At 64.7% G+C, this 55135-nt stretch carries 61 protein-coding genes (1 of these 61 cut by a window edge); 9 read left to right on the top strand and 52 right to left on the bottom strand.

Annotation, left to right across the window (positions count from 1 at the left end; genetic code table 11):
* The 20 genes from PVW48_RS11705 to PVW48_RS11610 form a co-directional block, all read right to left on the bottom strand.
* On the bottom strand, positions 1 to 318 hold the 5' portion of the coding sequence (locus PVW48_RS11705; RefSeq protein WP_012177147.1) for a hypothetical protein. 33 nt of this gene lie to the left of the window's left edge; 318 of the gene's 351 nt are visible here — the first part of the coding sequence; its start codon is at positions 316 to 318; the stop codon falls past the left edge of the window.
* Positions 315 to 977: a hypothetical protein gene (locus PVW48_RS11700; protein WP_274581471.1), complete on the bottom strand. Its 663-nt coding sequence runs from the start codon at positions 975 to 977 to the stop codon at positions 315 to 317. Before PVW48_RS11700 ends, PVW48_RS11705 begins: the two co-directional genes overlap by 4 nt.
* A gap of 33 nt (positions 978 to 1010) precedes the next feature.
* Positions 1011 to 3287 (bottom strand): hybrid sensor histidine kinase/response regulator, encoded by a 2277-nt coding sequence (locus tag PVW48_RS11695; protein WP_274581470.1) that lies wholly within the window; start codon positions 3285 to 3287, stop codon positions 1011 to 1013.
* Entirely contained in the window at positions 3284 to 4441 is a 1158-nt protein-coding gene (locus PVW48_RS11690) for an FIST N-terminal domain-containing protein (RefSeq protein ID WP_274581469.1), read from the bottom strand. Before PVW48_RS11690 ends, PVW48_RS11695 begins: the two co-directional genes overlap by 4 nt.
* Positions 4442 to 4453: 12 nt before the next feature.
* On the bottom strand, positions 4454 to 5173 hold the full coding sequence (locus PVW48_RS11685; RefSeq protein WP_274581468.1) for a response regulator: 720 nt from the start codon (positions 5171 to 5173) through the stop codon (positions 4454 to 4456).
* 122 nt (positions 5174 to 5295) lie between these two features.
* The gene (locus PVW48_RS11680; RefSeq protein ID WP_274581467.1) at positions 5296 to 6492 is read right to left on the bottom strand and encodes a hypothetical protein; all 1197 of its coding nucleotides are present in this window, start codon (positions 6490 to 6492) and stop codon (positions 5296 to 5298) included.
* On the bottom strand, positions 6489 to 7163 hold the full coding sequence (locus PVW48_RS11675) for a tetratricopeptide repeat protein (protein ID WP_274581466.1): 675 nt from the start codon (positions 7161 to 7163) through the stop codon (positions 6489 to 6491). Before PVW48_RS11675 ends, PVW48_RS11680 begins: the two co-directional genes overlap by 4 nt.
* Positions 7160 to 8059, bottom strand: coding sequence for a VWA domain-containing protein (locus PVW48_RS11670; protein WP_274581465.1), 900 nt, complete (start codon positions 8057 to 8059; stop codon positions 7160 to 7162). The genes PVW48_RS11675 and PVW48_RS11670 overlap by 4 nt, the downstream gene beginning before the upstream one ends.
* Positions 8056 to 9018 (bottom strand): VWA domain-containing protein, encoded by a 963-nt coding sequence (locus tag PVW48_RS11665; RefSeq protein ID WP_274581464.1) that lies wholly within the window; start codon positions 9016 to 9018, stop codon positions 8056 to 8058. Before PVW48_RS11665 ends, PVW48_RS11670 begins: the two co-directional genes overlap by 4 nt.
* Positions 9011 to 9382: a hypothetical protein gene (locus PVW48_RS11660; protein WP_274581463.1), complete on the bottom strand. Its 372-nt coding sequence runs from the start codon at positions 9380 to 9382 to the stop codon at positions 9011 to 9013. The genes PVW48_RS11665 and PVW48_RS11660 overlap by 8 nt, the downstream gene beginning before the upstream one ends.
* Positions 9379 to 10287 (bottom strand): DUF58 domain-containing protein, encoded by a 909-nt coding sequence (locus tag PVW48_RS11655; RefSeq protein ID WP_274581462.1) that lies wholly within the window; start codon positions 10285 to 10287, stop codon positions 9379 to 9381. The genes PVW48_RS11660 and PVW48_RS11655 overlap by 4 nt, the downstream gene beginning before the upstream one ends.
* The gene (locus tag PVW48_RS11650; RefSeq protein WP_274581461.1) at positions 10284 to 11240 is read right to left on the bottom strand and encodes an AAA family ATPase; all 957 of its coding nucleotides are present in this window, start codon (positions 11238 to 11240) and stop codon (positions 10284 to 10286) included. Before PVW48_RS11650 ends, PVW48_RS11655 begins: the two co-directional genes overlap by 4 nt.
* A 92-nt stretch (positions 11241 to 11332) precedes the next feature.
* Complete coding sequence (locus tag PVW48_RS11645; RefSeq protein ID WP_274581460.1) at positions 11333 to 12250, bottom strand: hypothetical protein; 918 nt, start codon at positions 12248 to 12250, stop codon at positions 11333 to 11335.
* Between the two features lie 342 nt (positions 12251 to 12592).
* Positions 12593 to 13699 (bottom strand): pyrroloquinoline quinone biosynthesis protein PqqE, encoded by a 1107-nt coding sequence (pqqE, locus tag PVW48_RS11640; RefSeq protein WP_274581459.1) that lies wholly within the window; start codon positions 13697 to 13699, stop codon positions 12593 to 12595.
* Entirely contained in the window at positions 13696 to 13971 is a 276-nt protein-coding gene (gene pqqD, locus PVW48_RS11635; protein ID WP_044027599.1) for a pyrroloquinoline quinone biosynthesis peptide chaperone PqqD, read from the bottom strand. The genes pqqE and pqqD overlap by 4 nt, the downstream gene beginning before the upstream one ends.
* Positions 13971 to 14723 carry a pyrroloquinoline-quinone synthase PqqC gene (gene pqqC, locus PVW48_RS11630; RefSeq protein ID WP_274581458.1) on the bottom strand — a complete coding sequence of 251 codons (753 nt, stop codon included), beginning with the start codon at positions 14721 to 14723 and terminating at the stop codon, positions 13971 to 13973. Before pqqC ends, pqqD begins: the two co-directional genes overlap by 1 nt.
* A complete protein-coding gene (gene pqqB, locus PVW48_RS11625) occupies positions 14723 to 15616 on the bottom strand; it encodes a pyrroloquinoline quinone biosynthesis protein PqqB (protein ID WP_274581457.1) in 894 nt (297 codons plus the stop codon). Before pqqB ends, pqqC begins: the two co-directional genes overlap by 1 nt.
* A gap of 26 nt (positions 15617 to 15642) precedes the next feature.
* A complete protein-coding gene (pqqA, locus tag PVW48_RS11620) occupies positions 15643 to 15741 on the bottom strand; it encodes a pyrroloquinoline quinone precursor peptide PqqA (protein WP_012177128.1) in 99 nt (32 codons plus the stop codon).
* A gap of 103 nt (positions 15742 to 15844) precedes the next feature.
* Positions 15845 to 16528 (bottom strand): response regulator transcription factor, encoded by a 684-nt coding sequence (locus PVW48_RS11615; RefSeq protein ID WP_274581456.1) that lies wholly within the window; start codon positions 16526 to 16528, stop codon positions 15845 to 15847.
* 54 nt (positions 16529 to 16582) lie between these two features.
* Positions 16583 to 18166 carry a sensor histidine kinase gene (locus tag PVW48_RS11610; protein ID WP_274581455.1) on the bottom strand — a complete coding sequence of 528 codons (1584 nt, stop codon included), beginning with the start codon at positions 18164 to 18166 and terminating at the stop codon, positions 16583 to 16585.
* Between the two features lie 388 nt (positions 18167 to 18554).
* Here PVW48_RS11610 and PVW48_RS11605 point away from each other — a divergent pair, with 388 nt between their 5' ends.
* Positions 18555 to 19298, top strand: coding sequence for a Crp/Fnr family transcriptional regulator (locus PVW48_RS11605; RefSeq protein ID WP_274581454.1), 744 nt, complete (start codon positions 18555 to 18557; stop codon positions 19296 to 19298).
* Between the two features lies 1 nt (position 19299).
* Here PVW48_RS11605 and PVW48_RS11600 read toward each other — a convergent pair whose 3' ends face one another.
* The 15 genes from PVW48_RS11600 to PVW48_RS11530 all read right to left on the bottom strand — a co-directional run bounded on the left by PVW48_RS11600 (position 19300) and on the right by PVW48_RS11530 (position 32058).
* Positions 19300 to 19710: a CBS domain-containing protein gene (locus tag PVW48_RS11600; RefSeq protein ID WP_012177124.1), complete on the bottom strand. Its 411-nt coding sequence runs from the start codon at positions 19708 to 19710 to the stop codon at positions 19300 to 19302.
* 170 nt (positions 19711 to 19880) lie between these two features.
* Positions 19881 to 20504 (bottom strand): hypothetical protein, encoded by a 624-nt coding sequence (locus tag PVW48_RS11595; RefSeq protein ID WP_274581453.1) that lies wholly within the window; start codon positions 20502 to 20504, stop codon positions 19881 to 19883.
* Positions 20505 to 20553: 49 nt separating this feature from the next.
* Positions 20554 to 21531: a F0F1 ATP synthase subunit gamma gene (locus PVW48_RS11590; protein WP_274581452.1), complete on the bottom strand. Its 978-nt coding sequence runs from the start codon at positions 21529 to 21531 to the stop codon at positions 20554 to 20556.
* Positions 21515 to 23044 carry a F0F1 ATP synthase subunit alpha gene (locus PVW48_RS11585; protein ID WP_274581451.1) on the bottom strand — a complete coding sequence of 510 codons (1530 nt, stop codon included), beginning with the start codon at positions 23042 to 23044 and terminating at the stop codon, positions 21515 to 21517. The genes PVW48_RS11590 and PVW48_RS11585 overlap by 17 nt, the downstream gene beginning before the upstream one ends.
* A complete protein-coding gene (locus PVW48_RS11580) occupies positions 23034 to 23801 on the bottom strand; it encodes a F0F1 ATP synthase subunit B family protein (RefSeq protein WP_274581450.1) in 768 nt (255 codons plus the stop codon). Before PVW48_RS11580 ends, PVW48_RS11585 begins: the two co-directional genes overlap by 11 nt.
* 4 nt (positions 23802 to 23805) lie before the next feature.
* Positions 23806 to 24096 carry a F0F1 ATP synthase subunit C gene (locus PVW48_RS11575; protein WP_012177118.1) on the bottom strand — a complete coding sequence of 97 codons (291 nt, stop codon included), beginning with the start codon at positions 24094 to 24096 and terminating at the stop codon, positions 23806 to 23808.
* Positions 24093 to 24782, bottom strand: a complete 690-nt coding sequence (locus PVW48_RS11570) for a F0F1 ATP synthase subunit A (RefSeq protein ID WP_012177117.1) — start codon at positions 24780 to 24782, stop codon at positions 24093 to 24095. Before PVW48_RS11570 ends, PVW48_RS11575 begins: the two co-directional genes overlap by 4 nt.
* Positions 24773 to 25078: an N-ATPase subunit AtpR gene (locus tag PVW48_RS11565; RefSeq protein WP_274581449.1), complete on the bottom strand. Its 306-nt coding sequence runs from the start codon at positions 25076 to 25078 to the stop codon at positions 24773 to 24775. Before PVW48_RS11565 ends, PVW48_RS11570 begins: the two co-directional genes overlap by 10 nt.
* The gene (locus PVW48_RS11560; protein ID WP_012177115.1) at positions 25075 to 25362 is read right to left on the bottom strand and encodes an AtpZ/AtpI family protein; all 288 of its coding nucleotides are present in this window, start codon (positions 25360 to 25362) and stop codon (positions 25075 to 25077) included. The genes PVW48_RS11565 and PVW48_RS11560 overlap by 4 nt, the downstream gene beginning before the upstream one ends.
* Complete coding sequence (locus tag PVW48_RS11555) at positions 25359 to 25769, bottom strand: ATPase (RefSeq protein WP_274581448.1); 411 nt, start codon at positions 25767 to 25769, stop codon at positions 25359 to 25361. Before PVW48_RS11555 ends, PVW48_RS11560 begins: the two co-directional genes overlap by 4 nt.
* A complete protein-coding gene (atpD, locus tag PVW48_RS11550) occupies positions 25766 to 27154 on the bottom strand; it encodes a F0F1 ATP synthase subunit beta (RefSeq protein WP_274581577.1) in 1389 nt (462 codons plus the stop codon). Before atpD ends, PVW48_RS11555 begins: the two co-directional genes overlap by 4 nt.
* Positions 27155 to 27407: 253 nt before the next feature.
* Positions 27408 to 28346, bottom strand: coding sequence for a carbamate kinase (gene arcC, locus PVW48_RS11545; protein ID WP_274581447.1), 939 nt, complete (start codon positions 28344 to 28346; stop codon positions 27408 to 27410).
* Between the two features lie 3 nt (positions 28347 to 28349).
* Entirely contained in the window at positions 28350 to 29351 is a 1002-nt protein-coding gene (locus PVW48_RS11540; protein WP_274581446.1) for an ornithine carbamoyltransferase, read from the bottom strand.
* A 13-nt stretch (positions 29352 to 29364) separates the two neighbouring features.
* Complete coding sequence (locus PVW48_RS11535) at positions 29365 to 30594, bottom strand: arginine deiminase (RefSeq protein WP_274581445.1); 1230 nt, start codon at positions 30592 to 30594, stop codon at positions 29365 to 29367.
* Between the two features lie 15 nt (positions 30595 to 30609).
* Positions 30610 to 32058, bottom strand: a complete 1449-nt coding sequence (locus tag PVW48_RS11530; RefSeq protein ID WP_274581444.1) for a YfcC family protein — start codon at positions 32056 to 32058, stop codon at positions 30610 to 30612.
* Between the two features lie 203 nt (positions 32059 to 32261).
* On the opposite strand from PVW48_RS11530, the gene PVW48_RS11525 reads away from it, so the two are divergent.
* Positions 32262 to 32696 carry a hypothetical protein gene (locus tag PVW48_RS11525; RefSeq protein ID WP_274581443.1) on the top strand — a complete coding sequence of 145 codons (435 nt, stop codon included), beginning with the start codon at positions 32262 to 32264 and terminating at the stop codon, positions 32694 to 32696.
* Between the two features lie 22 nt (positions 32697 to 32718).
* Positions 32719 to 33006 carry a hypothetical protein gene (locus PVW48_RS11520; protein WP_012177107.1) on the top strand — a complete coding sequence of 96 codons (288 nt, stop codon included), beginning with the start codon at positions 32719 to 32721 and terminating at the stop codon, positions 33004 to 33006.
* A 101-nt stretch (positions 33007 to 33107) separates the two neighbouring features.
* Here the strand turns inward: PVW48_RS11520 and PVW48_RS11515 are convergent, their stop codons facing one another.
* The 5 genes from PVW48_RS11515 to PVW48_RS11495 all read right to left on the bottom strand — a co-directional run bounded on the left by PVW48_RS11515 (position 33108) and on the right by PVW48_RS11495 (position 37140).
* Entirely contained in the window at positions 33108 to 34991 is a 1884-nt protein-coding gene (locus PVW48_RS11515) for a PHA/PHB synthase family protein (RefSeq protein WP_274581442.1), read from the bottom strand.
* 58 nt (positions 34992 to 35049) lie between these two features.
* A complete protein-coding gene (locus PVW48_RS11510; RefSeq protein WP_274581441.1) occupies positions 35050 to 35262 on the bottom strand; it encodes a YgaP family membrane protein in 213 nt (70 codons plus the stop codon).
* Positions 35263 to 35409: 147 nt separating this feature from the next.
* On the bottom strand, positions 35410 to 35757 hold the full coding sequence (locus PVW48_RS11505) for a chaperone modulator CbpM (protein ID WP_274581440.1): 348 nt from the start codon (positions 35755 to 35757) through the stop codon (positions 35410 to 35412).
* Positions 35757 to 36686: a DnaJ C-terminal domain-containing protein gene (locus PVW48_RS11500; protein ID WP_274581439.1), complete on the bottom strand. Its 930-nt coding sequence runs from the start codon at positions 36684 to 36686 to the stop codon at positions 35757 to 35759. Before PVW48_RS11500 ends, PVW48_RS11505 begins: the two co-directional genes overlap by 1 nt.
* On the bottom strand, positions 36679 to 37140 hold the full coding sequence (locus tag PVW48_RS11495; RefSeq protein WP_274581438.1) for a P-type ATPase: 462 nt from the start codon (positions 37138 to 37140) through the stop codon (positions 36679 to 36681). Before PVW48_RS11495 ends, PVW48_RS11500 begins: the two co-directional genes overlap by 8 nt.
* 616 nt (positions 37141 to 37756) lie before the next feature.
* On the opposite strand from PVW48_RS11495, the gene PVW48_RS11490 reads away from it, so the two are divergent.
* Complete coding sequence (locus PVW48_RS11490; RefSeq protein ID WP_274581437.1) at positions 37757 to 38482, top strand: phosphatase PAP2 family protein; 726 nt, start codon at positions 37757 to 37759, stop codon at positions 38480 to 38482.
* Between the two features lie 78 nt (positions 38483 to 38560).
* Here the strand turns inward: PVW48_RS11490 and PVW48_RS11485 are convergent, their stop codons facing one another.
* The 7 genes from PVW48_RS11485 to PVW48_RS11455 form a co-directional block, all read right to left on the bottom strand.
* Positions 38561 to 39082: a PepSY domain-containing protein gene (locus PVW48_RS11485; protein WP_274581436.1), complete on the bottom strand. Its 522-nt coding sequence runs from the start codon at positions 39080 to 39082 to the stop codon at positions 38561 to 38563.
* Between the two features lie 184 nt (positions 39083 to 39266).
* Positions 39267 to 40811 carry a phospholipase D family protein gene (locus tag PVW48_RS11480; protein WP_274581435.1) on the bottom strand — a complete coding sequence of 515 codons (1545 nt, stop codon included), beginning with the start codon at positions 40809 to 40811 and terminating at the stop codon, positions 39267 to 39269.
* A gap of 3 nt (positions 40812 to 40814) precedes the next feature.
* Positions 40815 to 41525, bottom strand: coding sequence for an endonuclease/exonuclease/phosphatase family protein (locus tag PVW48_RS11475; RefSeq protein ID WP_274581434.1), 711 nt, complete (start codon positions 41523 to 41525; stop codon positions 40815 to 40817).
* A 136-nt stretch (positions 41526 to 41661) separates the two neighbouring features.
* Positions 41662 to 42909 (bottom strand): MFS transporter, encoded by a 1248-nt coding sequence (locus tag PVW48_RS11470; protein ID WP_274581433.1) that lies wholly within the window; start codon positions 42907 to 42909, stop codon positions 41662 to 41664.
* A gap of 153 nt (positions 42910 to 43062) precedes the next feature.
* On the bottom strand, positions 43063 to 43956 hold the full coding sequence (locus PVW48_RS11465; protein WP_012177097.1) for a universal stress protein: 894 nt from the start codon (positions 43954 to 43956) through the stop codon (positions 43063 to 43065).
* 74 nt (positions 43957 to 44030) lie between these two features.
* Positions 44031 to 44237, bottom strand: a complete 207-nt coding sequence (locus tag PVW48_RS11460; RefSeq protein WP_274581432.1) for a hypothetical protein — start codon at positions 44235 to 44237, stop codon at positions 44031 to 44033.
* Positions 44238 to 44320: 83 nt separating this feature from the next.
* On the bottom strand, positions 44321 to 44620 hold the full coding sequence (locus PVW48_RS11455; protein WP_274581431.1) for a DUF1127 domain-containing protein: 300 nt from the start codon (positions 44618 to 44620) through the stop codon (positions 44321 to 44323).
* A 549-nt stretch (positions 44621 to 45169) separates the two neighbouring features.
* Between PVW48_RS11455 and PVW48_RS11450 the strand changes: the two genes are divergently transcribed.
* Positions 45170 to 45301: a hypothetical protein gene (locus tag PVW48_RS11450; protein ID WP_274581430.1), complete on the top strand. Its 132-nt coding sequence runs from the start codon at positions 45170 to 45172 to the stop codon at positions 45299 to 45301.
* 65 nt (positions 45302 to 45366) lie between these two features.
* On the top strand, positions 45367 to 45813 hold the full coding sequence (gene rnk / locus PVW48_RS11445; RefSeq protein ID WP_274581429.1) for a nucleoside diphosphate kinase regulator: 447 nt from the start codon (positions 45367 to 45369) through the stop codon (positions 45811 to 45813).
* Positions 45814 to 46044: 231 nt separating this feature from the next.
* On the opposite strand, the gene PVW48_RS11440 is transcribed toward rnk, so the two are convergent.
* Together PVW48_RS11440 and PVW48_RS11435 are read right to left on the bottom strand one after the other, a co-directional pair.
* Positions 46045 to 46242: a hypothetical protein gene (locus PVW48_RS11440; RefSeq protein ID WP_274581428.1), complete on the bottom strand. Its 198-nt coding sequence runs from the start codon at positions 46240 to 46242 to the stop codon at positions 46045 to 46047.
* A 211-nt stretch (positions 46243 to 46453) separates the two neighbouring features.
* On the bottom strand, positions 46454 to 47986 hold the full coding sequence (locus PVW48_RS11435; protein WP_274581427.1) for a fasciclin domain-containing protein: 1533 nt from the start codon (positions 47984 to 47986) through the stop codon (positions 46454 to 46456).
* 231 nt (positions 47987 to 48217) lie between these two features.
* On the opposite strand from PVW48_RS11435, the gene PVW48_RS11430 reads away from it, so the two are divergent.
* Complete coding sequence (locus PVW48_RS11430; protein WP_274581426.1) at positions 48218 to 49066, top strand: DUF6502 family protein; 849 nt, start codon at positions 48218 to 48220, stop codon at positions 49064 to 49066.
* 10 nt (positions 49067 to 49076) lie between these two features.
* Positions 49077 to 49994, top strand: a complete 918-nt coding sequence (locus PVW48_RS11425) for a DUF5666 domain-containing protein (RefSeq protein WP_274581425.1) — start codon at positions 49077 to 49079, stop codon at positions 49992 to 49994.
* A 333-nt stretch (positions 49995 to 50327) separates the two neighbouring features.
* Here PVW48_RS11425 and PVW48_RS11420 read toward each other — a convergent pair whose 3' ends face one another.
* The 3 genes from PVW48_RS11420 to PVW48_RS11410 all read right to left on the bottom strand — a co-directional run bounded on the left by PVW48_RS11420 (position 50328) and on the right by PVW48_RS11410 (position 52136).
* The gene (locus PVW48_RS11420) at positions 50328 to 50972 is read right to left on the bottom strand and encodes a hypothetical protein (RefSeq protein WP_274581424.1); all 645 of its coding nucleotides are present in this window, start codon (positions 50970 to 50972) and stop codon (positions 50328 to 50330) included.
* 104 nt (positions 50973 to 51076) lie between these two features.
* Positions 51077 to 51799 (bottom strand): ImmA/IrrE family metallo-endopeptidase, encoded by a 723-nt coding sequence (locus PVW48_RS11415; RefSeq protein ID WP_274581423.1) that lies wholly within the window; start codon positions 51797 to 51799, stop codon positions 51077 to 51079.
* A gap of 10 nt (positions 51800 to 51809) precedes the next feature.
* Complete coding sequence (locus PVW48_RS11410; protein WP_012177086.1) at positions 51810 to 52136, bottom strand: helix-turn-helix domain-containing protein; 327 nt, start codon at positions 52134 to 52136, stop codon at positions 51810 to 51812.
* 1435 nt (positions 52137 to 53571) lie between these two features.
* On the opposite strand from PVW48_RS11410, the gene PVW48_RS11405 reads away from it, so the two are divergent.
* The gene (locus PVW48_RS11405) at positions 53572 to 55014 is read left to right on the top strand and encodes a hypothetical protein (protein WP_274581422.1); all 1443 of its coding nucleotides are present in this window, start codon (positions 53572 to 53574) and stop codon (positions 55012 to 55014) included.
* Positions 55015 to 55135 lie beyond the last annotated feature (121 nt).

The following is a 55135-nucleotide window of genomic DNA, read 5'->3' as shown; positions in this document are numbered from 1 at the left end:
TCTGCGCAGTTCGGCAACGATGTTCTCGGCCATGGCCGCGCTCTGAAAAAACGACATCCGCTCTCCACCAACCCGGCGCATCGACAGAACCGTCTCCGCCGCAAGATAGTCTTCGTAGGACAGGATCGCAGCGATCTCGTCGATCGAGCAGGAACAGCGATCCAGCATCTCGCGCGTCTGACCGTTGGCGACCATGCAGGCAAAGACGTAATCCGCCCTAGCCGCAGTGGGGAAATCGTTCAGACGCTCGGCGACCGTGTCCGCGTGCGCGACGGCAGGTATCGCCATCAAGGCGGCAAGAAGGGCAAGTTGTTTCATCGCGCCACGTCGAGCCGTTCAAAGTCGAGGGTGTTGCTGTAAACCTCGCCGTTGGAGGCCTTGGCCTCCATGCTCATGTACCAGCCCGGCACCGCCTCCGACATGGTGACCTGCAATTCCAGATCGCCGAAACCGCGCATCCGGTCCACATTGGGATCACCTTCGAAAGGCAGCATCCGGATTGTGCTGGTCTCAACGGTCTTGCCGTCAATGATCGCCTCTCCGGCTATGATCTCCGAGGGTTCGACCAGCGCCTCCTTGACCCGGTTTCGAATGTAGAACGGGCTTCCCCCAGCCGTCTCTGCCATGTCACGTACCACGGTTTCATAAAAATACATGATCATTGGGTTGCCCACGCTGGCCGGAAAGGTTCCGAGGGTACGGTACTTGCCATCCTGCCGGAACTCCAGCAGGGCCATCACGGCCTCGCCCTCGCGGAAGCTCAGTGCGATATCTCCGGTATCGCGCTCTGCCGCTTCGGGTTTCAGGCTGTTCTTGACCGTTCGGCGATAGACCAACTCCGAACTCCGGGAAATTGTGTCGAGGGTCCCTTGCCGGAACAGCAAGTCATAGGTCTTCTCCCCTTCCAGCGGCGCAGCCAGCGCAGGTGCGGCGCAGAGCCACGCGCCGATCGTCAGGCTCATCAGGATAGTTCTCATCTTCTTCCTCCCCTTGCCGCCACTTTGCGGGCCTCACAACCCGCTGTCACCGCCGACCTTTGTCTGTAATTGGGTTCGCAGGTGTGACCGCCCGTGCTCGACGCTTGCAGCGTGTCGCTGGATCTTCCAGTCAATGAGCGGACGCAACCGGCTGAGCGCGGCGGGTTTCGTCATTACCGTCAGGTCATTTTCGATCCCGAGACGCCGGACCAGATCACTGCGATCCGCGGTTATCATGATTGCCGGCACATCGCTGCCAGTGAGCGAACGGATGGCGGAAATGGCGGAGATCCCAGTATCCGGCCCGTCGAGTTGGTAGTCCGCAAGAATAATATCCGGCGGGATGCCCATGTCATTCACATGGGCGAGAGCTTCTTCAGTCGAGCGGGCAGCGAGGACACTGGCCCCCCATTGTTCCAGCCACTGGGTCGTACCATAGAGCACGTCCTCGTCATTCTCGATCACCATGACGATGTGGTCGATCGGTTGCCCCCCATCATCGGCAGCGGCGCTCTGGGTCTTGCGCCGGATCGGGACGCCATCGACCAATGCAATTTTCATTCGAAAGACCGACCCACACCCGGGCTTGGAGCGGACCGAGAGCTCGTGTCCGAGCAGGCGACAGGCTCTGTCCACGATCGAAAGGCCCAGCCCGACGCCCGAGCCCAGTTGCACGTCGTCGCCGCGCGTGAACTCTTCGAATATCCGGGCTTGATCCTTCTTGGCGATGCCCACGCCGGTATCCCAGACCTCCAACACCACATGACCGCCCTTGCGACGCCCACCAACAAGAACACGCCCGCCCGGCTCGGTATACTGCACCGCATTCACAACCAGGTTCTGGATCGACCGCATCAGGTAAACCGGATCAGAACGCACAAAGAGTGAGCACGGTACCACCGTCAACCTCACTCCCTTGCGCGCGGCCAGAGGGGACTGGTCATCCCGTACGCTTTCCATCAGCGCGCCTAGATCGACCGCCATAAGCGAGACCGCTTCCGGATCGGCGCTTTCCAGCCGTGAAATATCAAGCAATGAATGCAACAGGTTCTCCGCCGAAGAGAACGCACCTTTCAGCCGTTTGACCATGGGCTGAAAACTGGTCTCTCGGGTGGCTTCCTGTAGAGTTGAGATCAAGAGCTTGGCAGCGTTGATCGGTTGCAGGAGATCGTGACTGGCCGCAGCAAGAAAGCGGGTCTTCGACGACACCGCAGCCTCGGCTCGCTCCTTTGACAGGCGAAGCTCTTCCTCGACCCGTGCTTTCTGCTCGTATTCCGCGGTCAGACGTGCATTGGCCCGCGTCAGCTCTGCGGTGCGGGCCGCCACGCGGTTCTCCAGCAGTTCCGTGGTCTGAGTTTCCAATGTCACGTCTTTGAGTTCGACCAGAAATCCGCCATCGGGCAGAACATTGGCATGGACATCAAGCACCCGGTTCGAGCCGTGGCTCACTCGGCGCACCAGTGCCCCTTTGCGCCGCAACTCGTCGCGCCAGGCATCAACATGAAGCCAAGCATCTTCCGAAATCAGCGCTCGAGTGCGGAGAAAATCCAGCAGCGTGCTCAGTGGCGTACCTGCTTGCAGCAGCGTAAGCGGCACGCCCAAAATCTCGCGGAACCGGGCATTCTGCATCATCACCTCGCCCTCTGCCGAAAACGAACAGACGCCTGACCCCATGTTCTGAAACACCGCGGCAAGGTAATCGGCCTGACGGTCAATCAGATGCTCCTTCTCCCGCCGATTGCGCCGCACCAGCGCAGTGATCTCTGTCATCAACACAACGGTATTTTCCACCGAGGTCTGTTGAATACTGAGTTGGTACCAGCGATCGTCGGACAACTCGACCATCAGTGCCGTGGTCGCGCCGGCGGACTGGCGCACCTTCAGGGTTTGGCGAAGTACCGAGAGTTTGCGATCCGTCGAGACAACGCGTTCGCTGACCTCCACGAGTTCCAGGTACCGGGAAAGCGAAAGACCCGGTACGAACTTGTGCGAAATATCCGGGAGCAATCCACGGAAGAGGTCGTTGCAGATGTTCAGGCGGTCGTCAGAGAAAAGCGCCACTCCCTCCCCCATCGAGGACAGCGCTTCGACCAGGGTTTTTCGCGTCCGCTCGCGCTCGGTCCTCACAGTCTCCAGTTCCAAGCTCTGAGCAGCAACCTGGCGTTGCAAGTCGATAGCCGACTGGAAGGATCGGTAAGCCGATGGGCTGATGTCGCTCTGCCGATTGGCGCGGCGGACAAGGGCATCGATGATACGTGCCTGCTTTTCGATTTGCACCAGCGGCGGATCTGACGGATCGACCATGCTCATATGATATAGCCCTGATCCGACTTGAAGAAGGCGACGCCCACGAAGGTCTGGTTCATATGGACGCCGCAGTATTGTTCGCCGTATGTATTGTATCCGAACACCCGCGACGAGCACAGGATGTTCGATACCGCCCGTGCCAGTTGCTTTTGCTCGATCTCAAGCTTGCGCAGCACACAGTCAAATCCGAGGATGAAATCGGGCCTCTCGCCACGCCTGTCCCGGCGGCGCAGCCCGGTTTCAAGGGTCTGCAGGATTTCTTGGCCTTTGCCCAGGGTCATGATCAGGCCATCGTCGATCGCTGCCATGAAAGACAACGCCCCCGCATCATCCGCGTCAGAAATCGCGCGGACGTAATGACGGTCGCGATACTGCACAAGCATTGGGTTCTCCGCAAAGACCTTCGGCGATAGGTCTCCAAGCTTGCAGCCGACCAGTCGTGCATATTCCTCTGCTGCCGGCGCGCCATTGATCTCATAGACCTTTCGGGCCTCCGGGTCCGCGCCGGTGATCACCAAGGGCGCGCCGGAAGGCAGGAAATGGTCAAACCCTACTCCCTGAAACTCGAGATCTGTTTCCAGGATCAAGAGAACTGCCGAGTTGCTGTGCGACGCTCCCTTGTGCAAGACGAACGTCTTTTCGAAGCGTAGGGAGTCCCCGGCCGAACCGCCAAAGATGGGTAAATCGCTCAATACGGCCTCGAGGGTGGACACAAGCACATCTTCTTGCTGTGACACCCCGTCTGAGAAGATCAGTCCCAACCGGTTCCAACCCGCTGTGTGCTGAAACTCGTTTTCGTGACGTTGCGCAGTCGTGGCCAGCGCCGTGGGTGAAATTGGATCGAGCGGCGCGAGCATCAAGGATGAACACCGAAAGTGCTTCTTAGGAAAGGCCAATAGCAGCAGCGCTTCAGTTTCGTAGCCCTTGTCCGTGATCTGCCCTGCGGTCGAGCAGCCAAAGACAGGCACCCCGTCCAAGGCAGTGTCGAGCGCAGCTGCCACTTCGTCGCCCGGCATCTCGCCAGGTACGAAAGCAAGCACAAAGCGTGTCTCCGGCAAATTGATCTTGGAGGCCGCATCATCGGCTGCGGCCTGGGGAGCCGTCGCACGAGAGACGGCAACTTGAATGATCGAAGGGTCGGAGAGGTGATCGCGCATTGCACTCCGCTCCTAGCGCCTTAGGAAAGCGCGGGCTTCGGGTTCGTCGCCACGTTGCGCGGCCATGGCTTCTTCCACGACAACCACCGCTTCGGTCCGGTTACGTGCCCCCAATCGCCGCAACAGAGCGGTTATATGTGCCTTTACCGTCGCTTCAGCCAACGACAGCTCATAGGCAATCTCCTTGTTCGGTTTGCCTTTGCAGATGAGGCGCATGATGCGTTGCTGCTGTGGGGTCAACTCGGCCAGCTTCGGGTGATCGAACTCAGCGGCTGGCCCTTCGACACCTTCGGTCTCGGCCTTGCGGAAATCCTTCGGTACGAACGTACCTCCCGCTGCGATCTTCGCCAGTGCGTCGCGCAAACGCGCCGTGGACGTATCTTTTGGCAGAAACCCGGCCGCGCCTTCGTTGAGCAGCGATTGCACCAACTCGACAGAAGCCAGTGAAGATATCACAAGGAACCGGGAGTCTGGCAGGCGGTTACGCAGGGTCTTGAAGCCCGAGACTCCCGTCACGTCCGGCAGCTTGAGATCGAACATCACGAGATCCGGGTCAAAACCGTCCTGGGCAGTTTCCAAAGCTGCATTGAGCGTTTGTGCCTTGCGGATGTCGCACCCTGTGAACATCATCTCGAGGGCGGATTCCAGCGCATCACTGTAAAGTGGATGATCATCCACTATGAGGATCGACGAGACAGGTCGCGCTTCGATCGCCGGATGTGAAGTTTGCATGCTTTCCTCCTACGGGCCTCAACCCTACCTAGAGAACTCTTTGTTTCAACCGCTGCGCGCATTCTACGCCCCGTACCGGGCACCGCCGGACCCGGAGGGGCAGGATTACTCTTAGAACCATATCACGATTTCGCCGCGACAAAGGATCGAACGAACTTCTGCAGGTCCAACGAATCCGCCTCAGGATCGAACGCAGCTTCGTCAAACTGGCGGAGCATTGCCGCGCGCGCCGGTGTTACCCCGTCGCGCGCCAGCATCTTGCGTGCGCAGCGACGGGTTTCGGCAAGTTCACCGGCGCGGGCTGCACGGCGCAACTCTCGGGACAGGGGATCGAACAGCGCGAAGCGATGAATACCCGACAGACCCGCGAACTGCCTGCCCCAGACGGCCAACCACGATCCGCCAAGAAAAACCACAAGCGCAAGAAGCCCCATGGGCCATCCCGGCAAATGGGCCTGTACCCGTGAGACAGGCACTTGCTGGTTCCCCGAGGCCTCGGGCGTCACCGTACCATAAGCCACGCGCTGCGCTGAAATGGTGACCTTGCGGTCCTCGCGGGTGACCGTATCGAAATACCGAAAGGTCAAAGGTTCCACGATGGTCGAGGTGTCATTGCCGGGCTGGATCGTCCAGCGCCAGAAAGCGTAGGAGATCGGCCCAAAGGGCGAAAGCTCGACAAAGCGCTTTTCCGGGTGCGGAAAGATCATGGCCGAAGGCGAAGTCAGTTCCGGCATGGGCGGAAGCATCTCGGGGGTCGCCCCAAGCGCTTCAACCCGCACGATGCGCAAGACCCCCTCCCCCGGAGCGAGCTGATCCGGTGCGTTCGACCAAGTGTCCGAAATCTCCAGTTTCTTGACGGGAAACCACCACTCCGGGCCTTGACCAGCCGATGCCGGCGCCACGTCGAGGCTCACGGGGGCGGTTTCGATCCTGTGTTCGAACCACTCGTCCGCCTCATTCGTCAGGGTCAGCTTGTGGGTAAAGGATCCGATGGTCAGCGTACCCGCCCGGTCTGGGTAAATCGCCATGCGACGGGTGAAGGTTTTGACCCTCGCTCCGTTCAACCGCTCCTCTCGCCATGTGTCTGTCCCAAGCTGGGTCCAACTGAACCCTTCAAGGTCGGGCTGTATGATCTCTTCACGCGTGATGTGCCGCCGATAGATGCCTCTGAGCGTAATTAGAACCATTTCCCGCACCATTGGAGTGTGGTCCGTCTCCTCGATTTCAACCCAGATCTCCAGCTCCTCTGGCAGCACCTCGCTGGATTGCGCCAGTGCGAGGCCCGGCAGCATCAAAAGACACGCAAGGAGCCACTTCATCGCGGATCCTCCGCTTCTGGCGGCGACAAGCCGAGCTTCTGGCGGCGCTTGTGCTCGGCTGAAATCCGTGCAGCGAGATACTCGCCCGGTACGTCGCTCAACTGTGCGAGCCATCGGTCATCGGCCATCATGAACTGGTCGTCGAAGACCCGTCGCACGCCCAATTGTCCGCGACTGTCGAGCTCTGCCAGTCCGAGCATGGTGTTGGAATTCGTCACCTCGCTTCCAGTGCCTGCTGCGCGGCCATCGCCCCGGGCAATGAAGCTTTCTTCCTGGGGGCCTTCCTTGCGCTCTGGAAAAAGCCCCAACGCGTCAGGATCGATGCCAAGGCCTGCGTAATAGGCCGCCACCACGTCGAAATTCGCCCGCGCATCCGGATCGCGCCTCGCATCGGCCAGGTCAAAGGCCTCCAACGCCGCGGCATACTGGCCACGATGGGCTTCGGCGTTGCCCAGATTGTAGAAAGACCGTGCCTCGGAAAAAGCTCCGGCAGCCGCGTCGAACTCGCCCGCCCGGAAGAGCGCGACCCCCTGCCATTCCGCATCCGCGAACAGCGGCGCCGCTAACTTAGGCATCCCCATCGCCAGAAGGACCCGACCCAGGGGCGCCCCCCCGCCGAGAAACGCGGCCACGGCCAGTGCCGCAGCCGCGACAAGGACCAGCCCCTTCAAGCCGTCCCCTTTCGGAAAAGCAGGAGCAGCGGTATCAACGCGATGCCGAGGACATATCTCCCAAGGTCCTTCCAAAAGAGCAGCGGATAATCCTGCGCCTCCAGCCGGGTGCGCGCGTCCTCCTGGATCCAGTCCGCGAAGGCATCGGTTTGATCGAGGGCGAAAATGGCCCCCCGCCCTACCGCCGCGTGCGTGGCGAAGTCGGAAGGCGGCTCCCGCAGCGAGACCAGTGACAAACGCGCGCCCTGAGCAGCGATCTGCGCCGCCTGTTGCAGCGACGCCGGCCCCAGACCATCCCCGTCGGTAAAGAGCACCACATCCCCGGCGATTATTTCCGCATCCGCCAACAGCTGCGCCGCCAAAGCCAGTGCCCTTTCGGGTCGGGAGCCATCGTCGGGGACCATTTCAGAACTTAGCAGGGACAGGGTCTGCCCAAGCTGCAGGTGGTCTCCGGTCATCTCCGTGGCCACGTAGGCATCCCCGCCATAGACGATCAGTCCCCCGGGCCGGGTCTCCAGCGCCGCGAGCCCGAACCGCCCCATGGTCAGCATCCGCGGCCAGCGGGCATCCTCGGTGACACTGGCCGAGACATCCACCACGAAGAGCACACCGTCGAGGTTGCGGTAAGACAGGGTATCGCGTCGTTCCAAGGCCGGCCCCGACAACGCGACGAGGATTACCGCGAGCGCGCCAAGTAGGGCCCATAACGGCGCTCGGCTGCTCTGAGTATCCACCCGTCCAAGCACCGCCATGGCCCGCAAAAGAGCCGGATCCACAACCCTTTGCCAGTCGCCAAGACCGCCTCGGCGGGACAGTACCCACCATCCGAAAGCCGCAAGCGGCATGAGCGCCAGCAGCCAGTTCGGCCGCAGCAAGGTTACATCGAAACCGGTCATGAAAGCTCTCGCCAGCCAAACCAGACCCCGATCACCAGGGCCAATGACGCGGGCCAGACCCAATATTCGCGATAGACCTCTGCCGCGAGCCCATCACCATCCGTGGCCTCCAACCGGTCAAGCGCCTCCGTCACCGCCACAAGATCCTCGGTCGTCCGCACACGGAAGCTTTCTCCACCCGAGATCTGCGAAATCGCTCTCAGGGTTGCCGCATCAACAACGCCGCGCTCGCCGACCTCGGCCGTGGTCAGGTCCTTGGGACCAAGGGCGATCGTGTGTACCCGGACCCCGTATCGTGCCGCCAGTTCGGCAACGCCGCGTGGGTTGGTGGCACCCGCATTGTTGATCCCGTCCGACAGCAGAATGACGACGCGGCTCGTCGCAGTACTGGTCGACAGCCGTTTGAGTGCGAGCCCCAGCCCGTCCGAGATACTGGTCGCGCGCCCCGATATGCCTATGGTGGCCTCCTCGATCCGGCGGGCGACGGCCTCCGTGTCGAAGGTGAAGGGCGAAGCGAAATAGGCCTCGGATCCGAAAACAACCAGCGCCAACCGGTCTCCGGCCCGTCGCCGCGCGAAGTCTGCGCCTACCGCCTTGACCGCTTCCAGCCGTGTGACGGCCCGATCATCGAGGTTGAAGTCGTCCCGCACCATGGAGCCCGACAGATCCAGCACAATCGCCAAATCCCGGCCCGAAACCTTGAGCGCCGACACCGGCGCGAGATCCCGCGGCCCCGAGATGGCAAGCAGCACCAGCGCCCAGATCAGCCACAAGGCAGCATTTCGCGGGGTGAGCATCTGCGCCGGACCTTTTGGGCGACCTGCCGAGATGAGAGCAGCGCCGACCCGGTCCGGCACCAGGAGTGCACCGCCGGTCACCTGAGCCGACCGCAACACGCGCAAGGCCACCAAGGGCAGCGGCAAAAGCAGCAGAATCCAGGGGTCGGCAAGCTCAAACAAGGCGCGCCACCTCGGCTTCGAGCGTCGCCAGAGTGACCCCGGGCCCAGGCTTGTACAGCGCCTCGCGCAGGTCTGCATAGCGCTGTGGTGCGTACGCGCGCAGCACATGCAAAAGGGCGACGCGCCGCGCGTCGTCGGGCAGCGCTTCGAGTGCCGCGACCCTGTCCTGTAGCGATACCGGACCCTGCCCCGCTCGTCGTACCGTAAACGCCCGAAAAACCGCCGCGACGATCAACGCAGCCAGCGCCGCAAGTCCAACCGCCACACACAGCTCGGCCCAGACCCCTCCTGGCGCACTGGCGGGCAGGTGGATGTCGCGCAAACTTGCCAACATGGCCGCTTCGCTGAGGGCGCGGTCGCTCATGCGACGCGCTCTGCTGGAAAGGCCGCCGCGATGCTCCGGGCCGTCGTTTCGATATCGGCTCCGGCGTCGAGCACCAGCGCAGGGTGCCCGACGACGTTCTGCACCAGCGCCGCGACTGAACCGCGGTTCCCTGCCCTGCCCCCGAGCGTCACACGCAGGCGCTGGCCATCTCGAGTGACGATCGGATAGACCCCCCGCGGCAAACCCTGCCCATCGGTCACCATCACAAGCCGCGGCAGGCGGCGGCGCCCGAGCGCATTCAGCCTATCCGCCAGTGCGGCGCCCGGCGCGTCGAAGCCCGAGGCGATCACGATCTCGCTGCCCGCAGGGACGAGACGATCCGCGCGCGACAGGGCCAGGTCGAGGTGCTGGTCCTGCCCCTGCCCCGCCGCCATGCCCGCCAGAGCGGCCTCATGTGCACGCACCAGCCCGCCGATGAGTTTGAGCATGCCCCGCACACGCCCTGCCGGCGGCACGATTACCGGTGGCCCTTGCCCCAGCGTCATGAGCCCGACCCGCCCGCCGCTCTCGATCACGTTCCAGCCGATAAGAGCCAGCGCTTCAGCCGCCGCGACCGATCGAAAGGCCCGGCGCACCCCCCAGAGCATGGCCGGCCGGAAATCGGGAACGAGCAAGGTGACCCGGTCGCGCTCTTCCTGAAACTGGCGAATATGGAGCCGCCCGGTGCGGGCAGTTGTGCCCCGGTCCAGATGGCGGATATCGTCGCCTGCCACGTATTCGCGCAAATCCGCCACTTCGAGGCCATGACCCTTTCGCTTTGTCGCAAACCCGCCCGGCAGCGCAGCGGTCACCTGTGGCGGTTTCACCGCAAGCGCCATGCGGCGCAGCGCGATCAAGGGGTCGGGCCGCAACGCAACCCCCGGCGCAGAGAGCGCGTCGGTCACAGTGGCTCGACCGCTGTCAGGATATCGCGGACCACATCCCGCGGTTTGCGCCCATCGGCAACGGCGCGCCAACTCAGAACCATGCGATGAGCCAGTGCGTCCCCGGCCAGCTCGACCACGTCTTCGGGGAGGGCATAGTCGCGCCCGTGCAGGAATGCACGCGCGCGGGCGGCCGCAGCCATGGCCAGCGTACCCCTGGGCGAGACGGCGTGTTCAACATCCTCGGACAGCGGGCCTTCCCGCGTGGCCATGACCAGGCGCACGATATAGTCGCGCAACTCCGGCGCCAGATGGATCGCCCGCACCTTGGCCCGCGCTGCGTTCAAAGCCTCCAGCGACAGCGACAGGGTGGGGGCTACCCCGGCCTGCGTCTCTGCCTCAACCAACTCGAGAATGCGACGCTCGGTTTCGATGCCCGGCAATTCAAGCACCGTGTGCAACAAAAAACGGTCAAGCTGCGCTTCGGGCAAGGGAAAAGTCCCGTCATGCTCGATCGGGTTCTGGGTCGCCACCACGAGGAATGGCTCAGGCAATCGGTACGTCTCGACCCCGGCGGTGACCTGGTGCTCGGCCATGGCCTCCAGCAATGCCGATTGGACCTTGGGCGGCGCACGGTTGATCTCGTCGACGAGAACGAGGTTGTTGAATACCGGGCCGCGCACGAATTCGAAGGCCCCGTCCTGCGGCTTGTAGACCGGGGTGCCCGTGACATCGGACGGCATAAGGTCCGGCGTACACTGGATCCGTGCAAAACTGCCATCCACCGCGTCCGCCAACCACTTGACGGCCCGGGTCTTCGCCAGTCCCGGCGCTCCCTCGATCAGCAGATGGCCGTCGGCGAGCAAGGCCACCAGCAGACTTTCAATCAGTCTTTCATGGCCGACAAGACCTGCTGCGAGATGCGCGCTCAGGGCCGCGACACCCCTGTCGCCGGGGGTCGGTCTTGTATCCATGTGTCCTCCTCACCACCGTCCTCGCGGTGTTCCCGCAACGGTAGCCGAGGAAGTGAATTGCGCAAACACCGCAGAAAGTCTTAGCTGGAAGTTCAGATCTCGGGACGTCGGCAGCCCGGAGCGATGATCGACGCGAACCGGGGGTCCTTCATTGTCTGCTGCGCTTCCGAAAAAAGGCGGTCATACTGCAGGTCGATAAAATCGATAAAGGCCGGATCCACCGTCTGGTCCACGGGCGCCTGGGCAACCGCATGGAACATGAAAACGTCGAACATACAAAGGCCCGGCGGGTTCGAGTTGAGCAGGTTGCGCATGAAGGCCCGGGATTCCCAGTTCATCCGGTTCACATTGATCGGAAGCTCCTGAAGCTTGGACTGGAACTCGGCTGCCCGGTCGAAGAGCAGGATGTCCATTCCGAAGGTGAATGACTGGAATAGCTCTTCAATCAGGATCGATCTGTAGAATAGCGTTTCCAGGGTCCCGACTTGTTCGAGCGCAGGTTGCTTGACCATGATATGGGTCCCCTGGCCTCTGCGCCCGAAGAAGGTCTGCGCCATCGCGGGGGAAGACACCGCGAACCGGCGCCCCTCGGGTAACCCCAACTGATGGACCTGGTTCAACCAGCCCAGATCATTCGACAGATCCGCATTGGGCGGATACCCTGAATAAAGCCGCAGAACGACCGTTCGGCCCGCTCCGCACTTGGTCGCGCTGCGGCCTGCATAGCGCATGGGAAGTGGCTTGCCGAACACGTGATGCGCCAGGTCCCGAAAGCTGTTGATGATCTCCAGAGACGCCGGGTGCGGCTCCTCTCCGACGAGGCACAGGCTGGCGCCGGCCAGATCGCGCCCGTTTATATGGATCGGAATCGACATGTCGCGGCCCACCATCGTGGTGCGCAGCTCGTAATTCCAGCCGCGCTTGGCCAGATCTACAAAACTTGCCCTGTCAGCGGACGCGGTCGTCGCCAACAGGCTGGCGCAGAAAAGAAGCAAGAGCAGAGATCGCATAGGGGGCCTCCAGTGTCGAAAAGGTAGGGGAGCATCCCGCCCACGTCCAATTTTTACGGTGACTGCGACCGGCGCAACGCTCAGTGGTGGGGCGCATTGCACAAGAGAGTCGCATATCTGCCCGGTGACGCGTCAGTATCTGGGTTGCCGCCACCACGGATCGAGAGGCCGCCTTTCGGCCACGGTGCATGGAATGCCGCCTGAAAAGGCCTTGTTGCGCGAGTTGGGCGAAGCTCGGACTTCGCTTTTCCTCGGGGGCACTTATCCAACCGGCCATGTGGCAGGTATGCTTCGCGCGATGTCGGGGTTCGGCGCGGCGGCTCGGCTGGAAGGACACGCAATCTATTGCACGGGTTCCGGCGTTGTGCCCGGAGATACACGGTAGACCAGCGGCGCGTCATCGCGAGCCGCATGTGCGTCGGCCTGACTTTGGAGCGCTCCGTGATGGGGGGATTTCACGCAGACCGGGTCCGTCGCGTTGGCGTCCCCGAGGATCGCCATGGCCTGACAGCGGCAGCCGCCGAAATCGACGGTCTTGCGTTCGCAGCTGGAACAGGGTTCGGACATCCAGTCCGTGCCGCGATAGGCGTTGAAGGCCATGCCCTCGTACCAGATGTCCGACAGGCTGCAGTCCAAGACCGTCTCAAAGGTCAGATGAGGGATCGAGTGCGCCGCGTGGCAGGGCAGGACAGTGCCATCCGGCGTGACGTTGAGCCCGGACGTGCCCCAGCCACCCATACACCGCTTCGGATAGTCCTCGTGATAATCGGCGGGGACGTAGTCGATGACCAGCCTGCCCTTGAGGCGCGCACGCGCCTCGGCGACGATGGCGGTGGCCTCGCGGGCCTGGTCGCGGGTGGGCATGAGCGCATCTCGGTTCTTGAGCGCCCAGCCATGGAACTGGACCGTGGCAACCTCGATCCGGCGCGCGCCCATCTCGAGCGCCATGTCCAGCGCGCGGGGCAGCTGGTGGAGGTTGCGCCGGTGCAGGACCGCGTTGAGCGTCAGCGGAAAGCCGATGGCCCCGATCCACTCCGCGACCTGCAACTTGCGTGCAAAACCGCCCTTGTAGCCACCGATCTCGTCGGCCATCGCCGGGTCGGTCCCTTGCAGAGACAGCTGGATATGATCGAGCCCAGCCGCATCCAGGTCGGCCAGCCGCCGCTCGGTAAGGCCGATGCCGGAGGTGATAAGGTTGGTATAAAGGCCCGCCGCGCGAGCGGCCGCCACCAGATCGACAATGTCCCGCCGTGAGACGGGCTCTCCCCCTGAAAGGTGCAACTGTAGCACGCCGAGCTCGGCCGCCTCCTGAAACACCCGCTCCCAGGTGCCTGTATCGAGTTCAGCCTCCTTGCGGGCCATGTCGATCGGGTTCGAGCAATAGGGGCAGGAAAGCGGGCAGCGATAGGTCAGCTCGGCCAGCATCGCGATGGGGGGCGGGGGCCTCATGGCCGAACGTCCAGAAATCGGCGGTTCCGCAAGGCGGTCAGAAACCCGGCGCTGTCCGCGGCGATCTGGTCGCGTGGCGCATTGTAGGCGTCTGACAGGGCCTGGGTGATCTCGCCGAAGCTGCGGGTGCCATCGATCTCGGACAGGATCGCGTGGCCGATGGCGTCCAGCGTCACTGCGCGCTCCGGGGCAAGCAGCACCCAGGTCTCGCGGACCTTGTCGAAATGCAGCCGCACGCCGCGCGGCAGCTCAGGGATGTCTCCGGCCTCCATCACGAAGCCTTCCTCTGCCGGGCGAGGCCCTCGTGGGGCTGCCACGCGCCCGGCGGTATGCGCGCAGGCTCGACATAAGCCGCACTGAGCGCGTCGAGCTGCGCCCAGAGCACATCTGTCTTGAAGACCAGCGCCTTGGCCGCAGCGTCCTGTTTTTCCTGCGTGTCCGCGTGATCGAGCACCCATGACAGGCCAAAGGCCACGTCCTTGGGCGCCTCTTTGAGGCGATTGCGGAAATAACTGAGCGAGCTGTCATCGGCAAAGGCGTAGTTCTTCAACAATCCCTGGATGCGGTTGGCGTGAATCTTAGGCGCGAAAAGCTCGGTCAGGGAGGCCGCCACGGCCTCGAGCAGGGTCTTCTCGCGCACGAAACGTACATAGGCATCCACGGCGAATCTGGTGGCGGGCAGCACGCCCTCGCAGGATGCCACGTAATCGGGCTCAAGCCCCACCGCTTCGGCCAGCCGGAGCCAGCGCCGGATACCGCCCTCGTTCTCGGCCGTGCCGTCATGGTCTTCGATCCGCGAACGCCAAGCCCGGCGCAGATCCGGGCTTTCGACCCGCGACATGAAGGCCGCGTCCTTCATCGGAATAGAATGCTGGTAGTAGTAGCGGTTGATTACCCAGGAACGGACCTGGTCCGGGGTGCAGGATCCTCCATGCAGCCGGTCGTGAAACGGGTGCAGGTCGTGGTAACGTTCGGCGCCGATCTGGCGCAGGCGGGCTTCGAATTGCTCACGGGTTTGGGCCATCAGGACACCTCCATACCATCTTGCCCGATGATCCAGCCCGCGGCCTCTGCTTGCGCCTTCTCGGCCGAGCTGGGGCGGAGCACCGGGTTCGTGTTATTCATGTGGACGTAGATCTTCTGCCGGATGGACAGACCCTCGAACGCGGCGATGGACCCGTCTGGGCCGCTCATGGACATATGGCCCATGCGCTTGCCGGTCTTTTTGCCGAGACCCGCCCGGACCATTTCATCATCCGCCCAGAGTGTGCCGTCGAAAAAGAGCGTGTCGGCCCCGTCCAGCCGGGCGCGAAGGTCGTCGGTCAGCAACGCGCAGCCCGGGATGTAGTAGGCCGTGGAGTCGAGGGCCTGAAGACGCACGCCCACGGTCTGATCGCCGATCAGGTCGGTCTCTACTGTCTCCCCCTCGAGGTAAAGCGGCACCTTGCCGGGCACGGGGAACAGGGTGGCGGTGAGGCCCGGCACCAGCTCGAATGGCGCATCGAGCGCGATGGTCTCGCGCGGCACGACCGTCGCGTTTACCGCATTGAAGATCGGGTTTTCGGCCAGCACCTGGTGGATACCTGCCGTTGCAAAGAGACGGAATGGCTGCATTTCGCGCAAGGTCAGCAGGCCCGCCACATGGTCGATATCGCCATTCGTGACCAGCACCGCACGCAGCGGAAGATCGCGCAAGCCCGTCGGGTGCAGGGCGGGCGTGTGGGCAAGTTGTCCGCGAATGTCGGGCGATGCGTTGAGGATCGCCCAGGACGTGCCGTCTGCAGTGACGGCCAGGGAGGACTGGGTCTGTGGGGGGATGGTGCCGGACCTTGCGAGGTTGCAGTTGTCACAACCACAATTCCACTGGGGCAACCCGCCTCCGGCAGCAGCCCCCAGAATATGCGCGCGGAATGCCATTCACATCATCCCGCGCGCCAAGTGTCTCAGAACAGGACTTCGCGCTCTTCGTCGCTGTCCGGGCCGTACATGTTGATTTCCATGCCGCATTCGATTTCGCGGATGATGGGCTTTGTCCATGCCATGAGTGGTTTCTCCCTCGGGGGTCATTGATTGCTTCACGAGCGTGACAGAGAGAGATGTCTCGGGCGACTCTTATATTCTAAGAATCTCCGTCGCGGATCTCTCTCAGCTCTCCAAGAGTTCCGGGCGACGCCCTGAGATGCAAAACCCACGGTTTCGGACTGTCTTGATTTCAAAACCGAAATCAGCAGTTTCCAGCTTGCGGCGCAGATAGCCCACATAGACGTCAACGACGTTTTCAGTACTCGCGCCCTCGGCGGCCCAGAGCGTGGCATGAAGCTGGCTCCGCGGTTGCGGATCTACTCCGGATCGGATCAGAAGCGCAAGCAGATCGAACTCCCGCTCAGTCAGGGTCACGCTGTCGGGACCCATCTCGAGGCGGCGCGAGGTCCGGATCAGGCGGGCAGGGCTGACACGCTGTGCCAGCGCCCTATGCTCTTGCACGCGCAATCGCGCGACAAGCTCATCGAAGTGGAACGGTTTGACCACGTAGTCATCTGCTCCTGCCGCCAGTCCCGTGGCACGATCTTCCACGCCCGACAGGGCGGAGAGCATCAGGATCGGCAATGTCGCGCCATGGGCGCGGGCGGTCCTCACAAGCTCGACGCCGGAATCCGAGCCGAGCATCACGTCAACGATAGCGCCGGAGTAAATCCCTGCCGTCAGGCGGCTGAGCGCGCGATCCGCGCGATTCTCAGCCTCCGCCTCGTAGCCATGTAGGGCCAGCCCTCTGACGAGAGCCGATGTGATCTCCGGGTCATCCTCAACGATCAGAAGGCGCGATGTCATCGACGGCAGTGTGCGGTGTTGCGCAGGGAGTGGCAATCGCGATTTTCCGGTGCCCTACGCATCTGCGATCGCGTCTTCGGCGGGCAAGAGGATCGTTATCATCAGCCCCGGATGCTCTCCGAGCGCGTCGGACCGGGGCAAGGGGCTTTGCAGTGATATCTCGCCGCCATGTGCGTCAATCACCCAGCGGGCAAGCGCGAGGCCGATACCGAAGCCCTGCGCGCTTGTGGCGCCGGCCCCTTGAGAGAAACGCTCGAACACCTGGTATTGTCGCGATGCAGGGATCCCGGGGCCATTGTCGGTTATCGATACTCCGGCCTGCGTGCGTTGCACCACCGGGGCGATACGGAGCTTCTCTCCGCTCCGCGCGTGGCGGATCGCGTTGCGAACGAGGCTCACCAGCACCTGACGGAGCCAGTCGGGATCGGCCCTGACCTGCGTTTCGCGGAAAGGGACAAGATCCAGCGTCATTCCGGCGTTGTCGAGTTCGGCCTGCACCTCTTCGATCGCGGACGCAACAAGGGCGTCCAACGCGACCGGGACACATGCCAGCGCAAGCTGACCCGTTTCAGACCGTGCCAGCCGAAGCAGGTCATCGATCTTGCGATTAAGACGCTCTGCGCGCGCTTCAATTGTCGCAAAAGCATCGGCGGCCGCCGGGATAGATTGCCTGCCGATCTGGGCCTCCATCAATATGACCGTCAGCGGTGTCCGCAGTTCGTGACTGACATCCGCAAAAAACCGGCGGCGATCCTCGTCGGTCTTCTCAAGTCGTGCGTTAGCCTGTTTCAATTCCTTGGTCCGTGTTGCGATAATCTCGTTGAGTTGCGTCCATTCCGCGTCGACCTTGGCTTGACGGTCCGACAACGCGGCCGCCATCCGGTTGGTCTGCTGCGAAAGCTGGCCAATCTCATCGAGGCGAGAAACTGGCAAAACACCTGAAAAATCGCCCCGACCGATCTGATCGGCGGCGCTGCGTACCGCGTCGAGACGATAGAACTGCGGACGCACAAGACCGAAATAGAACGCCGCGACGCTCAAACCCGCGGCCAGGGCGATGCCCAGTGCCATCCACGCAAGTTGTATCCTCAGAGCCTCGATTCCCGACAAGATTTCGCTTCTGAAGAGCCGTTCGGTGTTGATCGCCTGTCCAAGCAAGGGATCAAAACTGGTCGCGAAGCTGTCGATATAGCCGCGTAGCCGCTCGGTGTCGTGGGTGTCGGTCAGCAACCCCCTGACCGTTTGATCCAGGGTGGCTTCCATGCGGGCGATCCCGAGGGACTGCGTGCCGTAACGGGATTGCCCATCAATGCCCAAAGCCCGCGCGGAGAGAACCGCCTCCTCTACATCCGCGTGCAAGAGCGTGAAGGTCTCCTGCAACTGACCCACCACTTGCAAGATCCGTTCCCGGCGCACCTCGGTGGGCAGGCCAGCCTGCACAGCCTCGGAGGCGATAACAAGGAAGGTCGCCGCCTGTGTTGAGGCTGTGGCGTAGCGCGCCATCCGCCTTTCAGAGGCGAGTGCCGTGTCCAGCCGGTCGGCAACCTCGTTCAAGCCGAAATAGAGAATGCTGGACGTGAGAACAGTCGCAGCCGCCAGCAGCGCTGCGCCAAGGGACAGACGTAGTTTCAGGGACATGCTGGAGCGCGCGGGTGCGGATGTCATTGCGGTACTGTCCAGGAGTTTGCCTCGTCAAGTTTCTCGGAATGAGGAGCGCCGTGATCCATGAGGGAGTTCGCCCCCCGTTTCTGGTCCCAGTATGGGGCGGGTTGGCCGTGATTTCTCCAGGCCCCAGATCCGAGCCGTTCAGCTGTAGAGGCCGTTCGTGTTTCTTCCCGTTGATAGAGTTGCGGTCAAGGCCTGCCGAGTGGAGACCTTGCGGAGCTCAAATGAAAGAGGCGCCTCTGAGGCCGCGCATCTCTCAATTGACATTCTGGTCAAAACCTGGCGGGACTGTTAGTCTGCGCGATGATCGTAATTTATGACTTCTCGCGCCCGCTCCCTTCTCCTTCACGGCTCGGGATCCATGGCACCTGAACCCCGCGCCGGGCTTTTGCACGGGCCCGTCGGACGACATGTTCCGACATTGATCGACCTCTTCCTGCGCGTCCAGCCGCATCCGCAAATCCACACCGCGCGCCGGGGCAAGGCCGTCATCCGCGAGGACGACTTCGCGGATCATGCGATGCTTCTGCTGGAGGGATGGGTCGCCTTCTCGAAAATGCTGCCCGATGGCGAATCGCAGATCATCGACATCCTTCTGCCCGGGGATTTTGCGCTGATTGGCGCTGCCAATGCACCGCTGGCCGCCTTTTCGGTCGAAACCCTGAGCGACGCGCGCTTCATCAATATCGGGCCGGGGCAAGTCAACGGCCCCGAGCCGGAGATGGCGAGGCTGCGCGAACTGATGGCCGCCGAAATTGTCCGGATGCAATCGCGCACATCCGAGTTGCTATTGCGGGTGGGAAAGGGCAGTGCCGCGAACCGTATCGCCTATGCCTTGCTGGAATTCTTCGTCCGCCTCGAAGCGGTCGGGATGACCAGCGGCACCCGGTTCGCCTTTCCCATGACGCAGCACAAGCTAGGCGAATTCACTGGCATGAGCAACGTCCATGTCAACCGGACGCTGCGGCGCTTCGAACGCGAGGGAATCGTGGCCTATCCGGCCCCGCCCGAGATCGACCTGTGCGACATCGACGCCCTATGCGCGCTGGCCGGTCTCGATCTGGCGAGTTTTCGCAACGAGATCATCGCGCGGCGCGCGCCCTGAGCTATCGGGTTTCGACGATCTCGCCAAGTGTCTGACCGGCCAGTTCCTCGCTGGCGTCATTGGCGATATCGCCCAGCGACAGCAAGCCGACGACCCTGTTATCGGCATCCAGCACCACGAGCCTGCGGATTTGCCGATCCGCCATCAGATGCGCGGCCCGTTCGATGGTCTGGTCGGAACGGCACGTCACCACACAGGGTGTCATGACCGTCCCCACCAGCGCATCGGTGCCCGCCTTCGCAGCATGTCTCACCACGATGTCGCGATCCGTCAGAATGCCCACCGGCCGCCCATCGTCAACGACCGCCAGGGCGCCGATGTCCAGATTTGCCATCAGAGCAGCGGCGGTCTGCACCGATGCCTCCGGTGCGACGGTCATCACCGGTTTACGCATGATGCGGCTCACCAGCATGGCAAGTCTCCCGAACTTGAACGCGACCCGTTCCAAGATAATGTACCGCCGAAAAAAACAATCGGTTTAACCTGGGACAATGAGAGCCGCCGAACCGGGCCGACATCCGCACGACCCCGGCCCTCCCCAATCAAACCGAGCATCGCAGGATTGCCGCGATAAGTTTGCCGCTAGGAATCTCCTTTTCGCGCACCGCAAGAACCCGCGCGCCGGTCCGCAAGGCACGGCCGGCAATCTCGTACCGCACGCCGTAACCGCCCACCATGCCCTCTGGCCGGAAGCCCCGTGGTCTCGTCCACCGTGCTGGCAACCAGGCTATCGATATCCACCATGAGGGTATGCGCACCCCCGAAGGACGCTGCCCGCACCAGGTCCGCATCGCTCATGCGGTCAGGCGAGGTTTCGATGCCCCGGTGGAGCACCGCGAAGGTGCCGAGCAGCTGGACCAGCGCCGCCACCGGCTCGGTCACGGCCAAATCGCTTGGCAATCGATAGGTCCGAAGATGCTGCGGCATGGCGAAGATCACCAGGCTGTGGGCCTGATGCGCCCAGAAATCGTCATCTTCCAGCACGGTCTCGAAATGCTCTTCCAGCGGCCAGATCCGGTGCTTGTCAAGCCCCGATTCTTCCTGTCGGCTCACCGCCTCGTCCTGGAGCTGTTTCAGCCGCGTGGGGCGCTGGCGGATGTCTTCCGTCAGCGGCGTGGTCGGCAAGTAGACCGACACAAATCCATCCGACCGGTGCAGGTCGAAATGGCCGATTTCGGCGGGGCTAGGCAGTTCGACGCAAAGCATCTGGTGCCTTTCCGTGACTGAGAGTTGCGGTCCTGATGACATCCGTAGGTCAAACACCCCGGCACGTCATTGATCCGGGTTTAAGCCCCCGATCCGAGGCGTTTTCTTCCGGACCTTCCTGTCGCGCCCCGCGGCCTTTCGGCTTGCGCAGGTGACGTCCCTTGATCGCCTCGAACCCGATGATCACGTCCAGAAGCTCGGTGGTGATCTCGCTCTGGCGCACCGACCGCATCTCGGCGGTCAGCTCCTCCAGACGCTCGTCGACCGAACGTTCGGCCTGCTGCATCCGCGCCAGCCGCGCGGCGTTCTCGGTCACCATGGCTTCGGCGGCGGCGCGGAAGATTTCCGCAAACAGGAAGCTGCGGATCAGGGCCGCCAGAAGTTGCTCGGGCGCAAGGGTGAAGCGCGGCAAGCTGCGCGAGCGCCAGGGCTGGCGCGCGAACCCGTCCGTCAGCTCCGGGTCGAGCGGCAGGAGCCGCCTGGACACCGGCGATTGCTGGCCGTGCTCCGCGCGCTGGGTGAACACGAGGGTCACGTCGATCTGTCCACCGGGCTGCGCGGCGCGGATCTCGTCCAGCAGGGCAATCAGGCGGCCGGCCAGCCGCCCCAGCCCGTCGGCATTGGCGGGCGGCAAGAGTGTCGTTGCCGGAACGATCCCGAGGCCCGCCAGCGCATCTTCCATCTGCGCGCCGACGCAGATCACCGTCGTCTCCACATCTGTGCGACGGGTGCGATCCACCTGTTGTGCCACAAGCTCGTTGTAGTTGCCGCACAAACCGTGGTCCGACCCGAAGGCGATCACGACCGGCTGTCCCGCCGTGGCGGCATCCCGCGGCAAGGGCCCGTGACTGCGCACGAAGGCCCGGAACCCGAGGATCGCCGTGTCGCGATACGCCTCGATGGCATCGGCCGCCTGCTCATAGGGCAGCGCGTTGATGGCCGACATGGTCTTCATCGTCCGCACGATGCTGCGGATGCCACGCATCGTTTCGGTGCGGCCCGTGAGCCGTTCAAGCGTCTGCGCCATCGCCCCGTCCCGTCTGCGCCAGGGCCGCACGGGCGGTTGCAAGGATATGCCCGCGCGCGTCCTCGGTCAGCTTTTCGTCCCCGGCGCTGATATCGGGCAGACCGCCATCCTCGGCGCGGATCGCCGCGCGAATGGCCTGCATCGCGGCCCCCGCCGCGGCCTCGTCCATCCCGTCGAGCAGCCCCTCCATGGCCGCGACCAGCACGGCGAGCTGCTCATGGGCGGCCATCGGGTCGCGTTCGGCCTGGCGCAGGGCATTGCGCACCGCCCCGCCCCGCGCCAGCCGCGCGCGGGTGTCCTCATCGAGCCGTGTGCCGAAGCGGGCGAATTCCTCCAGCTCCTCGAACTGCGACAGCGTGACCCGCAGGTTGCCCCCCACGGCGCGAAAGGCACGCGCCTGCGCCTTGCCGCCCACCCGGCTGACCGAGACGCCCAGATCGACCGCTGGGAACTGGTTCGTGCGCACCAGCTTGGGCGAGAGGTAGATCTGGCCATCGGTGATCGAAATCAGGTTGGTGGGGATATAGGCCGACAAGTTCTCGGCCTGGGTCTCAACCACCGGCAGCGCCGTGATCGATCCGGCCCCTTTTCCGAACTGCCCCGCCCGCTCCAGCAGCCGCGCATGAACATAGAAGATGTCGCCCGGGAACGCCTCGCGCCCCGGCGGGCGCCGCAGAAGCAGCGACAGCTCGCGATAGGTGCGCGCGTGATGGGTCAGATCGTCCAGCACGACCAGCACGTCGCGCCCCTGCGCGGCGAAGCTTTCGGCCACGGACATCGCCGCATAGGGCGCGATATAGGCCAGCCCCGGCGCGTCCTCGTCGCCTGCCGCGATGACCACCGTTTGCCCCAACATCTCGCCGCCCTGCAGCGCGCCGATCACCTTGGCCACCGCATCGCCGCGCTGACCGATGGCGCAATAGATGCAGATCACGCCGGTATCCTTCTGGTTGAGGATCGTATCCACCGCGATCGAGGTCTTGCCGGTCTGCCGGTCGCCGATGATCAACTGCCGCTGGCCCAGCCCTACCGGCACGGCGGCATCCACCGCCTTAAGCCCGGTGGCGAGCGGGCGCGACACCGGCGTGCGCGACAGGATATCGGGGGCCTCGGCCTCCACCGGTGCCAGCGGACTGTCCGTCACCGGGTCGCGCTCGTCGCGCGGCCGCCCCAGGGCATCGACAACCCGGCCCAGCATGGCAGGGCCGACCGGCACGCTCACCACGCGGCCCGTGCGGCGCACATCCTCGCCCATGGCGACGTTCTGCGATGGGCCCAGCAGCACCACGCCCAGGCGCCCCGGTTCCAGGTCGAACACGATCCCCGAAACACCCGAGGCGAAATCGAGCACCTCGTCGGCCAGCGCCCGGGCGAGGCCGGTCACGATGGCGACCCCGTCGCCAAGCTCGGCCACGCGGCCCACCTCGCTGACCTCAGGGCGCGGCGGCGGCGCGTCCAGCACCGCGTCGATCAGATCGGCCGTGCTGGGCCGGGGATCGGTGTCATGCCGCATCGTGAACCCCCCTGCGCGCGGGCCGCCCGGCGGCCTCCGCTAGGGTCGCCTCCAACCCGTTGAGATAACTGTCCACCGTCCAGCCAAGCTGCGCGCCCCCCAGCCGCAGGTTGAGGCCAGGCGACTGCCCGGGATCGACCTCGAAGCGCAGGCACACACCCTCCAGCACATCGCCGAGATCCGATCGCAGGCGCGCTTGCACCTCCTCTGGTAGCGGATCGCGGGTCAGGGCCACGGCCTGCCGCGCGTCTCCGGCGGCCTCGCGCAGATCATCCCCCATATCCGCCAGGCGCCCGGCGGCCTGCAGCACGATGCGCCGCTCCAGCCCCTCGTCGGCCAGATCGCGCAGCGCCTTGCGGGTCAGCGCAAGCAGCGCCTCGGCCCCGCGCCGCTGCAGGTCGGCACGATGGCGCGCGGCCTCCTCGGCGCGGTGCGCGGCACGCTCGGCCTGCTCCTCCTCCAGCCGTGCGCGGGCCTTGCTCAGCAACGCGTCCCGTTCCGCCTCGGCCGCGCGGCGGGCCTCCTCCAGCAACTCGGCCCGGCTCGATGACAGCTGGGCGATGCGGGCCTCGTACTCGGTCTCTCGCGCCTCCGCCTGTTGGCGCACGGCCGCGGCCTCCCCCATCCGGGCGGCGATCTCGGCCTCCCGCGCGTCGATCCCGTCCAGGATGGGACGATAGAGAAACCGCTTGAGCAGCCAGATCAGCAGCAGAAAGTTGACGATCTGCGCCGCCACCGTGATCCAGTCGATCGACATGGCCCTAGCCTCCGGCGCCGACGGTGGCAGCCTCCAGCGCGGCCTCCCAGAACGGGTTGGCAAAGATCAGGATCATCGCCACCACGAAGCAGTAGATCGCGGTGGATTCGATCATCGCAAGGCTGACGAACAATGTCCGCGACAGGGTCGAGGCCGCGTCGGGCTGCTGCGCGATGGCGCTCAGGGCGGTCGACGCCGCGCGCCCCTCGCCAAGCGCCGGGCCGATGGCGCCGATGGCGATGGTCAACCCGGCGGTGAAGATAGACACGGCGGCAATGATGGCAAGATCGGTCATGGGGCCTCCTTGGGCGGTTTCGGCGTCGCGGCCGTGGCCGACGAGATGTAGACAGTGGCGAGGATCGCGAAGATGTAGGCCTGGATCACGCCGGTGAGCAGGCCCAGCATGTCCATCACCACCGGGAAGAAGAACGGCGCGACACCCAGCAGGATCGCGGCGATCACCGCGCCGGACATGATGTTCCCGTAAAGCCGGATGGCCAGCGAGATGCCCCGCGACACCTCCGAGATGATGTTGAAGGGCAGCATGATCACCGACGGCTCCAGATAGGTGCGCAGGTAACCGCCCAGCCCCCGGCTGCCGATCCCGAACAGCGGCACCGCGATCAGCACCGACAACGCCAGCGCCACCGTGGTCGACAGCGACGCGGTGGGCGTGTCGAAGCCCGGCACCACCGTCAGCAGGTTTGCGGTGACGATGAACAGAAACAATGTGCCGCTGAAATACAGGATGCGCGGGTCGCGCCGCTCGGTGATCTCGGCGATCTGGCCGACGATGCCCCCGACGATCACTTCCAGCGTCGTGCGCCATCGGTTCGGCGGCACGTCCGGGCGCAGGTTGCGGGTCACCAGGGCCGCGGTCCCGGTCAGAACCGCCATGATGATCCAGGTGTTGACGATCGTGGCATTGATGCCGAAGCCCCAAGGCGCGAAGACGATATTGGTATCGGGGGTCAGTTCCATCGCGCCGCCTCCTCCGGGACCGGCCGCCGCGCCAGCACGAGGATGCACACCCGCGCCACAAGGAAACCTCCCGCAAAGCCCAGCAACATGGATGTCCCGCCCTGCCCCGCGACCCAATAGCCCACCGCCAGCAAGGTCGCGATGCGCAGACCCGCACTTAGCAGCAGAACCGGCGCCGGGCGCGCCCGCCGCAACGCGATCCGCATGCCCCAGGCCAGGCCCGCGAAGAATGCCGCCCCCGCCAGAACTCCCAAAAATGCCCCAAGGCCCGTCAGGGCCCAGTCCAACCCGATCATCTTCCGTCTCCTTCCTTGCCGATCCAGTTCCAGGCGATCAGCGCCCCCAGCACCACGCCCCCCAGAAGCAGTGCGATGGTCCAGGAAAACGTCTGCGGCGCCACGCGGTCGAGCCACAGGCCGAGGAACACGCCGCCCACCGTCGGCACCGCGATGGACCAGCCGATCATCCCGAACGTGCCGATGCCGCGCAACGGGCTGGGACCGGGATCGTCGCGCGCGGCCTTCATCCGGCGCGCGCGCTGGCCGATATCCTCCGCGGATCTGTCTGGCTTCTGCGTCATCCCTGCGCCTTTCTCAGGCTTGCAAACCGCCGCACCATATCGGCCTCCAGCCGCGACAGGGCGGCGCGCGCGGCGCGCTCCTCGTCTTCGAGACCCGCGAAACTGTCGCGCACGATGTCGCGCATCCCGTCCAGGTCGTCGGTCTCCACCGCCCGGCGCACCGCCACCTCGACCCGGTGGCCCTTCTTGACCAACAGCCCCTCGTCGATCCCGAAAATCCGCTCCGTCCCGTCGGCCTGCGCGATCAGAAGCACCGAAGACACCAGCGGCGTGACCAGGTCGACATGGTTGGGCAGGATGCCGAAACTGCCATTCGGGGCCTCGCCACGCAGCCGAACCGCCGATCCGTCGAACAGGATCCTCGAGGGCAGGCGCAGATAGACACGCATCTCGGTCGCCATGGTCATGCGGTGGCCTCCTTTCGCAGATCGCTCAGCGCGCCGATCATGTAATAGGCGCTCTCGGGCCGCTCGAAGCTGGTCTGCGACAGGATCTCCTCGCAGCCGTCCAGGGTCTCGGCGATCGGTACCAGCTTGCCCTGCGTGCCCGCCGCTGCCCCCACCGTGAAGAACGGCTGGGTCAGAAAGCGCTCCAGCCGCCGCGCGCGGGCGACCACGGCCCGGTCATGGGCCGACAACTCCTCGATCCCCAGCATCGCGATGATGTCGCGCAGGTCCTCATACTCCGCCAAGGTCCGGCGCACGCCGCGCGCGATGTCGTAATGGCGCTGGCCCACGACCTCGGGCGTCAGCATGACAGAGGTCGAGGCCAGCGGATCGACCGCCGGATAAAGCCCCTCGGACGCCCGCTTGCGCGACAACACGACCGAGGCCGACAGATGCGAAAAGATATGCGCCGCCGCCGGGTCGGTGAAATCGTCCGCCGGAACGTAAACCGCCTGGATCGACGTGATCGCACCGCGCCGGGTCGAGGCGATGCGCTCCTGCAGCGCGGCCAGCTCCGTCGCCAGGGTCGGCTGATAGCCCACGCGGCTCGGCATCCGGCCGAGCAGGCCCGACACCTCCGAGCCCGCCTGCACGAAGCGGAAGATATTGTCGATCAGCAGCAGCACATCCTGTTCGCGGTCGTCGCGGAAATACTCGGCCATGGTCAGCGCCGAATGACCCACCAGGAACCGCACGCCCGGCGCCTCGTTCATCTGGCCGAACAGCATCACCATGCGCTCGCGCACCCCGGCCTCGCCCATCTCGCGCCACAATTCCTCGGCCTCGCGGGACCGCTCCCCGATCCCGCAGAACAGGCTGACGCCGTGGTGATGCTCCACCGTGTTGTGGATCAGCTCGCTCAGGAGAACGGTCTTGCCCACGCCCGCGCCACCGAACAGGCCCGTCTTGCCGCCCCGTTCGATGGGCGACAGCAGGTCGATGGCCTTGATCCCGGTCTCGAGAACCTCGGCGCGCAGCACCCGGTCCGACAGGACCGGCGGCGGGCGGTGGATCGGGCGCCGGGCCTCGGCCTCGGGCGGCGGCGCACCGTCGAGCGGCGCGCCGAACATATCCAGCATCCGTCCCAGAACCCCCTCGCCCACCGGCACCTCGATGCCCGCGCGCGTGCCCATGGCACGGGTACCAAGACCCAGGCCGCGGGTCGGGCCGAGGGCGATGCAGCGCACCACCCCCTCGCCGACGATGGAGGCCACCTCCATCGCCACGCCGCCCGCCGCGATCAGCGCGTGGATGCGCGGCACCGTTTCGGCGAACGCAACGTCCACAACACCGCCGCGAATGGCGACGATGGTCCCTTCGAAGTGTACCTCGGGATCGGCCGGCATGGGGCGGGTCTCGGTCACGTGCACGCACCCCGCTGCGACGGCGCCTCGGGCGCGACCGGCAGGGCGCATGGGCCCGCAATGCGCGCCGCGGTGAGAACCACATCCCTGCGTCCGTATCGGGCAGCGGTATCGCGCAACTGACGTGCCCCGTTCGCGGAACGGGCAACATCCGCGGCGCTCTCCGCGATTTGGTCTTGCCATCGTCTCATGCGGTGTTCCCTGCTCTGCTCAGGCCGCCGGTCGTGCACATCTGTCACCCACGCCCGGACCCGCCCTCATCGGTGGCATCCGGGATCACGCGGGTGCCCGCCCGCCCCTCCAGGATGTCGGTGGCCTCGTCCAGCCGCCCGATCCCCGCAAGCCCGCCATAGGCGGCAAACCGCGCCGCCGCGAGCATCTTGGGCCCCATCGAGCCTGCCGGCAGATTGAGCTTGAACGCCTCCCCCGGCGTCAGACTGTCGATGCGCGCCTGCCTGTCGGTACCGAAATCGCGGTAAACCCCGTCGACATCCGTCAGCAGCAGCAGCGCATCCGCCTCCAGTTCCCGCGCCAGCAGCGCGCTGGCGGCATCCTTGTCGATCACCGCCTCGATGCCGATCAGACTGCCATCGGCCCGGCGCAGCACCGGAATGCCGCCCCCCCCGCCGCAGATCACGATCACGTCCTGCTCCAGCAGCATCCGGATCACCCGCATGTCGGGAATTTCCTGGGGGGCGGGCGACGGCACGACCCGGCGCCACTTGTCGCCGTCCTGCGCGATGGTCCACCCGGCGGCCTTGGCGCGCGCCTCGGCCTCGTCGCGGGAATAGACCGGGCCGATGAACTTGGCCGGATCGCGAAATGCCAGGTCGTCGGGATCGACGACGATCTGGGTCAGCAACGTGGCCACCGCGCGGTCGTGATCAAGGGCGTTTTCCAGCTCCTGCTCAATGATATAGCCGATCATGCCGCCGGTCTCGGCCCCCAGAACATCCAGCGGATAGGCCTCCTCGGGCTTGTAGGCCGCGCCTTGCAAGGCCAGCAGCCCCACCTGCGGCCCGTTGCCATGGGTGACCACCAGCCGGTGCCCCGCGCGCACGATCCGGGCCAGGGCCACGGCCGCCTCGCGCACGTTCCTGCGCTGATTTTCCGCTGTCAGCGGTTCACCCCTTTTCAGGAGCGCATTGCCCCCCAACGCCGCAACGACCAGCATGGCTCAGCCCCCCAACGTGGCGACAAGAACCGCCTTGATCGTGTGCATCCGGTTCTCCGCCTGGTCGAAGACGATCGAGGCGGGGCTTTCGAACACCTCCTCGGTGACCTCCATCGCCTCCAGCCCGAACTTGTCGTGAATGTCGCGGCCGACCTCGGTCTCGGCGTTGTGGAAAGCCGGCAGGCAATGCATGAACCGCACCCGCGGATTGCCCGTCCGGGCCATCACATCCGCGTTGACCTGGTACGGCATCAACAGATCGATCCGCTCGGCCCATTTTTCCACTGGCTCGCCCATCGACACCCAGACATCGGTATAGACGAAATCGACGCCCTTGACGGCCTTGTCGACATCCTCGGTCAGCGTGACGCGCGCGCCCGTATGCTCGGCGATCGCCCGCGCCTCGTCCTGAATGGACTGCACCGGCCACAGACTTCGCGGCGCGCAAAGGCGCACGTCCATGCCCATTTTGGCCCCACCGATCAGCAGGCTGTCACCCATGTTGTTGCCCGCGTCGCCCATGAAACAATAGGCCACCTCGCGCAGGGGCTTTTCGCAATGCTCCTGCATCGTCAGGAAATCGGCGAGGATCTGCGTCGGGTGAAACTCGTCCGTCAGCCCGTTATAGACCGGCACACCGGCCCAGTCGGCCAGCTCCTGCACGATCTCCTGGCCGAAACCGCGATACTCGATCGCGTCATACACCCGGCCCAGCACGCGGGCGGTGTCCTTGACGGTTTCCTTCTTGCCCAGATGGGTGCCCGACGGCCCCAGATAGGTGACGGTCGCGCCCTGATCATGGGCGGCCACCTCGAAACCCACCCGGGTGCGGGTGCTGTCCTTCTCGAAGATCAGCGCGATTTCCTTGCCCCGCAGGGTCGGCATCTCGGTGCCCGCGTATTTCGCCGATTTCAGATCCGCGGACAGTTTCAGCAGAAATCCGATTTCCTCGGGCGTGAAATCCCGCAGGGTCAGGAAATGCCGGTTCTTGAGGTTGAAAGCCATTGAATTTGCCCTCCTACACGGCGTCGCGAATGGTCGGGCAGGACATGCAGCGGCTGCCGCCCCGGCCCCGGCCCAACTCGGCGCCCGGCAGCTCGATCACCTCGATGCCCTCGGCCCGCAGGGCCGCGTTGGTGTCGTCGTTGCGGTCGTAGCCCATGACCACGCCGGGGCGCAGGGCGAGAACGTTGTTGCCATCGTTCCACTGCTCGCGCGATTGCTCGAACGGGTCCGAGCCACCGGTGGGCACCACGTTCAGCTTCTTGAACCCCATTGCCTCGGCCACCACCTCGAACATCGGCCGGGTGTCGTGGCGCATGTCCAGCGGCTTGTCCCCCTCGCCGGGATGCAGGTCATAGCAGGTCATCTCGTCGGCCACCTCCTTGAAGCTGGTGACGATATTGTCGCCGCAGAAGGTGAAGACCGTGTCCAGATGCATCGCCGCGCGCGATTTCGGCATCTGGCAGGCGATGACGCGGGTGGCGCGCCCCTCGCCGAACAGCGCCTGCGCCATCAGGCCGACGCCCTGGGGCGAGGTCCGCTCGCCCATCCCGACCAGCACCAGACCATTGCCCACCGGCATCACGTCACCACCCTCCAGCGTGGCCAGCCCGTGGTTCTTCAACGGATCCGCCCAGATCTCGTGAACCTTGCCGGCGAATTTCGGGTGGTACCTGTAGATCGCCGCGGTCAGCAGCGTCTCGGGACGGCGGGCCTGCCAATACATCGGGTTCAGCGTGACACCCCCATACACCCAGGACGAGTTGTCCCGGGTGAACAGGAAGTTGGGCAAGGGCGGCAGGATGAAGCCGTGACGCCCCAGGTAAGCGCCGAACATGCTCGTTGCCTCGAACGGCACATCGCCCACGGTCAGCCCGCCGATCAGCCATTTCGCCAACTCCGCACCGGGCAACTCGTCCATCCAGTCGCGCAGGTCCTTGCGCATCCCGACGCCCACGTCATTGGCCGAAATCCGGTGATCCAGCACCCATTTGCGCGCCTCCGGTATCTCCAGCGTCTCCCCCAGCAGCGCGCCGGTTTCCAGAACCTCGACCCCCTCCTGCGTCATGGCGGCGCCAAAGGCCTCGTGGTCCTGCTTTGCCTGCTTGACCCAGAACACATCGTCGAACAGCAATTCCTCGCAATTCTCCGGCGTCAGCCGCCGATGCGCCAGGCCGGGGCGGCAGATGATCACCTGCCGCAGTGTTCCGGTTTCCGAATGAACGCCAAGCTTGTGAGCGGTCATGTTTCTTCCTTCCAGTCAAAGTATCGCGGCAAGGCTGAGCGCAGCCGAGATGAACACCAGCAAGATCAGCATCAGCGGCCAGATGAAGACGATCCAGCGGTCATAGCCGACCCGCCCGATCGCAAGCCCGCCGATCACCACCGCGAAGGTCGGGTTGATCAGGTTCACCAGCCCGTTGGCGGACTGGTAGGCCGTCACCACCAGGTCGCGCCCGACACCGGCGAAATCGGCCAGCGGCGCGAGGATGGGCATCGACAGGACGGCGAGGCCCGAAGAGGACGGCACGAAGAAGCTCATACCGATCTCGATCCAGAACATCAGGTTGATGAAGGCCAGATCGCCGAGGCCCCCCAGCGATTGCTCGGCGCTGTAGAGGATCGTGTCGGCGATCAGCCCCTGCTCCATGATCACCACGATCCCGCGCGCCAGCCCGACGACCAGCGCCACACCCAGAAGATCCCGCGCCCCGTCGACGAAACTGCCGGTGAGCTTCTTCTCGCCCAGGCGCCCGACGATACCCACGACAATCGCCGCGAACAGGAACAGCGCGCCCATCCGGGCCATCCACCAGCCCTGGCTGGCGACGCCCCAGATCATGACCGCGAAGGTGATCGCGAACAGAACCAGGATGATCTTCTGCGTGCCCGTGAGGCTGTCATTCACGTCGGCGGTCTCGGCATCGGCCAGAAACAGGCGCCGATGGGCGGCGCCCTGTTTCGCCACGACCGAACGCGACGGGTCCTGCTTGACCCGCTTGGCGTAGCGCATGACATAGGCCGCGCAGATCGCCAGCCCGCCCAGCAGGATGATCAGGCGCAGCACGATCCCGTCGGTGAACGGAATGCCCGCCGCATCCGAGGCGATCACCGTCGCAAACGGGTTGATGGTGGAGCCGAGAACGCCGATCCCCGCCCCGATCAGGATGATCGCAACGCCGGTAACCGCGTCGTAGCCCGCGGCAATCATCACCGGGATCAGGATCGCATAGAAGGCCAGCGTTTCCTCGGCCATCCCATAGGTCGTGCCGCCGATGGCAAACAGCGACATCATGATCGGAATCATCCAGATCTCGCGCCCCTTCATGCCTGCCATGGCGGTGCGGATGCCGGTGTCGATCGACCCGGTGGCGTTCACGACCCCCAGGAACCCGCCCAGCAGCAGCACGAAGAGCGCGACGTCAATGGCATTCGCGGCATAGCTGTCGGGGTCGTAGAACCCGGCAATCGGCGCCAGCATCACCTCGACGAAACCTTGCGGGTTGGGTGCCACCTCGGTGTAGGTTCCGGCCACGGCGACCTCGCGGCCGACCTCCTCGTTCATCACGCGCTCGTACTGACCGGCCGGTATGAACCAGGTCAGGGCGGCGACAAGAATGATGAGCCCGAAAAGGATCGTATAGGCGGTCGGGAACCGCGAGGACAGGTCGTGCTCGGGATCTTTCGGCGGTTGCGTTCCGTCGGCCATCAGGAGCCTCCCTTGGTTCGAAAAGTCACGCCCCAGCCTTAGCCCGCCGTCGCCCCCGCGCATTAACCCGCGTTAACCGCGCCCGCCCTGCCCGCGCGGTCAGGGCGACCATCGGAGGCCATGTTGACGGAGGTTAATGCAGCTCGGGTCGCGTTAACGATACTGAGATCGATTCTCCGCTGAACCCTTGAAAGGAAACTCGTATGGCCAGAACTGCAAAACCGCGCGCGAACGACGCGACCGAGACTGCCCTGAACGCCGCGCAGGTTGTCTTTTCTCTCAACCCGGCCTTCAGACCGCAGTCAGAGCATCTGGCCCAGGCCCAGCAGGAGCTTATGAAGGAGGCCGAGAAGTTCTCGTCCGCTTGGTTCAAGCGCCGTCACGAGGCCCTGCATTCCGCGCTGGAAGTGACCTCCCACATCGCCTCCACGGGGATGATGAATCCCGCCGGCGCGATGCAGGCCATGGCCGAATGGCAAACCCGCTCCGCGGCACGGCTGGCCGAGGATGCCCGCGATTGCACCGAATTCATGTCCCAATGCGCGCGCACGATGATCGAACACGAAATCGAGGCCACGGAAGAAGCGGCCGAGAATACCAAGCATGCGATGAGCAAGACGCGCGCCACACCTGTCTGAACCGATCGAAAGGAAAAAGCTCATGGACGAAAAGAAAGCCTACCAGGACAAGTTCCGGGCCCAGCTCGACGAGTGGGAAGCCCAGATCGACCAGTTGCGCGCCAAGTTCCGCGGGGCCAGCGCGGATGCGCGCCTGAAATACATGGAAGAAATGGAGGAACTCAAAGGCCGGCAGGAAAGGGCCGAGGCCCGGCTCGACGCCCTCAACGAAGCCGGGGGCGAGGCATGGAAGGATCTCAGGAAGGGCACCGAAGCCGCCTGGGACGATCTCGAAGCCGCCCTGAAACGCGCCCGATCCCGGTTTTCCTGACCCGTTCGCCGGTGTTCTGGGCCAGGCCCACCGCTGTCGCAGCGGTGGGCTTTTTCATGCGCTGCGCACCCCTTGCCCCAGCCGCTTTTGGCGGCCAGGAATCAGGGTTGCAGGACGTAGGCGCCCGGCGCGTCTCGCAGGTTGCCCGAACCCTTGCGCCCCATGGGCGGCGGCGGCCCCTCTTCTGGCGCGCCATGCACCCGCAGCCAGGCGACATGCTCCGGCCACCAGGACCCGTCCTGCACCTGCGTCTGCGCGCGCCAGTCCTCGGGCGGGATGTAATGCTCGGCGTCCGGAAGGGTCCGGATCTGATAGCTGCGGCCCTTGTGCCCCGGTTCGCTGACGATGCCGGCATTGTGCCCGCCCGATGTCAGCACGAAGGTGATGTCGGTATCGGCCAGCAGGTGCAGCTTGTAGACCGACTGCCACGGCGCGACGTGATCGCCCGTGGTCGAGACGCAGAACACCGGTGCCCGGATATCGCTGAGCGCCACCGGCCTGCCGCCGACCCGGTATTGCCCCTGGGCCAGTTGGTTGTCGAGGAACATGCTGCGCAGATACTCGCTGTGCATCCGGTAGGGCATGCGCGTGGCATCCGCGTTCCACGCCATCAGGTCGAACATCGGCTGACGGCGGCCCATCAGGTACTCGTGGACATAGCGCGACCAGATCAGGTCGCGCGACCGCAGAAGCTGGAACGCCCCCGCCATCTGCTTGGTGTCCAGATACCCCTGGTCCCACATCATGTGGTCGAGATAGGACAGCTGGCTCTCGCTGATGAACAGTTGCAACTCGCCGGGGTCTTCGAAATCGGTCTGGGTCGCCAGCAGGCTCAGCGTGTTCAGCCGGTCGTCCCCGTCGCGCGCCATTTGCGCCGCCTTCACCGACAACAGCGTACCGCCCAGGCAGTAGCCGACACCGTGCACACCCGTTTCGGGCACGATCGCACCGATCTCGTCGAGCGCCGTATCCAGCGCGGCCAGATAATCCTGCATGCCCAGATCGCGGTCCCCCGCATCCGGGTTGCGCCACGAGATCATGAAGACGGTGAAGCCCTGCTCCACCAGGTAGCGGACCAGCGAGTTATGCGGCGACAGGTCGAGAATATAGTGTTTCATGATCCAGGCCGGCACGATCAGGATGGGCTCGGCCGCAACCGTCTCGGTCTGCGGCGCGTACTGGATCAGCTCGAACAAATGGCTGCGATGGACGACCTTGCCCGGCGTCACCGCGACCTCGCGCCCGGGCAGGTAGTCTTCCGCGCCCACGGGCGGCTTGCCCGCCAGCGCCCGTTCCATGTCCTCGATCAGGTTCTGGGTCCCCTGCACCAGATTGGCTCCGAAGGTCCGCGTGGTTTCGGCCAGAACCTCCGGGTTGGTCCACAGACCGTTCGCCGGCGACATCATGTCGAGCAGCTGGCGCATGACGAAGGACACCACCTGCTCGTCGCGCCGCGACAGACCGTCGATATCGTTGGTGGCGTTGTACCACCACTGCTGGGTCATCAGGAAACTCTGATAGATCAGGTTATGGGGCCAGCGTTGCCATTCCGGGGCCACGAAACGCTTGTCATAGATCAGCGGATCGATGCAGGGGGCACCGGACTTGCCCAGGGCCATCCGGCTCGCCGCCATGGCCAGCTTCGCCGCCTTGCGCTGCGCCTTGTCGGCCAGTTGCATCTGCTTGCCCGGCGAGGCGGCCAGATGCATCCCCCAATCGAAGAAGCTGGAGGTCAGCCCGAAGGGCGAGATACCCTGCGTGAGCCGCGCCAGATGTGCCTTGGTCGCCTGGTCGAGCATCGACAGCCCGTGCCTGTCCGGCTTCTCGGCAGGGCAGAGCGGGCCGAGCTCCGGCGCGACCTCCGGACCGTCGGCGGCCCGTGCCGGGGGTGTCGAGGGTACAGGTGCTGCGACCGGGCCGCCCCGATGGTCCGCGTGCGGATCAATGTCGTCCGTCGGTGCGGAAATGGTCTGCCGTTTTGTCATGTCTTGGGTGCCTCTCAGTTCAGCTTGTCCGCATCGTCATCCGTCCCGGGATGCTGCCTCAGGTCTTGCAGGTCTTCACCCCGAGCAGGAAATAGACCGGACAGACCCCGTAAATCGCCGTCACCGCCGGAATGGCCCCCAGGATCACGCTCAGCCACAGACCCCATGCGGTCGCATGGATGCCCAAGGTGGTCACCAGGGGCAGAACGATCAGCAGCAGGCCGATGATCCCGCGCAACGCACGGTCGAGACTTCCCATGTTCGCGGTCATTTTCCGATCCCTTGCACGCGTGTCCGCCGACCGATCCCCGCGAAATGCGGCCGGGTCCTCGGCAACGCCCCAGACCTAGCTCCGGCGGGCCAGACGCGCCTTAACACCGGTTAACACCCGCGCGCGCACCGGCCCGGCCCGCGCGGCTCAGCCGCGCTCGGTCGGCTCGCCCGCCATCAGCTCGCTCGCGGCGGCGACGATCGCGCGCCGGGTCTCGGGGGTCTGCGCCTCCACCGCGCGGACCAGTGCCCGCAGGTCCCGGCGCATCCCATGAAGCTGGTCCAGCAGCGACAGGATCACCGGCACCGCGTCATCGGGCAGCTCCAGGTCCTGCCGCAGGTCGCAAACCAACCGGATGCGCGCCACGTCGAGATCGTCGAACACCGGGCCGGTTTCGGTTTCGACCGGCTTGACCCAGCCCTCCCGCACCCATAGCCGCAATTCGCGCAACTCCACCCGCGCGACCCGCGCCACGACATCGCGTTCGTCCAGCATCACAATTCCCTCCACAAGCTCGCGCGGGGATCGGGCGCGCCCAGGTCGCGCCAGCGCCGCGCGATATCCTCCATCTCGGCGTCGATCTTCGGGGGCGTGACGATCTTCAGCCGCACGTATTGATCGCCCGCCTCCCCCTTAGCAGGCTTGATGCCCCGGCCCTTCAGGCGCAGGCGCTGCCCCGAGGTGGCACCCCTGGGAATGCCCATCGACACCTTGCCGGACAGCGTGGGCACCTCGACCTTCGCGCCCAGAACGGCCTCGTCGAAGGTGATCGGCACCTCCACCTCGATATCGTTCTCGTCGCGGGCAAAGACCTTGTGCGGGCGCACTTCGATCTCGACATAGGCGTCTCCCGCCGGGCCGCCGCCGAAACCCGGCTGGCCCTTGCCCCGCAGGCGCAGGGTCTGACCGTCGCGCACGCCCGCGGGAATGGTCAGGTCGATGGCACTCCCGTCCGGCAGGGGCACGGGCCGCTTGGCCCCCATGGCCGCATCCATGAAATCCACATCCAGGCGATAGCGTACATCCGCGCCGCGCGCGGCAAAGCCCTGCGCCCCGCCCCGCGCCTGCCCGCGCCGCCCGAACAGGTCGGAAAACACCCCCGACAGATCCTCGAAATCGCCATACCCCGCGCCGGAGGCATAGCGCCCCTGGGGATCGGCCCCCGCGTGGTCGCGGTAATACTGCCGTTGCGGGCGCTCCTGCCCGCTGGCGTCGATCTCGCCCGCATCGAAGCGCTTGCGCTTCTCCGGGTCGCCCAGCAGGTCGTTGGCCGCCGCAACCGCCTGGAACTGCGCCTCCTTGGTCTTGTCGCCCGGGTGCAGGTCGGGATGCAGCGCCTTGGCCAGCTTGCGATAGGCCTTCTTGATCTCGGCCTGGGTCGCGTCCTTGGCAACGCCAAGCACCTTGTAGGGGTCTTCACTCATTCACCGCGCCTTTGTTTTCTGTCGAAATGTCAACGCTCAATCCACGGGCCAGGTCGCGCAACTCCGCCTCGTCCAGGGTTTCGACCTCCAGCAGGCGGCGCGCGGACGTCTCCAGAATATCCCGATTCTGCGTCAGGATTTCCAGCGCCTCGTCCGACACCTCGCGCAGCACCTCGCGCACGGCGGCGTCCATCGCCTCCGCCGTGGCCTCGGAATAGCTGCGCTCGATGTAGCGCGGCGCCTGGCCTTCCAGGAAACTGCTTTGCTGGGTCACGGAGGATCCCTTGAAGGCCATGTTGCAGCACTCGGCCACCACCGCCTCTGCGGCAACGGGGTCGGTCTGCTTGCGCACCGGCACCGACTCGCCGGTCAGCACCGCTTCGTCCACATGCAGGTTGGCGGCCACACTGGTAATATCCCTAGAATAGACCCGTTCTTCAGTCCCGGTAGCCATCGCCGCGATCCATGTTCTTTCATCATGTATCCGATCTACCCCAGACCACGGGCCCAAACGTTTAACGCAGATCAATCGACCCCGGGAAAGCCGCCCTGACGTCTGCCCGTCGGGATATTGATCCGCGTTAATGCCAGAGGCCGCGGTTTGCAGTTGCGTAGCGCCATGGATGCGCAGTCCGACCCGTCATCCCCGAGAAACGGAAACGCGCACTGGCATAAGGAAACCGACCCACGACACCCCCCGTCAAACAGACCAAGACCGACGCCTCCGCGACGCGGCGGGCACTGGGGCCATTCTGGGCGTGGTCGGCATCCTGCTGCTCACTGGCTGGGTGGTCTGCGTTGCTGGGCTGGTGACGCTTCTCGCGCCTTTTGGGGCATGGCGGGCGCGCTGCGGGCGGTGGTGCTGCTGGTGATCGGCGGCGCCCTGAAGGTCGAGCAGACTACCGCACGAAGTGACGCAGGCCTTCACCCGGCGTGGGTGGTCTTTGCTCACCCCCTGCATCATGAAGTTGTGCATGTGCACCTTGTGCCACAGGCCAAGCTGCTGCATCAACAATTCGCGGCGCCTCCCCTCTTCCCGCGCGATCGCCACGAAGAAAACCCGGGTCCCGATGGCAATCAAATCGCACTTGCACTTGCTGCGCGACGTCAGGCCGAACCCTCAGATCATGGGCCTTCTGGTCGTGGCCGCGCTGCTTTGGGCCTTCGCACGGATCACGAATGCCGTGGTCGGCGGCGAAACCCGGGCCTTCGATACGTCTCTGCTGATCGCGCTGCGCAATCCCGCGGACCTCACCGACCCGCTGGGGCCCATCTGGATCGAAGAGCTGGGGCGCGACCTGTCCGCTTTGGGCGGGACGTTCGTGTTGAGCTTCCTGACATTGTCGATCGCGGGTTTCTTCTGGTTGCAGCGGCAGCGGATCACCTCGGCATTCCTGTTGCTCGCGGTGACGACGGGCGTCGGTCTCAGCCAGCTGCTCAAGGCCGGGTTCGACCGTCCGCGGCCCGATCTCGTGTCGCAGGAAACAGCCATATACACCGCCAGTTTCCCCAGCGGTCACTCGATGATGGCAACGGTCGTCTACCTTACGTTGGCCGTACTTGCGGCGCGGACGCTCAAGAGGCGTCGGGAAAAGGGATATGTGGTGTCGCTCGCGATCCTGATTGTCCTCGGAGTCGGGATCAGCCGGGTGTATCTGGGGGTGCATTGGCCCACGGATGTGCTCGCGGGGTGGATCATCGGCGCAGGATGGGCGCTGATTTGCGGACTCTTTGCGCGGTTTCTGGACCGGGCCGGGCCGCAGGATCGTTCGTCACGCCCGGGGCCCGACACCTGAGGGCCGACCGGCCCGACCGCGCGGCGGCGCGGCCGCCAAGCACCGAGACGACGCGCGGCGACCCTTTACTGGCTGAGGTCAGTCGATTTCACCGGCGAAAATCTCCCCGGTCTGGATATTCATGTAGGCTTCAAGCTCGCGGTCGCCGGTCGCGATTTCGAATTCCCAGAACAGTCGGTCGTTATCCTCTTCGAGAGACAATTCGACCACCTGCCCGCCAAACATGGCTTCGGCCTGGGCGATCGCGTCCTGCACGGTTCCGCTGGCCTGCTTCGCGGCGGCCAGCCGTTCCTCATCGAACCAGCCAAGCCAGGTCGCCTCGATGGTGTGCTCCTCCAATTCGATCAGCTCACCACTGCGCGCATCGATGACCGCTTCGTGGATGGTGCCATCGCTGACGATTTCGATTTCGTAGACCAGCGCGCCCAGATCACTGTCCAGTTCCGCCTCGAGGATACCGCCGGGGCGCGCCTCCTGGGCAATCGCGACCGCGCGCGCCATGCCGATGGTTTGTGTCGTTTGCGGCGTCTGGGCCACGGCGGCGGGTACCGCGATGGCATTTGCCACGGCAAGGGTCACTGCAAGAATGGAACGGGCCATGTCGACCTCCTTTTCGAATTGTGCTCAGTGGGAAACGCGCCGGATGTGGAACGGTTCCCGCCGATGCGGCACCGCGGCATCAAATATCCGGGACGGCGCGATCCCGGTCAGCCCCCCCCTGCCCCGCCGCGCATCCTTAACCGGATCGCGCCGGGCCGATCCGCCCGCATCCGGACCGACCGCGTCACAGCAGCCATTCGACCGGCAGCCATCCGATCACCCGCAGGGCGATCCGTCTGACCAGGGTCGTGCCGGGCTCGTCATCGGTGCGGATTGCCTCCTCGGTATCGATCCAGACCGGTTTGCCGCGCTCCAGCTTCACCTGCCAGGCCATGCCGCCCAGCCCCCGGTCGAAGGCCTCGTGCAGTACCTGCGCCATCCTCTCGCTCTCGATCACCAGCCCCATTTCGGTATTGAGCAAGGCCGATCTGGGATCGAAATTGAACGACCCTATGAAAATGCGCAGCCCGTCCACCGCGAAGGTCTTGGCATGCAGGTTCGAACCCGATGAACCCAGCGGGCCCAGCCTGTCGCGCTCGGAGGCCCCGGCCGCTTGGGCGCGCAATTCGAACAGACCGACGCCCGCGCGTAACAGGGGCGCGCGGCGTTTGCTGTAACCGGCATGAACCGGCAGCATGTTGGTCGCCTCCAGCGAATTGGTCAGCATGCGGACCGTGACGCCGTTGCGCACCATGGCGGTGAAGGCCGCAACCCCGGCCTCGCCCGGCACGAAATAGGGCGTGACCCCATCGAACCTGTGCTCGATCGGCCCGATTGCATCCAACAGACGCGCGGTAAACCGTTTCGACCGCGGCACACGGTCGAACACCCGGGCCGGATCGTCGCTGATCAGGGTGGCGTTCGTCCACTCCAGCGCAAGCCCGCCCGTGGCCAGCCTGGACACCAGGTCGGATTGCTCCAGCTGCGCGCGGTAGGTCGCATGACGCGGATCGTTCTCGACCCGGTGGAACCGCGCCGCCATCGCCTCCGGATCCGCGCGCCTGTCCAGGATGCGCGCCGCCGAATGGGTGGCGTCGGCATTCCAGTAGCGATCGAAATCGGCCGAGATCTCCGGCACGACCGCGCCCACTGCCAGAACGTCCAGATCCATCTGCAACGGGATTTCGCCGGTCCCGAAATACTCGTCTCCAATGTTGCGCCCGCCCAGAATGCTGACGCGGCCATCGACGGTGAAGGCCTTGTTGTGCATCCGGTGGTTCAGCCGGAACAGGTCGAAAGCATAGGACAGCCGCTTGAACCGACGCAGGACGAAAGGGTTGAACAGCCGCACCTCGATATTCGGATGCGAGTCCAGCGTGGCCAGCATGCCATCGAGATCATGGATGCCGTTATCGTCGAGCAAAAGGCGCACCCGCACACCCCGTTCGGCCGCCCGCCACAGCGCCTGCAGAAACAGATGCCCGGTCATGTCGTTGCGCCAGATGTAGTATTGCGCGTCGATCGACGACGCGGCCGCGTTGGCGAGCACCATGCGCGCCACATAGGCCTCCATGCCGTCCGATAGCGCGGCGATGCCGCTCTGACCCGGGTGCTGCGCGGCCCGCGTGCCCATCGCTTCGGTCAGCACACCGTCGCTTGCGGGGGGAAGGGCGCGCCCCGTCTTCTGCGGCTCGGGTGTCGGCGCCGGAAAGACCAGCCGAGCGACCAGGACCGCCAACACCAGCGCCCCGACCGCAAACAGCAGAACCCGTATCTCGATCGGAACCATCTATCAGGCCTCCTCGTGTTCCGGGGCCAGGCGGAACCGCGCCCAGATCGGCCGGTGATCGGAGGCGACCTTCGCGGCCGGATCGCCCACCACCACCGAGTCCATCAGTGTGATGTCATGGCTCATCGCGATCTTGTCCAGCTTCAGCAAGGGCCGCCCGGCAGGGAAGGTCGGCCCGGGACTGTGCGTGCGCAGCCAGTCGGGCAAGGTCTCAAGCCCCTTGCGTTCCCGCCATTCGTTGAAATCGCCCGCGATGATCGTGGGCCGCTTGTCCAGCGCGGCCAGTTGCTCGGCGATATATGCGATCTGCTTGCGCCGGTTGCCCCGCAACAGCCCCAGATGCACACCGACCACCCGTAACGGGCACTGCCTGACGCGGATATCGACCACAACCGCCCCGCGCGGCTCTAGTGCCGGCAGATCGTAGCGCCGGATCCCGTCCACCTTGACAGCGGGGTGTTTGAGCACCGCGATCCCGTGCCAGCCCAGCCCGACCGCATCCGGGGTCAGGTCGATCACGCGAAACGGGCCGATCCGCCCGCGCGGTGCCGGCAGGGCGGCGGGCCGGGGTTGCATGCGGAAATCCGCTTCCTGCAGGACCAGAATATCGGCATCGAGCCCGGTGATCACCTCGATCGTGCGCAACGGGCGTCGGCGCAGATCCCGCCCCAAACCAGCACGAATGTTCCAGCTTGCCAATGTGAATTCCGTCAACAACCGTCCTCCGAGACCTGATCGGTGCCATTGGTAGCATCCTGGCTGACCAAGAGATATGCCACGAAACGCGCCAACGGACGTTTGGATCCCGCGGAAAACGTCTCCTACGCGGCACGAACCGATCTGCGCGCGCCTATGGTTTCGGGTCCGGCTCGGCCGCGGGCTCCGGCTCGGTCCGCGGGTCGAGTGCGCTCGTCACCGCAGAGGTGTCGGGCAAGGGCACGTATTTCTCCCGCTCCCCCTCGGCGGGCAGTTTCGCGCCCGTCACGACCCGAAGCAACACGAAACACGCGTAAGCCATGGCCAGCGCGGACTCGAACAGGAAGAACGAGCGGGGCCCGTAAACCGCCATCAACCCCGAGGCCAGCAACGGCCCGATGGTCGCCCCGATGGAATAGATCATCAAAAGCCGCCCCGATGCCGCGACATAGGCCCGGCGGTCCAGCCGGTCGAAAGTCTGCGCAACGCAGAGCGGATAGACAGAGCTGATCGCCCCGCCGAAGGCCAGCGCCATGACGACCAGCACCGCAAGCGGCACCCCCCCATTGGTGATCGCGCCAGAAAGAAGGCCCCAGGACAGCCCCACGGCCAGCAGGATGCAGGCCATGACGATACGCCGGTCGAACCGGTCCGCCAGCATGCCCACGGGCACCTGTGCGGCCAGCCCGCCGATGACCACGGTGCTCATGAACAACGCCGCCTCGGTGACGCCGAGGCCGATCTGCCGGGCGAACACCATGGCCAGGGCATAGAAGGATCCGACCAGAATGCCGGCCACGCTGGCACCCACGACACCGACCTTCGACGCGGCATACAGGTCCCCCACCCCCAGGCTGCGCACCTCGCGCAGGTCAGGCTCGCCCAGGCGGGTCATCGCGACGGGAACCAGTGACAAGCCGATCAGGGCCGCGGCGATCATGAGGTGATCGTCACCGTTGACGGGCGCGACGTTCACCAGGGTCTGACCCAGCGCAATCGCGAGATAGAAGGCCAGCATGTAATAGCCCAGAACGCGCCCGCGGGTGGCGTTACTACTGCGTTCGTTGAGCCAGCTTTCGATGGTTGTCGTCATGCCCGCGATGCAGAACCCGTTGATCACCCTCAGGAGCACCCAGGCCGCGGGGTTGAAGCAGAACGCATATGCCAGGCAAACAGTCGAGGTCAGCGCCGCGAAGGCCGCGAAGGCGCGGATGTGACCGATGCGTAGAATGACCCGCTTGGCCCGAAATCCCCCCAATGCGAGCCCGAGGTAATAAGCCGCCATGATCGCCCCGGTCAGAGCGACGGGATACTCCGCCGCCTCCATGCGCAGGGGCAGCACGACACCCAACAGACCGTTCCCGGCCATCAGCGCGACCGTGGCCGTCAATAGCGACCGCACTGGCGCGAGAAGGTCTCTCAGTCTCGCAGGGTTGGCATGAAAGGGAATTTTCGACCTCCAACGGACACAAGGTGGCGCAATCCGGGAAGGCTAACGCATTCCGGGCTGCTCAGATAGCGCAAGCGGGAGCCCCCTTCAGGCCCGGTCCGCGGGTTACGCGCCATGGGCCTCGTCCGACGCCTCGGGATACAGGATCAGCACATCGCACTCGGCATCGCGCAGCAGACGCCGCGCAACGCTGCCGACGAACGCGCGGCGCAACAAGCCGCTCCGACCGGCCCCGGCCACAATCAGATCGACCGAGGTCGCCCGCGCCTCGCGCACCAGCGCTGCGGCCGGATCCCCGCGCAGGACCCTGTGCGCAACGCCGCCTTCCGCCTGCGCCACGAGCGCGCCCAACTCGGCGGTGGCGATCTGCGCCAGTTCGTCGAGATGAGCGCGCACCTCCGACTGGCCGGTCCCGATCCGGAGCATCGCCTCTTCCAGTTGCGGAGCGACCTGAACAGCCTGCACGAGGTTCAGCTCCGCCGCCGGAAGCAGGCGCCGGGTGAAGCGCAGCGCGCCTTCGGCGTCATCCTTGCCATTGGTGGTCACGAAAACGCTGGCATAGGCGCCTTCCACGGCTCGTTTGACCACCAGGACGGGACGCGAGCCTCCGGCGATCACGCGGTCCGTCGTGGACCCGAGGATCTTGTCGGCGATGCTCGTGCGCTGGTGGGCCCGCATCACGATCAGATCGGGGTCGATCTCATCGCTCATCGCGATCAGGCACAGGGCCGGTGCGCCGCTTGCGACCCGGATATCCAGGGCGGGCGCCTGCTGTCCCAGCCTGGCCGCGCAAACCTCGATCCGGTCTCGCGCGGCCTGGGCCGCCTGGTCACGCAGGGTATCGGAATCGGCCGACAGACCGCCCATGACGGGCAGATCCACGATATGGACGACGACGAGAGCGGCGCGGTGGCGCGCTGCGATATCTACCGCCCGTTCAAGGACGGCTTCGTCCTGTGGAAAACCGCCCACGGCGGCGAGAATGCACCTTACGCTCACAACGGCCCCTTCCTTCGCTCAAATGGACCGCGGCAGGCTTCCCCAGAAGCCGCCGCGGTGCGCGATGAGTGCCGTCAGGCGATCTCTTTTTGCCGCATGCCGTTCAGGTTCGCGGCCACCGGCTTCGCCCCAATCATCGCGTCATCTGCCCGAACCTCGGAAACGGCCCGGTCAGGGCCCGCTTCTGCCTTGGCCCCGATGACAGGCGGGTGGGCAGGCTTGGCAGCAGGTGGGAACAGGTGAGGGAAGAGATCTTCGAAATCGACTTTACTGAGCATCATGGAACTGGTCCTTTCTGAAGAAGAGAGATTGGAAGCGCGGCCGGGGTGGCCGCCCCGCCGGATCATGGCATGGCGGCATGGGTTCACGCCGCTTTCTGATAGGCATGCTGCATCACGGAAGACTGCTGATCGGCTTTCGACACGGGCGTCATGCGCACTTCCTGGTCGTTGAGCTGGGCAACGATGGCGGGGATTTCGCCCCGCTCGATCCCGATATCGCGCAACATCCAATCCTCCATGGACTGCAGCTGCGCGATCATCCTGCGGTCCTGCCACCGGCGCGCGGCACGTTGCATGAAACGCCCGATCACACCGGGTTCTGCGGACCGCGGCACGGTCGGCGCATTGGACGCGATCATTTCACGGGTAATGAAGACAGACATGACATCCTCCATTCCTGAGAGAGAGAACAAGAGCCTGGCAGGGCGCGGTTATCGAGGCCGGAAGACGACACTCCGATCCGCCGCGACGCATGTGCGCCCGTGCTTGAGTTTATCAAAACTGGGAGGTTTCGCCCCGGCATGTCATGGGCACGCGTGACCGCGCGCCGCCGGGGTCAATGGCGGTTCAGAAGCTTCCCTGCGGTGGGCAGGAACCTCTTATGAACACAGAACTTTTTCATAAATTACATATAGCTATCCCAACCCGTGGATTCAATATCTCCAGCGGCTCCGATCTCCGATAGGCGCGAAAGCGCCGACGCCCCTCTCAACCCAGTGCCTGCGGTTGAAGCGCGCGTCTTACGCCGATTGATCTATAGCAGATGAGTACTTACCTCCGCAGTATCTCAGGTGACGCAGCTGCACTTCGAGTTCTTCTTCTGACCCGCCCGCTTCCCCGGGTGGCGTAGGCGCACGCGCCTCCGATCCCTGCCGGGGATCTTCGATTTTCCGAAGTACAATCGCAACGAAGCAACGTCGGAGAGCAAGGGCATGACCAATATCCAGGATTTGCAGAACATCACCTACGGACAGGACCGGCATGTCTGCGCGTTGCAGACCGCCTGGCCCGGTCCGTTGGCGCTTGACGGCCGGCGCCCCCGCACCGTTGCGCGCGCCAACTAGCACCGCGGCAGCCGCCCCACCCCGATCCGCGATGTCGCCCGCTCGAACCTCAAGGAGGTATGAAAATGCCCGATACCAGATCTCGACCCCAGGCCGCGCCCAAGCCCAAAGGACGCAGGCCCCGCATCGTGATCAACGCCGACGACCTGTCGCATATCGAAGCCCTGGCCGAAGGCGCGATGGATCGCAACCCGGCGCTGGCCGACCGGCTTTTGGAAGAGATCGCGCGCGCCCGTATCGTGCCGGCCGCCAAGATGCCGCTCAACGTGATCGGGATCGGCAAATCCGCCACCTTTCGCGACGAGACCACGGGCCAGGAACGCACCGTGACGCTGGTCTATCCCGAGGATGCAGACATCTCTCGCGCGCGGGTGTCGGTGATGACCCCGATCGGCGTAGCGCTTCTGGGGCTGGCCGAGGGGGCCGTGTTCCACTGGAACACGCGGGGCGAAGAGCGGCGCATGCTCACCGTGATCCGCGTGTCCGATCCCGACGCGCCCGAGAGCGCGTGATCGTCCCCCGCGCCGCGTGATCTTCCTGGCGGCGGTGCCGAGGCGCCGCCGCTTGGGAAAAACGCCCCTGCAAACTATCGCTTGGGCGCAGGGCGAAGCTCAGCATATCGCCTTGCAATCAGGAAGGGATGAAATCCTCCCGCAAGGTCAGCCTGGTGCGGTCCGATTGGGCAGGAAACCGCCAGGAGACCCAAGCAATTGTAGAGCGCGCTGAGCCTGTTCATCTCGCGTTTAAAAGGTCAGATCGTGGTGGCTGGCCCGGACCATGAGCAATTCCGCGCTCTGCTGGAGCAGGGTATTTGAGGTCGAGCCAAGCAACAGAAATTGCCCGGTGCGGTGTTCGGCCGTGGGGCGGGCGATCTGCGCTCCGGGCGCACAGAAGCGCCCCGGTATTGACTGGACCTCGTCGATCACCACCAGTTTGCCCAACAGCTCGTCGAGATAAACATCGGGCTCATCAAGGATCTATCGGTCCGCGGTGCGCGCCATGTCGGAATAAAAGGTCTCCCGGATCTCTGAGATATCCAGCCCGAGCGTCGTCTCACCAACCCGGCGTGGCCCGAGAAGGGCAACACCCGCCTCGGCATGCATCTGCCCGAGATAACCGGCGGCCCCGGATTGCGAGGCCGCCGATATTGCTTCAGATGAACTGGAAATCGCTGGCGGTCAGGGCATCGGCACCGATCCCGGCCAGAGTGATCTCGGTACCGCCGAAGGCGATCACCGCGCCCGCGTCGCTGTCACTGATGCGATGGGCGAGGTCGCCATAATCGTCGATGCCGCGCGCCCGGATCTGGAGCAGATCTTCGCCCAGGGAGAAATCAGTGATCGTGTCGGCACCGCTGAAGCCATTGAACAGGAACACATCCGCATCCGCGCCGCCGGTGAGCAGGTCATCCCCAAGGCCTCCTTTCAGCACATCGCGCCCGGCCCCGCCATCGAGGGTGTCGGCCCCCCGACCACCCTGCAGCGTGTCGTTGCCCGCACCGCCAAGGCCGACATCATCGCCCGCTCCCAGCCGGATCACGTCATTTCCACCAAGCCCCGAGACGAAATCCGTATTCGCCCCGGTGAAGAAGCGCTCGTTGCCCGCGTCTCCGATCTCGAAATCGACGCGCCCGCGCCCGCCGTCCCCGTTCAGGATATCCGCCGGCAAGAGCACCCCGTCGAGCACATGGGCGATCCCGTTCGTGGCCGCGATATCGGTTTCGATCAGCGCCGGATCGCCGATATCAGGGTCCGCGTCGACGAGGCTCACCCCGTCCACGCCCAGAGGTGCACCCAGAAGGGTCGGAATGCTCTCGGCCGACAGCACCGCGTCCGACCCCAGCGCTTCGGGCACCACGTGGTAGAGCAGGATATCCTGCAACAGCGGGATCGGATCCCCGCCCCCCGACAACAGGGTCAGCGCCTCGACGATATGGGCGAAGGCCGCGCCCTCGTCCTCCCCGTCAAAGCCCAGCGTCTGCGCCAACCCGATGAAAGCCGCGTCATTGGGCGCAAACACGGTCAGGTCGGCCTCCGGATCGTCCAGCGCCCCGACCAGCCCCGCGGCCTGCACCGCGTTCAGCAGAAGGTCGAAATCCGATTTGTCCCCGTCGAAAACCCCGCCACTGGCCGCGACGATTCCCGCGAGGGTCTCGGTCGGCGCGGGAGGCTCATTGCCCGGAATGTCGATCGGCAAGAGAACCCGGTCGATCGCCTGGATCGTTCCGTTTGAGGCCGCGATGTCCGGGATCACGATGTTCGGGTTCGCCACATCCGGCTCGTTATCGACCAGTTCGGTGCCCTCCGATCCGAAGGTGGCCCCGGGCAAGAAGGTCCCGACCACCTCCAGCGCATCGATCTCCGCCGCCGTCTTGGCGCCCGCCGAGACGTGATAGAGCAGCACATCTGTCAGCAGAGGGATCGGATCGCCCCCGCCCAACTCGATCAGGCTGGCGACAAGGCTGGCGAACACTGCATCCTCGTCCCCGGTGTCGCCGGCAAAGCCCAGATCGACCGCCAGTTGGGTGAAGGCCGCGTCCGTCGGCGCGAAGACGGTGATGTCCTTCAGTCCCTGCACCGTGCCAACGAGGTCGGCTGCCGTGAGCGCCTTCACCAGCAGGTTGAAATCATCGGACCCGGCGGCAATCGCCACGATATTCGGCAGCTTCGTGGAAAATCTGGTCATGGGTGGTCACTCCTTGTCGCGGTTTCGCTGTCGTCCGGGTCGGCTTCGGCGGGCGTCCGTGGACGCCCGGAGGCACCCTGTGAAATCGGACCTGTCATGCCCCCTGCCCTCCCAGCGGAACGCCCAAGACAGGGCGTGTGTGCAATTTTCACACTTCGAAACCTATAGCTGCGTCAAATTGGGTCAAGTTAACTGTGGAAAATTATCACACGACGTTTATCCTCTCCGTCCATGGAGCAGGACAGTCAACGGTTTCTGAAGGTCATGCGGGGCCTGATGCGCCCCATCGTGCGCACGCTGATCGCCCGGGGGGTGACCGCGCCAGCCTTCTACAAGCTCCTGAAATCGGTCTACGTGGAAATCGCCCATGACGCGTTCCGCATTGGCTCCGAGCCGCCCACCGACAGCCGGATCACCCTGCTGACCGGGGTCCACCGCCGCGATGTCCGCGCAATCCTGTCCCAGGGCGGCGAGCGCTGGGAAAGCGCCCGGGCCAAATCGGCGATGTTCGCCACCGTGCTCGGTCAGTGGATGGCCCGAGCCGACTATCGCGACGACACCGGCGCGCCGCGCCCCCTGCCCCGGACCGCCGAGAGCGGCCCGAGTTTCGAGGCGCTGGTGCGTGCGATCAACACCGACATCCGCCCGCGCACCGTGCTGGACGAACTCTTGCGCCAGGGCCTTGTGACAGAGGACGCGGAGGGGCGCCTGCGGATCTCGGACACCGCCCGGCGCGGCCCGGCCTCTGATGCGGACCGGCTCGTGTTCTTCGCGGCCAATGTGGGCGACCACATCGCCGCGGCCTCGGAAAACCTGATGGCCGAGGACCCGCCCTTTTTCGAACGCGCGGTGTTCTACAACCGCCTTCCGAGCGAAGCCGTCGACCGGATCGAGGACCGCGCCCGCACCTTGTCCCAGGACCTGCTGGAGACCCTGAATGCCGAGAGCCTGGCCCAACGGGCGGCCGACACAACCCCGGAGGACGGAACCGAACGGTACCGTCTGGGGATCTATTTCTACCGCGAGGCGGACACACCCGCCCAAGAGCCGACGAGGGATGACGGTGGTGACAAGAACTAGGCGCCACATATTGGGGCTTTTCGGGGCCACGCTTTTCTCGGCCTCCTGCGCACCCGCCATCGTGTCCCGCGACCCGAACGATCCGTTCGAGGGCGGGATCGGCGGGACCGGGATCGTCGGCACGCTCACCGGGTTCGGCAGCCTGCGGATCAACGGGCTGCGAGTGCGGCGCGACGGGCGCACGCGCTACCGGACGCCCTACGGGATCACCACCGGCGAGATCCTCGCGCCGGGCCATGTGCTGACCATTGCCGCGATGCGGGACGCTAGTGGCATCCTCGCCCGCGAGGTGTCGGTCGATTTCGCCCTCGTGGGGGTGTTGCGCGAGGACGCCGGGCGGCTGTCGGTCAATGGCGTGCCCCTGATAGATCCGGTCGCGGCCCGGGGTGATGGCGCGCCCGGAACCCGGGTCGCAGTCAGCGGGCTATGGACGGCCCAAGGCCTCCGCCCCAGCCGGATCGACCCCGCCCCCACCGGCACGCAGGACCTGATCGCAGGGACAGTGGGGCGCAGCCCCGACGGCACCGGCACGATCGGCGGTCTCCCGATTTCCTCCGCTGCGACCCCCCCGGCTTCCGGCGCTTATGCCACCGCCTTCGGGCGCGCGAACACCGAGCGTTTCCTGGCCGAACGGGTTCATTCGGGGCGGTTCGCACGTCTGTCCAACCTGCGCCTCCTGTCGGTTGAAGGCTATCTGGAGCCCGCCCCGAGCGCGCCGGGTCTGCGGATCGCGGGACTGGGCCATAACTTCGCGACAGATGTGCGCGCGGCGGCAATCGGCGACCGGCGCGCGCTCTACTTCGGCCGCTACACGGGCCGGTTCGCCGCCGCGCGCGGGTATCTCTTGCCCGAGGATGCCACGGCCCGCGCCCGCCTGCTACGAAACGGGATACAGGCGGAGTTTCCGGGCCCTGTCCTTGACCTGTGAGCTTCGCGAAAACGGCTCTGCGCAGTGGCCAAGGGCAGAAATCCTCCCACCCCCTGCTCCCTCATGGACGCCAGCGACCTGCGCGGGGCGTCGAACCTGCTTCACCTGCGGCGCTCCCACCGCAGATATCGCTCCACTGGTTTTCGCCGGTGGGAGGGCCCGGTAACTCAGCCTAGATTTCGGCCCAAGGAGCGAGGTGTGACCGCGGGCAGATGGGTATTCGTTGCCATGCCCCCAAGCTTGAGGAGCGTGATCTCGGTCTGTCAAAGCCGGTTCTATCGGGTCGTCTTGTCACTTGACGCGTTGGCGGCGAACAGATCAACCTGGGCCCGGCTAGTGATGAAGTCTTGGAACTTGAAGACGCGCTAGGCGCAACCCTCTGGCACGAGATACTGTTCCCTGTCCGCGAACTGAACGGCCATCCGCGCCGACGTGCGCGCGTTGACCTTGTAGAGCATGGGTCGTCCTCACCCGGTCGAAGTTGTCGACATGGGCATGGGCGGCGCCCGAGAACTCCTTGTTCGCGGAGACGAAGGCGTAGCGGGCCAACGCGTTGCGCTGTACGACGCTACCCGGCTCGGTAATGTAGCCGGCCCACATCCGACCGCGCCGGCGGTCCTCCGTGAAGCGAACTTCCTCAGCGTGACTAAAGCGGTCCTGCGCGTTCAGGAAAATCCAGAGCGACCGCGCGTGCGGGTTCGCGAACCAGTCGAAGAGGGCGGGATCCTCGGCCACGCTGTAAATTGCGGCCTGCCCCGGCTCGTCGGACAGGGCATGGGCGCGCTCGGCGTGGTTCGAGGTCCGGTCGCGCTGGACGCGGGACATCTTCTCGATGGCGCCGAAAAGCGGCCCGGAGAGCTCGGCGTCCGCTTCGGGCCAGCCGAACTCGGTGCGCAGGCCGATCTCCGGCCGGCCGAAGTATTCGCGCAGCGCCTCGCCGGGCGTCTTGCGAAGGAAGGCGGACAGTGCAGTCGCCATGATCTCTTTTCTGGCGTTTCCATGTATCGGCTGATCTGCTAATCAGCGTATATCGCGCCAGAGGGGGGGCAATCGAAAAAATACGCACTTCCGCGGATTCGCGATCAGGGGCCGAAGAGCGAGGGCTGTCCGCGTGCCGAAGTGATCAGGTTCAGCTTCAGCAGCCTGATGCGAGCGGCCTCTTCGGAAACCGCGAAACGCTCCATGACCATCTGGATCAGCCGCGCAGCATGCTCCGTCGAAACATGGATATCGCCATGCAGCTCGCGCGGGCCACAGTAGTCGGACATGAGGCGACGGACCGGCGTGGCCGGCATCAGCAGCGCGCCGCTGATATAGCCGGCCTGCCATTCCTTCCAGTCGGACTGCGGGGCGTCCAGGATATTTTCGCGCTTGGAGAGCGCCTTTTTGGCGTTCACGCCGCGCTCGAGCAGGTCGCCGTTGGCAAACTTCTGCGCCCAGAGAGGCCCGTGAAACTTCACGTGCCCGAACTCATGGGTGAGCGTGGTGCGGAAGCGATTCTCGCGCCGCTCGTCGGCGGCGATGCGTTCCGAGATGGAGACCTTGGGCCCCCGGTCGGGGAAGAACTCGGTCACCCCTTCGACATCTGCGCCGTAGGCGAACAGGTCGGCGTACGGGTCGAGGCCCGCGTCGTGCATCTCGATCAGCACGGTCAGGTCGTCGGTCTCCACGGGATAGTCGACCTTTCCGTGGCGCTTCATCAAAAGCTCACGGATCAGCCGCTCGCATTCATCGTCGAGATCCCGCTCGCGGTAGAAGGGTCGCTCGGCAAAGCGGCCCGTGTTGTCACGGATCATCTTCACCATGCGAACCTCCTTACTCTTTCAACGTCTTCCTGAAATTGGCGAAGGCCTCGACGACCTTGTCCGGGGTTGACGCATCCGGTCGCAGATCATCCGGCAGCCGGCCTGCGAGTGCGTACAAGTAGTCCTCCGGAATGTTCAGGATGCCGGAAAACTGGCGGATCAGGTGCCCCGAGCTGGGGCTGCGCCGATCGTGCTCGATGTCGTTGAGGTACTGCGGGGATATCGACCCGCCGCCCTCTTCCTTCATCACGCGCGCTGCGAGCTCCTTCTGGCTGAGACCGAGTGCCTTGCGGGCCTTCGAAATCGCCTGACCGAAGGTCACACCGTCGGCGGACATGGCCGGTTCATCGCTTCATCTCCCTGTCAATCCGCTTGTTCGCGGATTTGCGAGTTGTTACTCCTTATCCACAAGGGGATCAACAGTGAACCGGACTCGCGACCAGCGGGCAGGGAAGAGGGAAAGGTGTGCTGTGGGTTGCAGGACCGCGGACTTCTTGATCAGCAGATGTCGCCAAGAAGCTGGGGCGCCGCCCTTCATTGGGCTCATTCCGCTAGATGAGACAGCGCAAGAGCGAGCCGTTGAGCGCACGCGACAGTTCTTGGGCGGTCGGCCCGACAGGCTGCAAGCGTTGTTCCGCGGACTTCCAAGCCTCGCGGCATGGCTTGTCACCCATTCGCTAAGCGAAGGATATGGAGACGCCGGCCATGCGGTATACCCACACATCGCTGACGTTCTCCAAGTTCCGCTAGATTACCAGCCGCATCGCAAGGTGCTGTTCCGCTCATTCTGTGCGGTTTGCGACCGGTTCGGGTTACCTACCTGAGGCTTCGATCGCGATGTCGACGTCTACCTTCTTCATGCCGGCGTAAGCCAAGCGCAGCTTCCACACCTGATCGACGCGTTTCTGAGACAGGAAGCAGCTTTTGGCCCGCCCCCTGTCGAAACGACCGTTCTGCTCAACCGCTGGGAAGACGATGCACTGTATTTTCTCCCTCCTGCGGTCAACGTGCTTCGCCGTGCGATCCTCTGGGACGAGACTGCGTGGCATGCAGCCCTGTTTGCACGGATACGCCAAGACCCGGAGGCCTTCGTCCCCGTTATCGAGTTCGAGAGATATTTCAAGGAAGTCTTTGACCAAAGACTGAAAGAAACACGGCGAACATTGAGCAGAGGAGGAAGCGAGGCGCTGGCACCGAGGCCGCGGCTCCATTGGCAATCTGGTGGGCTTGTATTGAGATTGCCTCGAAGCGAGGGGCGAATTCGCCTCTGGCTCGATGGCGCGCAACGACCGCGCCGTTTGCGCGGAGGTGAGGACTGGACACTACCTCAGCCTTGGCCCCGCGAGCTCCGTTGGGAAATCTCTGGCCAGACCGGGCAACTCGAGCTCCTCGCTCAAGGGGGATGTGCTGCGTTCGACAGGATCACCGGTCACTATCTGCGCGAGATCCCACGGGGTTCGGTCGATATCGAACTAGACTCAACGGACATCGTTCTCCTCGCGCGGACGCCATTCTCGATAGCAGGCGAACCCGCTCTTGAACCGGAAGCCGATAGTTTCGTCGGCTTCGCAGTACTCGGGCCGCGCCCCTTAGTGCTCGAACTTGACGGCCTGCAAACGGGTCTCACGGCCCGTCCGAGAAGACGCCTTTGCTTGGCAGGAGACGAAATCGCAAGCGGACCACGGGGCGCACTTCATGGGCGTTCTGCACGCCTTCGGATCGAAACTGGATTGGGTCGCTCCGAGACACGAGCGGTACGGTTCACACTCGGCTTGCAGTCGCGCCTCATCGAACTACCGATTTCAGATGACGGTTTTGGTGATGTCGGGATGGAAGAGGTGCTCGCTGGCTTTGTGGAGGCTGAGGCAGCAGACCCGGTGCGGCTCCGGATGGAACTGATGGCGCCAAGCGCCGATGGTGCCGCCTCTCATGCGTCCGGGATCGCGCTTGCCGCATGGGTGTGGCCTGGCTTCAGCGGCTTAGACGGCATCGTGTTCCATAGCGAACGCCAAGTCCGCAACCTAGTCCAGGATGAATGCCTCCACGTCGGTCGTGACGACCAGGGGCGTCTGTGCCGTGAGCCCGGCGGCGGATACAGCGTCGCACGGGTCGTATTCGAGATCGAAGGCGTACATGTTCCTTTCGATCTGCCTTGGCCCGATGTCACCGTATCAAGGCGCCGTGCTGAGGGAAGTGTCGCCCCGCTTCCGCTTGGCACGCGGCTCTCGGTTGGTGAAGACGACCGCTTCGATACGATCAGCATCCGATGCCCTGACCAGAAGGCACAGCTGATCATTCGTGGAAGACGTGAAGACCGGCCATTCTATGGGGGGCTGACCCGCAGTCTTGCTGTTCGGGACCTGCTGGTCCCTGCCTCCGACGAACGTGTGTTGCTTCAGCGCGGAAACGGATCGGAAGTCCTGCTATTCGAACTGGTCGCGGCACTGGCGCCGCAGGCAATCAACCTCCTGCCCGCTCGCAACGCGATCCGACTGCAGCTAAAATTCGGAGATCCGGTCGATGCAGTGGCGGTCGAGGTCGAGAACGAAACGGGCGCAGTCGTTTTCGCCGAAGCCGCCCTACGGCATCGGCCGGTGGCGACGCGTCGGCCAGACTGGTTCCATGCCGAGTTAAACGACAACGACGCGCACGGCCTCGAACTGACCCTCGATGCCGATTGGATTGATGACGGCCCCTGTCTCGCCCGGCTCTTGATCCGACCCGAAGGACGCGATGGTTGGCGACCGCTGCGCAATTCGCGCGGCGACAGTTTCGCCGTCGCCATTGCCAACCCGGCGGCAGAAGGATTCGTGCAGGACGGAGAGCTTCAGCGTCGGTTCGAGGCTCTCAGCCGCTGGTTGTCGGATTGCTACGCAGCAGAGTGCTGGCCAACGCTGGAGCGCACATTGGTGCCACGCTGGCAGGAGCTCGGCTGTCGGCTGCGAGAACTTCGTGGTGGCGATGGAGCAGTTATGCGAGCGGCCTGCTTGCCGCCTCCCGACCATGCGGCACCCGACTGGGTGCCGATCCTCCACCCTCTGCAGTTCGCTCCGGATCTATATGCTGCAGCGCCGCAGGCATTCGCCGCTCTGGCGGCGTCCGTTGATCCGGATGTCGCCGAGATGGCCGCGCTCGCCACGCTCAATACAGCGCGCCTACACCCGAACTCCATCACCGATCTGCACGCAACCGCCATTTCCATGACCGCGTTGTGACGATTCAAACCGTCGATGACAGGCCGAGGGTCAATCTGAGATGGGACGTGACCGCGGGCATCGACAATTTGATGTCTCCTGACCTGAGACCCGACTCTCCTCCGGATTTTCGGAGAGTCCG

Source organism: Dinoroseobacter sp. PD6 (assembly GCF_028807315.1).
GTDB lineage: Bacteria > Pseudomonadota > Alphaproteobacteria > Rhodobacterales > Rhodobacteraceae > Dinoroseobacter > Dinoroseobacter shibae.
Note: the sequence above shows the minus strand (reverse complement) of the source record. Positions and strands in the feature narration are given on the sequence as shown.

Excerpts from the sequence above, each read along its gene's own strand:
- PVW48_RS11700 (WP_274581471.1), bottom strand. The coding sequence starts at position 977 with ATGAGAACTATCCTGATGAGCCTGACGATCGGCGCGTGGCTCTGCGCC.
- PVW48_RS11695 (WP_274581470.1), bottom strand. The coding sequence starts at position 3,287 with ATGAGCATGGTCGATCCGTCAGATCCGCCGCTGGTGCAAATCGAAAAG.
- PVW48_RS11690 (WP_274581469.1), bottom strand. The coding sequence starts at position 4,441 with ATGCGCGATCACCTCTCCGACCCTTCGATCATTCAAGTTGCCGTCTCT.
- PVW48_RS11685 (WP_274581468.1), bottom strand. The coding sequence starts at position 5,173 with ATGCAAACTTCACATCCGGCGATCGAAGCGCGACCTGTCTCGTCGATC.
- PVW48_RS11680 (WP_274581467.1), bottom strand. The coding sequence starts at position 6,492 with ATGAAGTGGCTCCTTGCGTGTCTTTTGATGCTGCCGGGCCTCGCACTG.
- PVW48_RS11670 (WP_274581465.1), bottom strand. The coding sequence starts at position 8,059 with ATGACCGGTTTCGATGTAACCTTGCTGCGGCCGAACTGGCTGCTGGCG.
- PVW48_RS11660 (WP_274581463.1), bottom strand. The coding sequence starts at position 9,382 with ATGAGCGACCGCGCCCTCAGCGAAGCGGCCATGTTGGCAAGTTTGCGC.
- PVW48_RS11650 (WP_274581461.1), bottom strand. The coding sequence starts at position 11,240 with ATGGATACAAGACCGACCCCCGGCGACAGGGGTGTCGCGGCCCTGAGC.
- PVW48_RS11645 (WP_274581460.1), bottom strand. The coding sequence starts at position 12,250 with ATGCGATCTCTGCTCTTGCTTCTTTTCTGCGCCAGCCTGTTGGCGACG.
- pqqE (WP_274581459.1), bottom strand. The coding sequence starts at position 13,699 with ATGAGGCCCCCGCCCCCCATCGCGATGCTGGCCGAGCTGACCTATCGC.
- pqqD (WP_044027599.1), bottom strand. The coding sequence starts at position 13,971 with ATGGAGGCCGGAGACATCCCTGAGCTGCCGCGCGGCGTGCGGCTGCAT.
- pqqC (WP_274581458.1), bottom strand. The coding sequence starts at position 14,723 with ATGGCCCAAACCCGTGAGCAATTCGAAGCCCGCCTGCGCCAGATCGGC.
- pqqB (WP_274581457.1), bottom strand. The coding sequence starts at position 15,616 with ATGGCATTCCGCGCGCATATTCTGGGGGCTGCTGCCGGAGGCGGGTTG.
- pqqA (WP_012177128.1), bottom strand. The coding sequence starts at position 15,741 with ATGGCATGGACAAAGCCCATCATCCGCGAAATCGAATGCGGCATGGAA.
- PVW48_RS11615 (WP_274581456.1), bottom strand. The coding sequence starts at position 16,528 with ATGACATCGCGCCTTCTGATCGTTGAGGATGACCCGGAGATCACATCG.
- PVW48_RS11610 (WP_274581455.1), bottom strand. The coding sequence starts at position 18,166 with ATGTCCCTGAAACTACGTCTGTCCCTTGGCGCAGCGCTGCTGGCGGCT.
- PVW48_RS11605 (WP_274581454.1), top strand. The coding sequence starts at position 18,555 with ATGGCACCTGAACCCCGCGCCGGGCTTTTGCACGGGCCCGTCGGACGA.
- PVW48_RS11600 (WP_012177124.1), bottom strand. The coding sequence starts at position 19,710 with ATGCTGGTGAGCCGCATCATGCGTAAACCGGTGATGACCGTCGCACCG.
- PVW48_RS11595 (WP_274581453.1), bottom strand. The coding sequence starts at position 20,504 with ATGCTTTGCGTCGAACTGCCTAGCCCCGCCGAAATCGGCCATTTCGAC.
- PVW48_RS11590 (WP_274581452.1), bottom strand. The coding sequence starts at position 21,531 with ATGGCGCAGACGCTTGAACGGCTCACGGGCCGCACCGAAACGATGCGT.
- PVW48_RS11585 (WP_274581451.1), bottom strand. The coding sequence starts at position 23,044 with ATGCGGCATGACACCGATCCCCGGCCCAGCACGGCCGATCTGATCGAC.
- PVW48_RS11580 (WP_274581450.1), bottom strand. The coding sequence starts at position 23,801 with ATGTCGATCGACTGGATCACGGTGGCGGCGCAGATCGTCAACTTTCTG.
- PVW48_RS11575 (WP_012177118.1), bottom strand. The coding sequence starts at position 24,096 with ATGACCGATCTTGCCATCATTGCCGCCGTGTCTATCTTCACCGCCGGG.
- PVW48_RS11570 (WP_012177117.1), bottom strand. The coding sequence starts at position 24,782 with ATGGAACTGACCCCCGATACCAATATCGTCTTCGCGCCTTGGGGCTTC.
- PVW48_RS11565 (WP_274581449.1), bottom strand. The coding sequence starts at position 25,078 with ATGATCGGGTTGGACTGGGCCCTGACGGGCCTTGGGGCATTTTTGGGA.
- PVW48_RS11560 (WP_012177115.1), bottom strand. The coding sequence starts at position 25,362 with ATGACGCAGAAGCCAGACAGATCCGCGGAGGATATCGGCCAGCGCGCG.
- PVW48_RS11555 (WP_274581448.1), bottom strand. The coding sequence starts at position 25,769 with ATGACCATGGCGACCGAGATGCGTGTCTATCTGCGCCTGCCCTCGAGG.
- atpD (WP_274581577.1), bottom strand. The coding sequence starts at position 27,154 with ATGCCGGCCGATCCCGAGGTACACTTCGAAGGGACCATCGTCGCCATT.
- arcC (WP_274581447.1), bottom strand. The coding sequence starts at position 28,346 with ATGCTGGTCGTTGCGGCGTTGGGGGGCAATGCGCTCCTGAAAAGGGGT.
- PVW48_RS11540 (WP_274581446.1), bottom strand. The coding sequence starts at position 29,351 with ATGGCTTTCAACCTCAAGAACCGGCATTTCCTGACCCTGCGGGATTTC.
- PVW48_RS11535 (WP_274581445.1), bottom strand. The coding sequence starts at position 30,594 with ATGACCGCTCACAAGCTTGGCGTTCATTCGGAAACCGGAACACTGCGG.
- PVW48_RS11530 (WP_274581444.1), bottom strand. The coding sequence starts at position 32,058 with ATGGCCGACGGAACGCAACCGCCGAAAGATCCCGAGCACGACCTGTCC.
- PVW48_RS11525 (WP_274581443.1), top strand. The coding sequence starts at position 32,262 with ATGGCCAGAACTGCAAAACCGCGCGCGAACGACGCGACCGAGACTGCC.
- PVW48_RS11520 (WP_012177107.1), top strand. The coding sequence starts at position 32,719 with ATGGACGAAAAGAAAGCCTACCAGGACAAGTTCCGGGCCCAGCTCGAC.
- PVW48_RS11515 (WP_274581442.1), bottom strand. The coding sequence starts at position 34,991 with ATGACAAAACGGCAGACCATTTCCGCACCGACGGACGACATTGATCCG.
- PVW48_RS11510 (WP_274581441.1), bottom strand. The coding sequence starts at position 35,262 with ATGACCGCGAACATGGGAAGTCTCGACCGTGCGTTGCGCGGGATCATC.
- PVW48_RS11505 (WP_274581440.1), bottom strand. The coding sequence starts at position 35,757 with ATGCTGGACGAACGCGATGTCGTGGCGCGGGTCGCGCGGGTGGAGTTG.
- PVW48_RS11500 (WP_274581439.1), bottom strand. The coding sequence starts at position 36,686 with ATGAGTGAAGACCCCTACAAGGTGCTTGGCGTTGCCAAGGACGCGACC.
- PVW48_RS11495 (WP_274581438.1), bottom strand. The coding sequence starts at position 37,140 with ATGGCTACCGGGACTGAAGAACGGGTCTATTCTAGGGATATTACCAGT.
- PVW48_RS11490 (WP_274581437.1), top strand. The coding sequence starts at position 37,757 with ATGGCAATCAAATCGCACTTGCACTTGCTGCGCGACGTCAGGCCGAAC.
- PVW48_RS11485 (WP_274581436.1), bottom strand. The coding sequence starts at position 39,082 with ATGGCCCGTTCCATTCTTGCAGTGACCCTTGCCGTGGCAAATGCCATC.
- PVW48_RS11480 (WP_274581435.1), bottom strand. The coding sequence starts at position 40,811 with ATGGTTCCGATCGAGATACGGGTTCTGCTGTTTGCGGTCGGGGCGCTG.
- PVW48_RS11460 (WP_274581432.1), bottom strand. The coding sequence starts at position 44,237 with ATGATGCTCAGTAAAGTCGATTTCGAAGATCTCTTCCCTCACCTGTTC.
- PVW48_RS11455 (WP_274581431.1), bottom strand. The coding sequence starts at position 44,620 with ATGTCTGTCTTCATTACCCGTGAAATGATCGCGTCCAATGCGCCGACC.
- PVW48_RS11450 (WP_274581430.1), top strand. The coding sequence starts at position 45,170 with ATGACCAATATCCAGGATTTGCAGAACATCACCTACGGACAGGACCGG.
- rnk (WP_274581429.1), top strand. The coding sequence starts at position 45,367 with ATGCCCGATACCAGATCTCGACCCCAGGCCGCGCCCAAGCCCAAAGGA.
- PVW48_RS11435 (WP_274581427.1), bottom strand. The coding sequence starts at position 47,986 with ATGACCAGATTTTCCACGAAGCTGCCGAATATCGTGGCGATTGCCGCC.
- PVW48_RS11430 (WP_274581426.1), top strand. The coding sequence starts at position 48,218 with ATGGAGCAGGACAGTCAACGGTTTCTGAAGGTCATGCGGGGCCTGATG.
- PVW48_RS11420 (WP_274581424.1), bottom strand. The coding sequence starts at position 50,972 with ATGGCGACTGCACTGTCCGCCTTCCTTCGCAAGACGCCCGGCGAGGCG.
- PVW48_RS11415 (WP_274581423.1), bottom strand. The coding sequence starts at position 51,799 with ATGGTGAAGATGATCCGTGACAACACGGGCCGCTTTGCCGAGCGACCC.
- PVW48_RS11410 (WP_012177086.1), bottom strand. The coding sequence starts at position 52,136 with ATGTCCGCCGACGGTGTGACCTTCGGTCAGGCGATTTCGAAGGCCCGC.